Origin of the sequence: Sphingobium lactosutens, assembly GCF_013393185.1 — a bacterium.
In the GTDB taxonomy this organism is placed as follows: domain Bacteria; phylum Pseudomonadota; class Alphaproteobacteria; order Sphingomonadales; family Sphingomonadaceae; genus Sphingobium; species Sphingobium lactosutens_A.
In genome coordinates this window covers 54,591-97,453 of sequence record NZ_QJQX01000032.1, presented here as the reverse complement: position 1 = coordinate 97,453, position 42,863 = coordinate 54,591, and the positions used below count along the sequence as shown (strand labels likewise).

Genomic DNA, 42,863 nt, shown 5'->3' with positions numbered 1-42,863 from the left:
GCTGTAGTGACATTTTAGGGATTCACGGCGCCGGGTCTTTGTGATTCAACAGTGGCTTTTGGAGGCTGGTGTGGAAGGCGAGGTACTTCGGGACGATCAATGGGAGCGATTGCGGGAGTTCGTTCCGGGCGGGCGCAAGGGTAAGCGTGGTCCGCGTAGCGACGGCAGGCGTTTTCTCGATGCCTTGCTGTGGCTGGCGCGCTCAGGCGGTCGTTGGCGCGATCTTCCCGAACGCTTTGGTCCCTATCAGACAGCCAAGCGGCGCTATTATCGCTGGATCGAGCAGGGTGTGATCGACCGGATATTCGCGGCGGTGTCCGATGATCCCGACATCGAATGGCTGGCGATCGATGCCACTGTCATCCGCGCTCAGGCTCAAGCGGCAGGGGCTCGGATAAAAAGGGGGGCGTTCAAGCCCAGGCTCTCGGGCGGTCGAGAGGTGGGTTCGGCACCAAAATCCACGCCGTAGTCGATGCCCTCGGTCTGCCGATCCGCTTCATTCTTGGCCCCGGACAGCAAAACGACATGGCTCCAGCCTGCGACCTGATCCGGGGCATCCCGGCAGGCAAGGTGCTGGCGGATCGCGCCTACGATGCCGACCGCCTGCATGACCTCATCTACGAGCAAGGCGGCGAGCCGGTCATCCCACCACGCCGCCACCGCAAGTACCAACACGGCTACGACCGCATCGCCTACAAACAGCGTTGGGGCATCGAAGGATTCTTCGCCAAACTCAAACAATGGCGGCGCATCGCAACACGCTACGACAAGCTCGCCCCCAACTTCCTCGGATTTGTCAAACTCGCCAGCATCATGCTCTGGCTCAAATGATTAAATCGTCACCTCAGCCTAGATCGCCCGGGCTTCAGGTCTCCACGTGCGGCACGTCGGCATAGGGCATGATGAGCCGCCCGTCGGGTGCAGCGGTGAAGGTGGTCTGGGATGGATAGGCGAACTCGATCCCCGCCGCATTGAACGCTTTCCAGATGGCGAGGCCCATGCGGTGGCGCGACTGGAAATAATCGTGCGTATCCGGGTCGGGCACGTCGAAGCTCAGCTCATAGTCGAGCGAACTGGCGCCGAAGCGTATCATGCCGGCATGCACGAACAGGAAGCCCTCCGCCTCGACGATCTTGCGGAGTATGTCCGGGATCGCCTCCGCTTTCTCCTCGGGCGTGTGATAGACGATGCCGATGGCGAAGGTGACGCGGCGTTGGATCAGAGTCTGGAGGCTGGTGATTTCCTTCTGGAGCAGGTTGGCGTTGGAAATAACCTTCTTCTCGCCGCTCATCGCCCGCAGGCGCGTGCTCTTGAGGCCGATCTTCTCCACGCGCGCGGTGGTCTGGTCATAGGTGATGATCTCGCCCCGGCGGAACGGCTTGTCGAAGATGATGGAGAGGGCGGCGAACAGGTCGGAAAAGATGCCCTGTGCCGCCAGACCGATGGCGATGCCGCCGATACCCAGGCCCGCGACCAGGCCGGTGACGTTGACGCCCAGATTGTCCAGCACCACGATCGCCGCGATCGCGAACAGGGCGACCGTCACGAGCACGCGGATCAGACCCATGGCGTTGGCGAGCGTCTCGCCCTGGCTGTCGTCGGCCAGCGTCTTGCGCTCGATCAGGCCCAATATGATCTCGCGCGCCCAGGTGGCGGCCTGGAACACGGCGGCGATGGTGAAGAGGAATGTGATGGTTTTGGCCAGCGACGCCGGCGCGTCGGCGTAGCCCACCACCAGCCTGGCCGCGACCATGACCATGAAGAATTGGGTCGTGCGCGCCGCAGCACGGCCCAGCACATTGGCATAGCCCAGCGGATCGCCGCGATCGCCCTTGTGCCTCTTGCCCAGTTCGCGCAGCGCCGCCAGCAGCAGGTAGATGACGACGGCCGCACTGATCGCGATCAGGATCTGGATATAATGAATCTGGAACCAGGCGATGGTCGAATGCCACATTTCGCGCAGGTTCGGGGGCGTGACGCTGATGTCGGGAAGATCGGGGTCTTTCTTGTCGGCCATGCCTGTCCTGTCTGGTCGAAAATGCGGTGTCAGGCCGCCGCTGCAAGCGGGGCGCAATCGGCGATGCTGTCGAGGAAGGCGATCAGGCCGCGCTCCTCGCGGGACAGATAGCGGGTTCGGCGCGGCAAGCGAAGCCCCGCCCGCCATTCATCCTGCCCGTCGCGGCAAAGCGCGATCAGCGCGGGGTGGATGTAGCTTTTGCGGCTGATGGCGGGGGTGTTGCCCAGCGCCTGAGCCACCGGGGCGATCATCTCCTTCAGGGAGACATGGCCGGCGGCGAGCGCAGAAAAAGCGATGGTCGACGCGCCCCAGGTGCGGAAATGCTTGGCGGTGAAGGGCGCGCCCATGGCGTCGGCGATATAGGCGTTGACGTCGCTGGAGCAGATCGGCCGCGCCTCCCCCTCCTCGTCCAGATATTGGAAGAGATGCTGGCCCGGCAGATCCTGCACCTGTCGCACGAACCGCAGCAGGCGGCTGTCGGTGACGGTCAGCTGATGCTGCTTGCCCGACTTGGCGCGGTAGCGCAGCGTCAGCGACTTGCCGCTGAGGTCATAATGGCGGCGGCGCAGCGTGGTCGCGCCGAAACTCTTGTTGGTGGTGGCATAATGTTCGTTGCCGACGCGCAGCTTCGCCAGGTCGAGCAGGCGGACGACGGCGGCGATGGTGCGATCCTTGCGCAGGCCGCGTTTCGACAGGTCGGCTTCCAGCTTCTCGCGCAGCTTCGGCAGGGCGCGGCCGAAGTCAGGGCATCCGGCATATTTCTCCGCCTCACGCGCGGCGCGGAAATCGGGGTGGTAGCGATATTGCTTGCGGCCCCGGTCGTCATAGCCGATCGCCTGGATATGGCCCCAGGGGGAAGGGCAGAACCAGCAGTCGCGATAGGCGGGCGGCAGGGCGACGGCATTCAGCCGATCGATCTCCTCCCGGTCGGTGATGCGGTTGCCGTCGGCGTCATGATAGGCCCAGCCGCGTTTCAGCGCGCGCCGCGTGATGCCGGGGATGCTGTCGTCGCTATGGGCAAGGCGGGTGTCGGGCATGTCTTCCTTCTCAAGCGCAAAACCCGCCGTTCATCGCTTCGTTCCGATCACGGATCAGGAGAAGGGGGAACGCACCGCAACCCGGACCGGCGGCGTGCCGAGCCTCCACGGAACGGGACGACGGCGCAACACCGCGAGATGCGCCAATGTCCAGGCCGCGCAGATGGTCATGACCGGCAGGGCAAGAGGAAGCGCGACGGGCAGCATCAGGGCGATCAGGGCGGCGGCCGCGCCGCCCCCCAGCGCCAGCGCCAGCGCGCGTGGCTCGCCATCGGGGCCGCGCAGCCAGACGAGGCAGGCGGTCACGCCGATAGCGAAGCAGAAGAGGAAGCGCACCATGCCCGCTTCGCTCACCCCTGCGGCGATCAGCAGCAGGGCCAGCACGCCGGCGCTGACGGACAGGCTGCTCCGGCCGAGGAATATGGTGCCGATCGGATAGAGAGCGAGTTCGCACAGCAGGGCGGCGGCCAATATGGTCGGCACCTGATTGACGTCGCCGACGACCAGCGCCACCGCTGCGGTCGCGATCCAGCGCAGTAGGCGCGCAGGCGCCATCAGCATATGGCTGATCCAGTCCTTCGCATCCCCACGCAGGGCAAAGCGCCGGTCGACGAGGCGTAGATGGAAGCCCGCAAGGATGAACAGCGCCTCGATCCCGCGCGGCATCAGCTCCGGTGCCGCCAGCGGCGCGGCGAGCGACAACCCCGCCAGCAGGCCGATCAGCAGGCCATGCGCCATGCCCAGCATGCGTACTTCTCCGCTCATGCCGGAAGACCCCGCTGGGTCGCGAGCGTGGCGGCCAGGCTCGTGCGAGCGGCATCCATGCGCCTGCGGGTCAGATAGGTGTCCAGCCCGATCTGGAGCGCGAGCATCATGAAGATGAAGGGCTGATAGGCGATGCCCACGAAAAGCGACCCGATCATGTAGATGACATGTCCTTGTTGCAGCGCCACGGCAAAGGGCGCGATCCACGCCTCTTCCGGCCCGTCGCGCTTGCGATATAGGCGGCGGATCGTTTCGGTGCGGATGAAGCAGATGAGGTGAATGAGCGCCCAGATGGCGAAGCCGAAATAGCCCTGTTCGCCCAGCAGCTCGAAATAGGCGCTGTGATAGGCGCGGCCCTTGTCGGTGACGAGCCGTCGCTCGATCCGGGTGCCGCCGCTGTCGGTCACGGTACTCTGGGCGAAATAGGTGAAGCTGTTCTGGAGATAATTGTCAAAGCCGCCGCCGCCGGGATGCTGCTTCACATAGTCGAGCGTCCACATCCACACCGCGACGCGGGTGGAGGCGCTTTCGTCGCCCTGGTGATTCTCGATCGTCTGCATCCGCTGGGTGAAGCTGGCGGGCAGGAAGGGAATGGATGCCAGCGCGGCGAAAGCCATCAGCGGGCCATAGATGAATTTCCGCTTCGACCGCATCAGCATCATACCTGCCAGGATGACCAGGCAGACGAGGCCGGTGCGCGCCTCGGTGCCGACCGGCATCAGCATGCAGGCGAGGCAAAGGCAGTAGCAGAAAAGCTTCACCTTCCAGTCGCGCGGAAAGATCGTGCCGTGATTGGCGACCCACAGGATCAGCGGAATGAGCGCGATGGCGACGCAGCTGATGATGCTGCCTTCGTAAAGGCCGCTATTATTCTCGACCATCAGGTTGAGCACGCCATAGCCGCCGCCCGACAGCGCGGTCTTCATGCCGCCGTTGATGATGATCGTGCTGGCGCACAGGATCATGAAGACGGTCAGCGCCTCGATCCGCAGGCGGGTGCGCAGGACCAGCGGCAGGAAGACGCCGGCGATGATCGCCTTCCACACCCAGTTCCATTTGGTCAGCGCCTCGACCGGGAAGTCGGCGGTCATGGTGGTGTAGCCGCACCAGGCGACCAGCAGTAGCATCAGCCCCTGTCGGGCGGAGAATCGGCAGTCCTTCTTGTCGTCCACCAGCAGCCAGGCGCCGACCATCGCGGCGAAGGCGATGAAGGAAATGGGGATGGAGTTGAGCAGGAAATAGGAGAGGCGCTGGGGCGAGACGATGTCGATATAGGCATAGACCGCGACCAGCAGGAACGGCCGGCGGAACCCCATGAGGAAGAAGAGGCCGAGAAAGGCGATGAAGAACAGGTCACGCATCGGGTCGCGGCTCCGCCGTTTCCGTGCCTTGCGAATCGGGATCGCGATCGAGATCGGTGCGCGGCAGAAGTCGCCACGCGGCGAGCAGGATGGCGCCATGGCTGACGAGCAGGGACAGGGTGTCGATCATCGTGAGGGGCGGAATCCGGTGCGCACGGCCTTTCTCCTAACGCGACAGAGTTGACGGGCCGTTAAACCTTTTGGCGCAGACAGGGCTGGCTATGACTCGCATTCTTCATGTGCTGGACCACAGCCTTCCGATGCACAGCGGCTACACGTTCCGCACCAGGGCAATTCTGCGCGCGCAGATCGCCAAGGGATGGGACGTGCGCGGGATCACCGGCCGCCGACACAGCGCAGGCGGTCCGCCGCAGGAAGTGGTCGACGGGCTGACATTCCACCGCACACCGGGCGATCCGGCGACAGGCAACGCCGTGCTGCGCGAATGGCGCGACATTGCCGCCCACGCTGATTCGATCGACGCGCTGGTACGGCAATGGCGGCCGGACGTGATCCACGCCCATTCGCCGGTGCTGAACGCCATCGCCGCGCAACGGGTGGCGAAGCGTCATGGCATCCCGATGATATACGAAATCCGCGCCTTCTGGGAGGATGCGGCGGTCGGCAACGGCACGGGGACGGAAGGCAGTCCTCGCTACTGGCTGACGCGGCAGCTGGAAAGTCATGCGGTGCGCAACGCCGATGCGGTCGCGGTGATCTGCGAAGGGCTGCGCGGCGACCTGATCGCGCGCGGCGTCGACCCGGCCAAGATCACCGTGTCGCCCAACGGCGTCGACCTGGAGCAGTTCGGGGATCCGGTGCCGCGCGATCCGGCGCTGACCGCGAAGCTGGGGCTTGAGGGCGCCGATGTGGTCGGCTTCATCGGCAGCTTCTATGATTATGAAGGGCTGGACGACTTGATCGCCGCCATGCCGCGACTCGTGTGCGCCCGGCCGAGGGCGAAGCTGCTGCTGGTCGGCGGTGGGCCGATGGAGCAGGCGCTGCGCGATTCTGCGCGGGCCTCGCCCTTTACCGACCATATCGTCTTCGTCGGCCGCGTGCCGCACGATCAGGTCGAGCATTATTATGCGCAGGTCGACGTGCTGGCCTATCCGCGCAAGGCGATGCGGCTGACCGATCTGGTGACGCCGCTCAAGCCGCTGGAGGCGATGGCGCAGGGCCGGCTGGTCGCCGCTTCGAGTGTCGGCGGGCATCGCGAACTGATAGAGGATGGCGTGACAGGCGCCCTGTTTGCGCCGGACGATCCCGTTGCGATCGCCGATTCGCTCGCGCGCCTGTTCGCCGATCAAAGCCTCTGGGAAGACCGTCGCGCCGTGGCGCGCGCCTTTGTCGAGCGCGAACGTAACTGGTCGTCAAACATTTTGCGTTACGAGCCTGTTTACCAACGCCTGCTGGCGCGCGCCGACCGGGCGCGGGCGGCGGCGTGAACCAGAGCGAAGGTCGAGGCGTTGAAAAGCCAGGGGATCGGACGCGGAGCGATGATGGCGGCGCTGGCCGGTACGGCCGCTGCCATTGCCCTGATCTCGGTGCCGGTTGGCCTGCTGGAGACGATCGTGGCGTCGAGTGGCCTTAGCGAGGTGTTGCCCGCCGCGGCGCCGCCGCTGGGGATGGCTGCTCGGCTGTCCCTGGCCGGCTTCGCCGGACTGCTGGCGGTAGGAATTGTAGGGATCATGCGTCGTGATCCGCAGCATGCGGATGACGATATTGAGGAAGAGGGGCGCAGTGAACGCGCCCAGGGAGCAAGAAAAATGGGTTTCGCCTTTTCCAAGCTGACCGCCCTGGCGCGGGGACGCGCTACGCCCTTGGCCGAACCTGCCGCCCCGGTGCTGCGCCGGGCCGATGCGCATCCCGACGCGCCGCCGCGCCCGCCCATCTTCGCCAGCCGGGATTTCGACGGGGTCGAAATTTTCGCCCGGCGCGAATCGGGCCGTCGGCCGATCGTCGTTCATTCCGAACCGGTGTCCGAACCGTCGTCGCCAATGCCCGGCTTTCCTTCGCTGCGCACGCCGATGGAGCAGGCCGCGGACCTGGAACCGCACCCCGCCTTCCAGCGTGCGGCCTTCGCCGCGCCGGTGGAGGAAGCGCTCGAAGCGGTGATGGACGCGGTCGAGCCATCCTTCGGCCCGCCTGAAGACGTGTCGCAGGCTATCGGGACCGAAGAGGAATCCTTCCCGACCGAGTTGGTCGAGGAACCCGAAGTCATTGCCGAAGCGATCATCCCCGACATGATCGGCACGGCCGTGCCCGAGACGCTGACGCCGCTGCCCTTGCCGACCCATGGCCTGTCGATCGCGCAACTGACCGACAGGCTGGAGCGCGGCCTTGCCTCGCGCCGACGCAGCATCTCGGGTCGCCCGACAGGGGTTCTGGCCGACATGCCGGTCGCGTCGCGCGTGCCGGTGCGCGAGGCCGTCGCACCCGACGCGGACGAGGCGCTGCGGGCCGCTCTGGGCACGTTGCGCACCATGGCGGCCCGCCCGCGCTGACGCATCCGCGTCACCAGTCCCTGATCGTCAGGGCCGACAGTTCGATCCAGAGGCTGTCGGCTTCTTTGCCCTGATCGTCGATACAGATGTCGGCAACGAAATGGCGGGGCAGCGTCCATTCCGCTTCCTCCAGTCCGTCGGCGAATTGCGCCCGACGCGCCGCAGCGTCGCTGCCGCCCATTTTCAGCCGGATGACATGGCGGCGTCCTTCGAACAGGGCGCTGGCCCAGGGGCGGCTGGTGGCGCGCTCGATCATGGTCGGGTCGCCCGCGCGCGCCACCAGTTGCGCCAATAGCCGGGGCAGGGGATCGGCTGAGTGATTTCCTATTGCATGAGAATGGATAAGATTCTGCCGCGCGGAAAAGGGATCGATGCTTGTCATTGGCCGGCGCTCCTGCAATAAGTGTTCATGAAATGTTCTATTCTTCTCTGCACGCGAGCGCCCGGTTCGCGGCCGTTGCGCAGATCGAAGACCAGCCGCGGGTCGCGCGCGCATTCGCGGCCGAACTTGGTGGGAGGCATGGCATGTCGGCGCAGGAATTTCTCGATCGTCACCAGCAGAGGCATTGCTTCATTTCTCCCCGTTCGATGCGACTCGCCCGCTGCGAGTCGATAGGCATATTCCTATCTCTCAACTTTGATTTCCTACTTGTCTAGGAAAAATCTTATCGGTAATGGATTGGATATGGATGAATCGCAGGACGCTCGAACGGCGCTGGATCGGCTGATCGCCGACAGCGGAGAGAATTATGCCGACCTGTCGCGACTGATCGGTCGCAATCCGGCCTATATCCAGCAGTTCATCAAGCGGGGCACGCCTCGCAAGCTGGACGAGGATGACCGACGGGTACTGGCCCGCTTTTTCGGCGTGCCGGAAGCGATGCTGGGCGGCGCATCGGCTGAGGATGTGCCGCCACCCGCGCGCTTGCGAACGGCGCCTGCCGTGGTGTCCGTGCCGCGCCTCGCCCTTGGTGCATCGGCGGGCAGCGGCACGCTGGACGAGGATGAGCGGGCGGCGGGTGTGATGGCATTCGACGCGCGCTGGTTGCGCCAGTTGGGCGTAAGGCCGCAGCGTGTGTCGATCATCCGGGTCGACGGCGAATCGATGGCGCCGACCTTGAGCGACGGCGACGATATCATGGTCGATCATGATGATGATGCCGAGCGGCTGCGCGATGGCGTATATGTGCTGCGGCTCGATGGTGTGCTGATGGTCAAGCGAATCGCTCTGGGGCCGCGGCGCGGGCGGTTCAGCGTGGTGAGCGACAATCCCCATTATCCCGACTGGGCCGATATCGATCCGGCGCTGGTCGATATTGTCGGGCGCGTGGTCTGGACCGGCCGCCGCTTGAATTGAACCGATTCTCTCCCCATTCCCGTCAGGTGAATGTTCAGGACCGCAGGATCGGGCGCCGAGGGAGTTTCGCTTTGAACGACAATGGCGCAGTGATTCGCAAGGCGATCGAATGGCGCGGCGCGCCGATGGCGCTGGCGACGGTCATTTCCACCTGGGGATCGGCGCCGCGTCCGCGCGGGAGCCATATGCTGGTCCATCAGGACGGCCGGATGGAGGGCAGTATTTCGGGCGGTTGCGTCGAAACCGACGTGTTGCAACGCGCCGCCGAAGTGATCGCCGGACGACCGGCCCATATCCATCGTTACGGCGTGACCGATGGCGACGCCTGGGACGTCGGACTACCCTGCGGCGGCGAGATTGCCGTGCTGGTCCAGCCGGTGGCGGAAGGCGGTTTCGCGCCTGGCCTGTTCGAGCGTATCCGGGCCGAAAGCATACAAGGCCGCGCCCTGACGCTGTTTACCGATCTGGAGAGCGGCGTGACGCGCGAGGACGCGGCGGAGGGGGCCTTCCTCAATCGCTATGATCCGCCGCGCCAGCTGTTGATCGTGGGTGCGGTGCAGATCGCCCAGTCGCTGGCGCCGCTGGCGCAGGCGATCGGCGTGACCCCAGTGGTGATCGATCCGCGCGGACGCTTTCTGACGCAGGAGCGCTTCCCCGGTGTCGAATTGGACGATCGCTGGCCCGACGAAGCGGTGGCGGCGCGCCTGCCCGCCGAATCGACGGCGGTCGTGACGCTGAGCCATGATATCAAGATCGACGATCCGGCGCTGGCGGCGGCTTTGCGCGCGCCGACCGGCTATGTCGCGGCGCTGGGATCGCGGCGCAGCCATGCGGCGCGGCTGGACCGTCTGGGTGGGATGGGCTTCGATGCGGCGCAACTCGCGCGGATCGACGGGCCGGCGGGGCTGGACATCGGCGCGGTGGGACCGGCAGAGATTGCGCTGTCGATCGCGGCGGGGATGATTGCGGGCTTCAACGCACAGCGCTGAAAACAGAAATGCCCCCTGCCGCAAGGGAGGGGCAGGGGGCATATCCCCAGGCTGTCGGGCACCAAGGACTGGCGGCCCGTATCAGAGACACGAGAAACAGCAATACCCCAACATGGGTAAATGTAAATTTTTCATTCGTAAAATTGCAACATCTTGTAATAAAGTTGCAAAAATCAGCAGCATCGTCCGCCATTTTTCCCGCCATAACGGGCTTCCTGCCGATCGCGGAAAAACTGGGTGCGATTCATCGCCGGCTGATCGGGGTGATGGGCGGCCATGTGGCGCAGATAGGCGTCATAATCGGGCATGCCAACCATCAATCGCGCGGTGCGGCGGAGCGTGTCGAACAGGCCGCTCATTCCGCCGGCACCAGTTGGGCGGGTATCTCCCGCGCGGTCGGCGCGGCGATCCTGCGCGCGGCGAGACAGGTCTTCACCGTGAAGAACAGGATCGACAGCACCACCGCCAGGAACAGCGCGACCAGAGCGGCATCGATCCGATCGTTGAAGATGATGCGCTGCATTTCCGCCATCGACTTGGCGGGGCTAAGCACCTCGTCCGCGTCCGCCGCCGCGCTGAATTTCGCGGCATGGGCGAGGAAACCGACCTTGGGATCGGCCGAGAAGAGTTTCAACCAGCCGGCCGACAGGGTGCAGATCAGCAGCCAGGCGGTCGGCAGCAGCGTCACCCAGGCGAACTTGTCCTGCTTCATGCGGAACAGCACGGCGGTGCCCAGCATCAGCGCGATCGCCGCCAGCATCTGATTGGAGATGCCGAACACCGGCCAGAGCGTGTTCACCCCGCCCAGCGGATCGGTGACGCCCTGATAGAGGAAAAAGCCCCAGGCCGCGACGCACAGCGCCGTTGCGATGACGCCGGGGACATGGCTCTTCATCTCCTTGAAGGATGGCACCGCCAACGCGATCAGATCCTGCAACATGAAGCGCCCTGCGCGGGTGCCTGCGTCCACGGCGGTCAGGATGAACAGGGCCTCGAACAGGATCGCGAAATGATACCAGAAGGCCTTCATCGCCGGGCCGCCGACGACATGGCTGAAGATTTCCGCCATCGCCACCGCCAGCGTCGGCGCGCCGCCCGCGCGGCTGATGATCGTATGTTCGCCGACATCCTTCGCCGTCTGGGTGATGAGGTCGGGCGAGATCGGAAAGCCCATGGCGGTCACGGCGGCCGATGCGCTGGCGGCGTCCGTGCCGATCAGCGCGGCGGGGCTGTTCATCGTGAAATAGATGCCGGGATCCAGGATCGAGGCGCCGACCAGCGCCATGATCGCCACGAACGCCTCCATCAGCATCGCGCCATAGCCGATCATCGGCGCATGGGCTTCGCTGGCGATCAGCTTGGGCGTGGTGCCGCTGGAAATGAGCGCGTGGAATCCCGACACAGCGCCGCAGGCTATGGTGATGAACAGGAAGGGGAAGAGGCCGCCCGACCAGACCGGGCCGTTGCCGCCGACGAACTGGGTGACGGCGTGCATCCTGAGCGGCGGGGCCATGATGACGATGCCGATGGCGAGCGCGGCGATCGCCCCGATCTTGAGGAAGGTCGACAGATAGTCGCGCGGCGCCAGCAGCAGCCAGACCGGCAGGACGGAGGCGACCGAGCCATAGCCGATCAGGATCCAGCAGAGTTGCACCGGGGTGAAGGTGAAGGCCGGACCCCAGACCGGCGATTGCGCAATCGCCTGCCCATAGACGATCGCGGCGAGCAGGCCGATGAGGCCCAGGATCGACACTTCGCCGATACGGCCGGGCCTGATCCAGCGGGTGTAGACGCCCATCGCCATGGCGAGCGGCACGGTGGCGGCGACGGTGAACATGCCCCAGGGGCTTTCCGCCAGCGCCTTGACCACGATCAGCGCCAGTACGGCGAGGATGATGACCATGATCATGAAGGCGCCGAACAGGGCGATGGTGCCCGCGACCTGCCCCATTTCCATGCGGATCAGTTCGCCCAACGACTTGCCGTCGCGGCGCATGGAGATGAAGAGGACAATGAAGTCCTGCACCGCGCCCGCCAGGACCACGCCGAAGATGATCCAGAGCGTGCCGGGGAGATAGCCCATCTGCGCCGCCAATACCGGCCCTACCAGCGGCCCCGCGCCCGCGATCGCCGCGAAATGATGGCCGAACAGGACGGTGCGGTCGGTCGCGACATAGTCGAGGCCGTCGGCGCGGCGGATCGCCGGGGTCGGGCGCGATGGATCGAGCCGCATCACATGGCGCGCGATATAGAGCGCATAGTAGCGATAGGCGACGAGGAAACAGCTGGCCGCCGCCACCACGATCCACAGCGCGTTGACGGCTTCGCCGCGCGATACCGCCACGACCGTCAGGGCGATCGCGCCGATGATGGCTGTCAAAATCCAGGGAATATGCCGGGTCACGTCGCCTCGCCGAAATTACGGGAATGTTGGACGGCACCCTAAGCCCCCGCGTCCGAAAGACAACCGGCCAGGCGGCGGCGGAACGGAAGCGGTAGGCCGCCCGTTCCCTAAGCCCATGCTTACGAAGGTAGCCCCCATGACCTGCGATCCTGCCGCCTTCGACCCACCGCCCGAGGCGAAGCAATTTTATGCCGAAAGCCTGGCGGAACTGGTCGCGTCGAACATCCCCTTCATGCTGTCGGGCACCTATGCGCTGGGATGCCACACCGGCATCGTGCGCCCGACCAAGGATCTGGACGTCTTCTGCAAGGCGGGCGACGCACCCCGCATCCTCGCCCATTTCAAGCATCTGGGCCATGAAGTGGAGTTTGAGGACGAGCGCTGGATCGGCAAGGTGGCAATTTCTTCGATGTCATCTACAATATCTCCTCGGCCAGCCTGCCGGTGACGGAGGAATGGTTCCGCGACGCCTTCCATGCCGAAGTCTACGGCACGCGCGTCCGCATCACCCCACCGACCGAGTTTATCCTGTCGAAACTCTTCATCCAGGATCGCTATCGCTATGACGGCGCGGATGTCGCGCACATGATCCTGAAACAGCATGAGGCGATCGACTGGCAGCGGCTGCTCGACGCGATGGAACTGCATTGGGAATTGCTGCTGATCCATCTGCTCAATTTCCGCTTCATCTATCCGACCGAGCGCCACTGCATTCCGCTCTGGCTGTTCGAGGAATTGCTGGGCCGGCTGGAAACCCGCGCGGAACTGCCCGTGCCCAAGATTCGCGTCTGCCGGGGACGATTGCTGTCCCCGCGCGACTATCTGGTCGACATCACCGAATGGGGCTTCGCCGATGTCGTCGGAAAGGGGCTGGAGGAAAGCCATGACCGCAACAAGTGACGCCGCACCACCGGGCAAGTTGACGATCGCTGCGATCGGCGACCTGCATGTGACCGACACGTCGGAGCATAAATATCGCGACATGTTCGCCGAGATTTCGGAGAAGGCCGACGTGCTGGCGCTGTGCGGCGACCTTACCAATTTCGGCAAGACGCGCGAGGCGGAGATATTGGCCGAGGATCTGCACGCCTGCACCATCCCGACCGTCGCGGTGCTGGGCAATCACGACCATGAATGCGGCCAGCCCGAAGAAGTGGTGCGCATCCTCCATGGCGCGGGCGTCACCGTGCTGGACGAACAGGCGGTCGAGATCAAGGGCGTCGGCTTCGCCGGGGTGAAGGGCTTTGTCGGCGGCTTCGGCCGGGGCGAGCTGGGCGCGTTCGGGGAGCCTGCGATCAAGGGCTTCGTCGAGGAATCGATCAATGAGGCGCGCAAGCTGGAAAATGCGCTGCGCACGCTGCGCACCGACCGGGTGGTGGCGGTGCTGCACTATTCGCCCATTCCCGAGACGGTCGTGGGCGAGCCGCCCGAGATATTCCCTTTCCTCGGTTCCTCGCGCCTCGCCGATGCGATCGACCGCTTCGACAATGTTTGTTTCGCTGTCCATGGACACGCTCATCGCGGCGCGTTCGAAGGCAAGACCCGGCGCGGCGTGCCGGTCTATAATTGCGCGCAATTCGTGGTGTCGGAACAGTTCGGACGACCTTATGCGCTGATCGCGGTATGAGGGCTAACGCCTGCGGCGGATTGGCCAATCCGTTATGCCGCTGGCCCAAAGCGCCCACCAGATGATAAGCGGCTGCACGACCAGGCGTGGACCGTGATACCACCAGCTCAGATGCGCGCCGCCCAGCGGAATATCGTTCAACGCGTGGTTGAAATTGGCGGGCCAGACGCAGAATGCATAAAGGGCAAGACCGATCCCGGCGGCAGGCCGGGTTCGCGATATCATCAATCCTGCTGCGCCGGCCAGTTCCGCAAGGCCGGTGAGCGCGATGACCGTTTCGGGAGCGGGTACCCAATGCGGGGTGATCGCGACGAATCCCGCCGGTCGCATCAGGTGCGCCGCGCCCGCCAGCGCATAGGCCGCCGCCAATATGCCGCGCGCGATCGACCGAGCGCGCGCCACTTAGTGCAGCACGTCTATTTCCAGCTCGCCCTCATCCTCGCCGTCCCAATAGTGGGCGCGTTCGGCATGGACATGGATCATGACCAGCCCCGGCGTGTCGGCCCCCTGTGCGAACCAGAGTTCCAGATCCGGGTTCCAGTGGCGGGCGAACTGGCTGCGATCGCGGATCAGGTCGGCATGTCCCTCCAGCGCGATGAACAGGGGACGCTGGCCGAACAGGCCGCTCTTGCCATGGAAGGACAGGCTGACCCTCGGGTCGCGTTCTATATCCTTCACCATCAGCGTGTCTTCGGTGGTGAAATAATAGCTGTCACCGCCATGGGCGACATCCTGATTGTTGCTCATCGGCCGGGCGCCGATATTGCCATCTTCGGCATGGGTGGACAGCATGGCGAAATCGATATGCTGCATCTTTTCGGCCAGGCTGGCGATCGTGTGCTGCATCTCCTGTCTCCTTTCCTCCATCGGCCTCAACGCAGGATAGAGCCGCATGTTTCCAGGCAAGCAGATTCGACTTGGCAACGATAAGAACATATCATGAACATATATCGTCCGAGTCGCAGGAACATGCCATGCAGGTCCAAATCCAACCGCTCTATCGCCTCTTTTTCGCGCTGAAGCCGCCACCTGTCGTCGCGCGGCAGATCGATCATTTCGCCGAGGGTGTCGATCCGGATGCGCAGCGCATCCGGATCGACCATCAGCATGTAACGCTGGGCATCACCGCGGACTGGTCCGCCTATCCCTATGAACGGATCAAGGCCTTGCGCCGCGCCGCGACCGGCATCATGGCCGAGCCGTTCGACCTGATGTTCGATCGCCTGAGCCTGGGTGGACGATCGGCTGCGCTGCGCCCCTCGCACAGTATCGCCGGGCTGAAACAGTTGCAGCATCAGGTCGTCGATGCGATGCGGCGGGCCGACATCATGATGCGGCCCGATTGGAGCTTCAGCCCGCACCAGACTCTCTTCTATCGCGAAGGACCGCCCGCGCAGCGACCGATCGAGGGCTTTGGCTGGAGGGTAGACGAAGTGGCGCTGGTGTGTAGCCATGTCGGCCGGACCCGGCACGAACTGATTGGCAGCTGGCCCTTAAGAGGCAGTGCGCAATATGATCTGTTCTGACGAGACAGGCGGCGGAGGACGTGGTGGAGCTTGGGCTAGGGAATGTCGAACCTGGGTGGTTTGCGGAAGGTCAGATTTTAGAAACCAATTGCGCTAATCAGCCAATTTTAGATATCCAGCTTGGACCATTGGCTTTCCCGTAGCGCCGTTTGCAATCACGCGACCTGACAGTCGCACTTTCCGGCTTATGAACTCGCTGTCGTCGGGACGAGAGGCATGAATGATTTTGTCATACGCCTCATCGACAGCTTCATTGGCGGTCGCAAAGCCAGTTGTTCCGGGGCAACGATCCGAGGTGAGATAGGCACCGCATTCGATGCATCCCTCCCCGGCATAGGCATGAAGTATCGCTGTGCCTTCAACCTGTTGACCAATAGATAAAGTCCAGCACTCGTCCGCAGAGATTTTTGCTGTTCCTGATCCGCAGGAGGTCAGGGCTATCAAGGGCAAAAATAATGTCCGCATTTGAGCGTTTTCACACCACGGCTAAAAGTCCGAAAATGGTCGTAAACGGCCGCCCAAACGCCATCGGGCGGAGTCTGCATCCAGACCCCGCCCGACGAGTGTAGCGTTGCAATGTCGCGCAGCGCTTATTTCGGCGCGAGCACCATCAGCATCTGGCGGCCTTCCATGCGCGGATAGGCTTCGACCTTGGCGATTTCCTGAACATTCTCGGCCACGCGCTGGAGCAGGTTCATTCCCAGCTGCTGGTGGCTGAGTTCGCGGCCGCGGAAGCGCAGGGTGATCTTCACCTTGTCGCCGTCGCCGATGAAATCATGGACCTTCTTCATCTTCGTATCATAGTCATGATCGTCGATGTTCGGACGCATCTTGATCTCTTTGAGTTCCTGCGTCTTCTGGGTCTTGCGGGCGATATTCGCCTTTTTCTGGGCTTCGTACTTGAACTTGCCGATGTCCAGGAACTTGCAGACCGGCGGGTCGGCGTTGGGCGAGACTTCCACGAGATCGAGGCCGATCTCATAGGCCTGCTCGATCGCCTCCTGCGTAAACATCACACCGAGATTTTCGCCTTCATCATCGATCACGCGCACCTTGGGCACGTTGATGAACTCGTTATAGCGGGGGCCGGACTTCGGCGGCGGCGCCATCGGGCGGCGCATCATCGGGGGACGTATAGCGGTATCTCCTACGGTCGTTTCAAAAACGGACGGCTCTTAGCGGCTTTTATGAAAAGCCGAAAGGGGTGCGCACCTCCGTCGTAACGGAATCACGCACCCTTGCGGCATTTCTGCCTCACTGCATATCGGGTGCCTTGGCCTCTTTTGCAAGACGGGCAATGATATCGTCGAGCGAAATCACGCTCTGGCCTTCCTTGCCCAGTTCACGCAGCGCCACCGTGCCTTCGTCCGCCTCGCGGCGGCCCACGACCAGAAGATTCGGCACCTTTCCAAGGCTATGCTCGCGTACCTTGTAGTTGATCTTCTCGTTGCGGATGTCGAGTTCGGCGCGGATTCCGGCGGCGCGCAGCTTTGCGACGGCGGCCTTGGCATAATCGTCGGCGTCCGACACGATGGTCGCGACCACCGCCTGCACCGGCGCCAGCCAGAGCGGGAATTTCCCGGCATAATGTTCGATCAATATGCCGATGAAGCGCTCATAGCTGCCGAAAATGGCGCGATGGAGCATGACCGGGCGATGCCGTTCGCCATCCTCGCCGACATAGGAGGCGTCGAGTCGCTCGGGCAGCACGCGGTCCGACTGGATCGTGCCGACCTGCCAGGTGCGGCCGATCGCGTCGGTCAGGTGCCATTCCAGCTTGGGTGCGTAGAAGGCGCCTTCGCCCGGCAATTCTTCCCAGCCATATTCGGGCGTGTCGAGACCGGCGGCGGCGACCGCGTTGCGCAGCTCGGTTTCCGCCTTGTCCCACATTTCCTCGGTGCCGAAACGCTTTTCGGGGCGTAGCGCCAGCTTGATCGAGTAGGTGAAGCCGAAATCCTTGTAGATGCGGTCGGCGAGCGCACAGAAGGCGCGGACTTCCTCGACGATCTGATCCTCGCGGCAGAAGATATGCGCGTCGTCCTGCGTGAACTGGCGCACGCGCATCAGGCCGTGCAGCGCGCCATGCGGCTCGTTGCGGTGGCAGCAGCCATTTTCGTAGAAGCGCAACGGCAGGTCGCGATAGCTCTTGATCCCTTGGCGGAAGATCAGGACGTGCGCCGGGCAGTTCATGGGCTTCAAGGCCATCCAGTCGGCATCGTCCGACACCAGCGGGCCTTCGTCCGCGACGTTGGGCACCTCGTCGGGGATGACGAACATATTTTCGCGATATTTGCCCCAGTGGCCGGACTGTTCCCACTGGCGCGCGTCCATCACCTGCGGGGTCTTCACCTCGCGATAGCCCGATGCGTCGATGGCGCGGCGCATATAGGCTTCCAGCTCGCGCCAGATGAGGTAGCCCTTGGGGTGCCAGAAGACGCTGCCATGCGCTTCCTGCTGGAGGTGGAACAGGTCCATCTCCGCGCCCAGCTTGCGATGGTCGCGCTTGCCCGCCTCTTCCAGGCGCGTCAGATGCTCGGCCAGCTGCTTCTTGTTGAGCCAGCCGGTGCCGTAGATGCGGCTGAGCATCGCATTCTTCTGGTCGCCGCGCCAATAGGCGCCCGACACGCGGGTCAGCTTGAAGGCGGCCGGGTCCAGCTTGCCGGTGGAGGCCAGATGCGGGCCACGGCACATGTCGTACCAGCCGTCACCGGAATGATAGACGGTCAGTTCCTCGCCCTGCGGCAGCTCGGCGGCCCATTGCGCCTTGAACGTCTCGCCGGCCGCTTCCCACTGGGCGATCAGCGTGTCGCGGGCGATGACCTCGCGGCGCAGCGGCTTATTGGCGGCGATGATCTTGCGCATCTCCGCCTCGATCGCGGGCAAATCTTCCTCGGTGAAGGGCCGCGGTTTTCCATCGATGATTGGCGGCGCGAAGTCATAATAGAAGCCGTCTTCCGTCGCCGGGCCGAAGGTGATCTGCGTGCCGGGGAACAGCGCCTGCACCGCTTCGGCCAGTATATGGGCGAAGTCGTGGCGCGCCAGTTCCAGCGCGTCGGCCTCATCCTTCGCGGTCACGAGGGCAAGCTGCGAATCCTGTTCCAGCGGGCGGCCGATATCGCGCAGCTCGCCATCGACGCGCGCGGCGATAGCGGCCTTGGCCAAACCCGGCCCGATCGCCGCCGCAATGTCCGCCGGAGTAGTGCCGGGCGCGACTTCACGCACGGAACCATCGGGCAGGGTGATCTTGAGCATGGCGGACACGGGGGGTCTTTCTGTTGAAATGTCAGGGTGCGCGGCCCGAAAAAGCCGCGCCTTCCCCTTAAATGGGCCGCCCGCACTGTCAATAGAAGGCCACTTGCCAAGTTTCCCCGTCGCGTGCATCTTTTATGTGCTGATATATCATAATTTCAGCTTCAGGAGGGACTTTATGGCTTTGAGCTTCGCAAGACCCCAATCGGGCGAACAGGGCGCCCCCATGGCGGACATGAACACGACGCCGCTGATCGACGTGATGCTGGTGCTGCTGATCATGTTCATCATCACCATTCCGATCCAGACGCACAGTGTGGGCGTGGACCTGCCTCAGACGCCGACTGACACGAATCTGCCGCGGCCCGATCCGGTGAAGAACAAGGTGACGATCGATGCAGGCGGCGTGATCCGCTGGAACGGTGCGGCGGTCGACCGGCTGACCCTGCGCCAATATCTCGCCGCCTCGCTGCGGATGCCAGTCGAACCGGAGCTTCAGTTCCAGCCGGATGCCGCCTCCCGCTACGTTACCGTCGATGAAGTGCTGGCTGACATCAAGCGGTCGGGCGTGACCAAGCTGGGGTTCATCGGCAACGAGCGCTACGGCCAGTTCTGACGGCAGGGATCAAGTTTACTCGCCATTATGACAAGTAAACTTGACTCTCGTATGCTGACAGGAGTAAAGTGTCCTTGACATGGCCGAGGGAGGACGCGCGCTGTGGCAACCGACGATGTGAAATATCCCATGCCATGGCGGCTCGGCCTTGCCGTCCTGCTTTTCTGTCTGCTGATGTTCGGAGCCGGGCCGTTGGCGAAGGCCTGGCAACTGTCCGGCAATGCCAAGCTGCCGCTGTTGATCCCGGGCCTGATCGCGCTGCTCTGGATGGGGTGGGAATCGCGCCGCTATATGCGGCTGACGGGCAATGCGACGCCCGCCATGTCGCGCTACCTGCAGCGGCTGGTCCCACTCTGGCTCGTCTATGCAATCTTCCTGATCGCAGCGATCAATTTGCAACGCAGTCTCCAGCCGCAAGGCGTTTTGGCCGTCGCCATCGCGATATTGCCCGCGCTGCCGCTGATCGGCTTCATCTGGGCCATGGGGCGACTGTTCGTCGAGGAGAGCGACGAATATCAGCGCATGATGCATGTCCGCCGGGCGCTGATCGCCACCGGCTTCATGCTGGTGGTGTCGACCATCTGGGGCTTTCTCGAAAGCTCGGCACTGGTTCCCCATGTGCCGGCCTGGTCGGCCTTCATCCTGTGGAATATCGGCCTGATCTTCGCGGGTATCGTGCCATGGGGACGGCGATGAGGAACCGGCTCAGGATATTGCGGGCCGAACGCGATTGGAACCAGGCCGACCTCGCCGCCCAGCTCGGCATTTCGCGCCAGAGCGTCAATGCGATCGAGACGGGCAAATATGATCCGTCGCTGCCGCTGGCCTTCCGCATCGCCGATCTGTTCGCTCTCAAAATAGAGGAGATTTTCCTGCGCGATTAGGCGCTTGTCCGCTTGACCGGGGATGCGCTTCGCTGTCTGGTGCCGCCGGGGAATAATATTGGGGTCTCGATGGACGAGGAACAGGTCGGGCGGGACGGTTTCGCCTTTGATGGCGACTGGCGCGATTATGCGCCGATCGCCTTCACCAATTTACTGCTGACGATCGTCACGCTGGGCATTTATCGCTTCTGGGCGACGACGCGGACGCGGCGCTATCTGTGGGCCAATACCCGTTTCATCGACGACCGGCTGGAATGGACGGGCACGGGCAAGGAATTGTTCGTGGGCTTTCTGATGGTGATCTTGCTGATCGGCCTGCCCTTCCTCTTCATCCAGTTCGGCGCGCAGGCGCTGATATTGCAGGGGCGCGCTGGACTGGCCGGCATATTGACCATGCTCGCCCTCCTTGTGATCTTCTACATGGCGGGCCTCGCGCGCTTCCGGGCGCTGCGCTATCGGCTCAGCCGCACTTGGTGACATGGCATTCGCGGCGGCAGCGACGATCCGGGCTTCGGCTATGGCGTCTCCTATATGGGAAAAAGCTTCGTCGGCAGCCTGGCGCTGGGCCTGCTCATCCCCTGGTCGATGATGTCGCTGTGGAACGAGCGCTGGAACAAGATGAGCTTCGGCCCGCACATGTTCCAGTCGGCGGGGGATTATCGGCCGACCTTCAAGCGCTTCCTGCTTTTCTACCTGTTGCCTTTCGTTGGCGTTATCGCTGGCGGCGTCCTGTTCGCCATGGTGGCGAGCAGAAGCGAAGGAGCGACAAATTTTGCGGTGGCGAGCTTCTTTGCAATCGCTGCCCTTGTCCTATTCTTCTATCTCGCCCTTGGCCTGATCGCGCTCGCCTTCTACGCCAAATTCTTCCGCGTCGCCGTCGACGGGCTGTCGCTGTCGGGCCTGAACTTCCACTTCTACGCCAGCACGAAACAATGGCTGCTGCTGTTCCTGGGCGACATCGCGCTCGTCATCTGCACGCTGGGGATCGGGGCGATTTTCCTGCAATATCGGCACTGGAAATTCTTCATCACTCATATGGGCGTGACCGGGGAAATCTACACCGATGAACTCACTCAGTCGCAGACGAAGACCGCGCGCCATGGCGAAGGGTTGCTCGATGCGCTGGATGTGGGCGCCTTCTGAGCCATGAGCGACTTTCGCCTGTGGCATTATGACGGCCGGACGGCGGTGCGGCGGCATGTCGTGCTGGTCAGTACCGGCGATGGGCGGTTCCTGCTGGAGGAGCCGGATAGCGGCTGGGCCGGGGAGCCGGTCGCCTGGTCGGAACTCACGATGATCGGCACAGAGGGCGGACGCACCGCTTTCGGCCATCGCGACATGGCCGGCTGGCGCATGGGCTTCTCCGGCCAAGCGCCGCCGGAGATCGCCGCCCAATTGCCCCGGGGCGAGCGCTATGGGCGCTGGATCGACCGCTTCGGCTTCTGGCCAGCGGCGGGAGCCTTCACGATCGTCGCGGCGCTGGTGATCTGGGGCGTCGCCGAAGCCCCCGGCGTCGTCGCGCCGATGATTCCCAAGGCATGGGAAAACCGGATGGGCGACGCGATGGTCGGCGATTTCGGCGGCCGCTTCTGTCGCACCCCGGAGGGCGACGCAGCGCTCCGTTCGCTCGTGGCGCGGATCGATCCGAAAGGGGAAGCGCGCGAGGTGGCGCTGGCCAATATACCGATCGTCAATGCCGTGACCCTGCCGGGTGGGCGGATCATCCTGTTCGACGGGCTGGTGCAACAGGCCGGATCGTCCGACGAGGTCGCGGGCGTGCTGGGCCATGAACTGGGCCATGTGCGCCATCGCGACACGCTGACCGGGCTGGTCCGGCAACTGGGCCTCAGCGTCGTGCTGGGGGGCTTTGGCGGCAACGCAGGCGGCTATCTGAACGGCGTCCTGTCCTTGAGCTATGGGCGCGACGCGGAAAGCGCGGCGGACAGTGTCGCCATCGACCAGATGCGCGCCGCCGCGATCTCGCCCGCCGGCACCGCCGCCTTCTTCGAACGCATGGGCGGGAAGGGCGAAGCGGGTAGCGCGCAGCAGGCGATGACATGGCTGTCGTCTCACCCCTTGTCCGTTGACCGCCGCAAGCGATTCGAGCAGGCGATGGTCAAGGATGCGCGCTATCATCCCGCACTGGATGCGACGCAGTGGCAGGCATTACGCAGCGCCTGCAAGGCCGATCCCAAGGTCGCGAAGCCATGGGGACAGGGCTTCTGACGCCAATCGGCTTGCCGCTGGCGTGCGGAACCGGTAATTTCCTGCGCCGAAAGGAGGCCGGGACCATGAAAGCGATGCGTTACGCGCTGACCGCGCTGCTTTGCTATGCCGCTTTCTGGGGCGCGGCGCATGTCGGCATGCTGCCCGTGCTGCGCGCAGACGCTATGCCCGCAGCCTCGGCGCAGGCGATGCCCGGCGTCGATGCATCGCGCCAGATGTGGCGCTACCTGCCGATCATTCGCTGATTTCAGGCGAAGAGCAGCCGCGCGTTGTCGCCGGTCTGCTGGAGGAAGCCGACCGGCCCGCCAATCTCGACGCCGACGGGCAGCATTTCGGTCGTCAACTCTGCTAATGCCATGCCGCTCTGGCAGGCGATGATCGCCACGCCAAGGCCCAGCGCCTCCCCGACCAGCGTCGCCAGACCCGGCAGTCCCGCCGCCCAATGCGCGTCATCGCGCGGCCCCGCGATTGGCGCTCGCAGCAGTGCCACGGCGTCGAGTTGCAGGAAGAGCGCCACTTCCGCCCCAAGCGCAGCCTGCGCCGCCGCCAGCACCAGCGCGCCGCGCAGCCGTTCCGCATCCGCCGTCGCGACGACGATCCTCAGGGGACGCATAGTTCGACCGCGCAACCGGGGCAGGCCGGGTCTTTCGCGACGTCGAGCGTGCGGAAACGCATGGAGAGGAGATCGGCTATCAGCAGCTTGCCTGCCATGTCGGTGCCGAAGGGCATAAGCGCGCGGATCACCTCCAGCGCGGCGAGACTGCCCATCGCGCCGGTCAGCGCGCCGATCACGCCGGTTTCGGCGCAGTTGCGCTCCGGCGCATCCTCCGGCGAACCGACGAGGCAGCGATAGCAGGGCTTGTCGTCTTCCCAGCCGCGATAGGTGGCAAGCTGCCCCTCGAACGGCCCGACTGCGGCCGACACCAGTGGAATCCGCAGCCGCTGTGCCGCATCCGCGACCGCCAGCCGCGTATCGAAATTGTCGCACCCATCCAGCACGACATCGGCTTCGCGCAGGATCAGCTCCGCGTTGGTCGCGTCGATCCTGGCGTTGATCGGGATCAGCTTCACATCAGGGTTGATCCGCGCCACCGCCGCCATCGCCGCCTCGGCCTTGGGCGTGTCGATATCGGCCGTGCCGAACAATATCTGGCGTTGCAGGTTGGACAGCGCCACCGCGTCATGATCGATCACGCGGATCGTGCCGACGCCGGCGGCGGCCAGATAGAGGATCGCCGGGCTGCCGATACCGCCCGCGCCGATCACCGCGATGTCCGCGCCCAGCAGCCGTGCCTGACCAGCCCCGCCAATCTCCTTCAGGACGATATGCCGGGCATAGCGTTCAAGCTGATCGTCGGTCAGCGTCACGGCGCGTCGGACCAGAGGAAGCGGACTTGCGAGCGCATCCATTGCGGCTCAGCCGCGCCGCTTTTGGGGAAGGAGTTGCGCAACGTACCCAGCACGCGCCCGCTGACGAACTTCTCCACTTCGGGACAGCGGGCATTCACCGGCGCGATCTTCAGCGGCTTGCCGTCGCCCGACAACAGGAACAGCATGTCGATCTCCAGCAGCTGCGATCCTTCCTGGTTCACCGCGCCGCTGCATTCGCCGCGACGATAGAGGCGAGCGACATCCTCCGACCAGCGCGGCGAAATTTTCCGGCCCAGCCAGCCGTCGATGACGGGGACGCTGCCCAGATCCTGCGGCATGGGCGCGGCGGCTGCCGCCACCGGAGTCATAGCCAGCATCAGCGAAAGCAGCATCGTCATCGCGTCACACTCCTGTCGAACCGAAACCGCCCTGTCCTCGGGCGGTATCGTCGAGACTATCGACTTCCGCGAAGCTGGCAAGCTGCACCGGCGCCACCACCAGTTGCGCGATGCGATCACCGCGCGCGATGGGGAAAGGCTGGTTGCCATGGTTGATCAGCAGCACCTTCAGCTCGCCCCGATAGTCGGCGTCGATCGTGCCGGGGGTGTTGGGCAAGGTGATGCCATGTTTGAGAGCCAGGCCGGAACGCGGGCGCACCTGAATCTCATAGCCTTCGGGGATTGCTACTGCAAAGCCCGTCGCCACCGGATGACGATCGCCGGGGTTCAGCACCATCTCCTCGGCCGACACCACGTCCATGCCCGCTGCATGGACAGTGGCATAGGCGGGCACGGGCAACCCCTCGCCATGGGGCAGGCGCTTCAGCTTTATTTCAATCGGGGCGAGCGGAGAGGGCATGGGCAACCTTTTCGATAAGTTTGTCGGCGACCTGCCCCTTGGGCATAACAGGCCAGGATTCGATACCGGCGGCGGTGACGATCTGCACGGCATTGGCGTCGCCGCCCATCACGTCGCCGGACACGTCATTGGCGATGATCCAGTCCGCTCCCTTCTTCGCCAGCTTGGCCTGCGCGTGCTCGGCGATCTTCTGCGTCTCGGCGGCGAAGCCAATCAGGAGGGCGGGACGCTGCACATGACGGCCAAGCGTCGCGAGAATGTCCGGATTCTCGACTAGCGCCAGCGGGGCGGGCTTGCCCGATCCGTCCTTCTTCAGCTTCTGGTCGGCGGCATCAGCGGTGCGCCAGTCAGCGACGGCGGCAACCATGATCGCGGCGTCGGCGGGCAGGGCGGCCTCGACGGCGGCCAGCATCTCGCGCGCGGTTTCCACATCGATCCGGTCCACTCCGGCGGGCGTGGGCAGATGGACCGGCCCGGCGACCAGCGTCACCCGCGCGCCGGCCCGCGCGGCGGCGGCAGCGATGGCGAAGCCCTGCTTGCCCGACGAACGATTGGCGATGTAGCGCACCGGATCGATCGGCTCATGCGTCGGGCCGGCGGTGATGAGGATGTGTTTTCCGAGCAAACTTCCGTTCGGTTCTAGCTTATCGAAAACCGGCAGCGCGAGCAGCCGCTCGATCTCCGCCGCAATCGCCTCCGGTTCGGGCAATCGCCCCTTGCCGAATTCGCCGCAGGCCATTTCGCCGTCGTCCGGCTCCATGACGTGCACACCATCGGCGCGCAGTTGCGCCAGATTCCGCTGGGTCGCGACATGATGCCACATGCGCACGTTCATCGCCGGCACGGCCAGCACCGGCTTGTCGGTAGCAAGCAGTAGGGTGGTAGCCAGATTGTCGGCAATGCCGCCCGCCATCTTGGCGAGGATATTGGCGGTCGCGGGCGCAACGACGACCAGATCGGCCTGACGCGACAGCTGGATATGCCCGATCTCGCGCTCTTCCTTCAGGTCGAACATGTCGCCATAGACATGATCCTCGGTCAGCACGCCAAGGCTGAGCGGCGTCACGAATTTCTCTGCGCTGTCCGTCAGCACCGCCCGCACCGCGATCTTACGCTTGCGCAACAGGCGCACCAGTTCGAGCGACTTGTAGGCGGCGATACCGCCCGACACGATGAGAAGAACGCGCTTTGTCATAGATGCAGATGTAGGAGCGCCGAGCCAAGCACGCCAGCCGCTGCGGCGATCGCCGCCACCGCCGCATAGCGCCAGCCGCCACCGATCCGCATCAGCTTCACATCGCCCAGTGGCGGCGGGGGCGGGGCGCCGCCCTTTTCGGGGAAGGCTTCCTCGATCCGCTTGACCAGGCCCGGCAGCCGTTGGAGCGTGCGCCAATTCTCGATCAGCGTGTCGGCGGCCTTGGCCTCCGGCCCCAGCTCGTCGCGCAGCCAGCTCTTCACATAGGGGCCGCTCGTCTCCCACAGGTTGATGTCGGGGTCGAGCGCGGTCGCCACGCCCTCCACCATGACCATCGTCTTCTGGAGCAGCAGCAGGTGCGGCTGGGTCTGCATGTCGAAATCGCGGGTGATGGCGAACAGGCCGTCCAGCATCCCGCCAACCGACAGTTCGCGCACCGGCTTGCCGCGCATCGGCTCGCCGACGGCGCGCAGGGCGGTGGCGAATTCGTCGACATTATGATGGCCGGGTACATATTGTGCCTCGAAATGGATTTCGGCGACGCGCTTATAGTTGCCGGTGATGAGGCCGTAGAGAATCTCCGCCAGCCACATGCGCGCGCGCCGGTCGATCCGGCCCATGATGCCGAAATCGATCGCGACGATGTCGCCGCTGGCCGTCACGAACAGATTGCCCTGATGCATGTCGGCGTGGAAGAAACCCTCCGCAATGGCCTGCCGCAGGAAGGCGTTGACCAGCCGCGCGGCCAGATCCTTCACATCATGACCCGCAGCGATCAGCGCATCGCGATCGGAAATCTTGATGCCGTCGATCCACTCCATCGTCATGACTTTGCCGGTCGTGCGGTCCCAGTCGATGGCGGGGATGCGATAACCGGGCATCGCCTCCATCGCCTCGCTGAGTTCGGAGGCGGAGGCCGCCTCGCGCCGCAGGTCCAGCTCGCGCGCGGTCCAGCGCTTCATGTTGGCGATGACGAGGCGCGGACGCAGGCGGGCGAGTTCCCCGCCCAGTTGCTCGACATGGGCGGCCGCCCATTCATAGGTCTGGATGTCGCGGTTGAACTGGTCGATCACGCCGGGGCGGATGATCTTGACCGCGACGTCGCGTCCGTCGGTGGTGATGGCGCGGTGAACCTGCGCGATCGAGGCGGCGCCGACCGGTATTTCGTCGAAGCGGCTATAGATGGCGTCGAGTGGGCGACCGAAGCTGGTTTCGATCTGCGCCCTGATCGTCTCGAACGGGACGGGGGGCAGCGCATCCTGCAAGCGCAGCAGGTCATTGGCGGCATGATCGCCGACCAGATCGGGCCGGGTCGCCAGCGTCTGGCCCAGCTTGATCGCGGCCGGGCCGATCGACTGGAAGGCGTCGGCATAACGCGGCTGCTTGGGTACGCGCGCGCCGAAGCGGGCGACGCGCACCAGACGGCGGACCGGGGAGGGGGTCAGCGGATCGCGTTCGATGCCGGTCAGCGCGCCATGCCGCGCCAGCGTGCGACCCCATTTTACGAGGCGCCAGAGATGCGTGATGTGAGCGGTCATGCGGGCTTCAGATCTTCCACCCGCTATGAATGGCGACCAGCCCGCCCAGGATCGGCTCGACCTTGGTGTTCACGAAACCGGCCTCGCGGATCATGCTCTCGAACCTGGGCATGGGCGGGAAGCGACGGATCGATTCGATCAGATAGCGATAGCTGTCCGCGTCGTTGGCGAAGAGCTTGCCGAGGTGCGGCACCAGCTTGTGCGAATAGACGTCATAGACGTCGGAAAAGCCGGGCCAGGTGGTGGTGGAAAATTCCAGGCAGAAGAAGCGCCCGCCAAATTTCAGCACCCGGTTCGCCTCGCGCAGCGCCTGGTCGATATGGGTGACGTTGCGGATGCCGAAGGCGATCGTATAGGCGTCGAACTCGCGGTCGCCGAAGGTCAGCGTCTCCGCATTCTGTTCCGACCAGATCAGGCCATCATAGCCCTTCTTCTGCGCCCGCTCGACACCCACGGCCAGCATTTCGGGATTGATGTCCGACACGGTGACATGCGCGCCATGCCGGTGCATCCGGAACGCGATGTCGCCGGTGCCGCCGGCCATGTCGAGAATCTGCTCGTCCGCGCGCGGCTTCACCCGGCGCACGAACTGATCCTTCCACAGGCGATGCGCGCCGACCGACATGGCGTCGTTCATCAGGTCATATTTGGCCGCGACATTGGAGAAGACCGCGCGGACCATGCCCGCCTTTTCAGCGGCATCGACGTCGCGATAGCCGAAGGATGCTGTTTCGCTCATGGGGTTCGCTCTAGCGGCAGTTCCGACGGCATGCCAGCGCGAAGGCGCCAGCTTGGCAGACAGGCCTCTGTCGTCCGCCACGGTTATTCCCTACATGGATGTCATGCCAGAACTTCCCGAAGTCGAAACCACCGTCGCGGGCCTGCGCTCCGTCCTTCAAGGGAGCGTCCTGACGCGGGTGGAGCCGCGCCGCGCCGACCTGCGCTTTCCGATTCCCGTCGACCTGCGCCAGCGGCTGACCGGGGCGACCGTCACGGGCCTGTCGCGTCGCGCCAAATATGGCCTCATCGAAACCGATCGCGGCGACATGATGATCTTCCACCTCGGCATGTCGGGGCGCTGGCGAATCGATCCGATGGAGATTGGCGCGCACGACCATCTGCTGCTGGAGACGGGAAGCGGCCACCTCCTCTCGCTCAACGACCCGCGTCGTTTCGGATCGCTCGATCTGGTTCGGACGGAAGCATGGCAGACCTATGCTCCCTTCACCCGAATGGGACCGGAACCGCTGGGGCCGGATTTCGACGCCGCGCGCCTCGCTGCCGCGCTGAAGGGCAAGGCGACGTCGATCAAGGCGGCGCTGCTCGACCAGCGGATCGTCGCGGGTCTTGGCAATATCTATGTGTGCGAAGCGCTCAACATGGCGGGCATCGCCCCGACTCGACCCGCGGGAAAGATCAGCCGGCCGCGCCTGACATTGCTGGTGGAGGCGATTCGCGAGGTGCTGTCGGCCGCGATCGTCGCGGGCGGCTCTACGCTGCGCGACTATGCCCGGCCGGATGGAGAGCTGGGCTATTTTTCCAAACAATGGCGCGTCTATGGGCGTGAAGGCGAGCCGTGCCTTTGCGGCGGCACCGTCCAGCGCCGGGTCGACGGTGGCCGGTCCACCTTCTTCTGCCCCAAATGCCAGAAATAGCCTGGCCCGAATCCGTTGACGCCTGCCCCGATACTCTGTAAGGGGCGCACCTTCACGAGGCATGTCGGCAGTTCGGCGGGCCTCTTCCCGAGATTTGACGAGAACCGAGGAATAGAATGGCCAATACGCCGCAAGCCAAGAAGCGCATCCGTCGCAACGAGCGTCGCGCCGCGATCAATGGCGCCCGCATCAGCCGGATCCGCACCCTGGTGAAGAAGGTGGAAGCCGCCATCACCGCCGGTGACAAGGCAGCCGCCGCCACGGCGCTGCAGACCGTTCAGCCCGAACTGGCTCGCGGCGTTGCCCGCGGCGTGCTGCACAAGAACACTGCAGCCCGCAAGTTCGGCCGCCTGACCAAGGCCGTCAGCGCGATCGCCTAAGCCTCTTCAAGGCTAACGAAAGATAGAAAGCCCGCTCCGGTGATCCGGAGCGGGCTTTTCGTCGTTCCTTCACATCTGTGTCATTTTTGAACATCCGCGCAATTCCCGCGATTCGACGCACTGCACCCAAAATGCATGTAGATAAGCATATGAAAAATATGAGAAATTTGTCGAATGGAGCTTTTCTGCGGGTTTGCAGAGTCAACGCCTTTATTTCATTTTTTTGAACCGGGTCGGCCTTGATCCGGTGAAGCGGGCCTGTCTATTTTGATCCTCCGGCAGCCAATCGAATCGATTTCCGGCGGCCGTCATTAGGTCAGACGATGCAAGAAGACCGGGGAAGCACGCGCTTTCCCGTATGGCCATGCTTGCGCCGTGTGCACCTGTGAGATCGGGGGGTCGACTAAGCAATGAAGGATAAGGCAGCAGTGGTTGGACGGCAGGCAATGGATATGCAGGATGCTTCCGGCCTGGAGTCTGCCTGGACTGCCATCCGCACCGGTCTGCGCCGCGATCTAGGCGCGCGCCTGTTCGACCAGTGGCTGAAGCCGGCCCGCCTGGGCGACTATTGCCCCGAATCGCAGACGCTCGACCTGTTCGTTGCGACCGATTTCAGCGCCAATTTCGTGTCCGGCCAGTTTGGCGACCGCCTGCGCATGGCATGGCGCAGCGCCGGTGCCGGTGTACGGGAAGTGCGCGTCCGTCGCGCCCCTGACGCCACCGGCCCACGCCTGCTGGAAGTCGTGCAGGCAGAGCAGGTCGCTGCGGTAACGGTTGAAACCCGGATTGCTTCCAATTTCCTGCCACGCCATGGCTTTGTCGACTTCGTTGTCGGCGAAACCAACCGGCTCGCCTTTTCCGTCGCCCAGGCGATGGCAGGCGAGGCGCAGCCGCGCTTCACCCCGCTCTTCATCCATGGCGCCACCGGCCAGGGCAAGACACACCTGCTCCACGCGATCGCGGCGGCCTTCTCCGCCCATTCGCCGTCGGAGCCAGTGCTCTACATGTCGGCCGAGCGCTTCATGGTCGAGTTCGTCAACGCGATGCGCGCCAACGAGACGATGGCGTTCAAGGCACGCCTGCGCGCCGCGCGCCTTCTGCTGATCGACGATATCCAGTTCATCGCCGGCAAGGGATCGACGCAGGAGGAGTTTCTCCACACGATCAACGACCTGATCGACACCGGCGCGCGAATCGTCGTGACCGCCGACCGGGCGCCGCAACTGCTCGAATCGATCGATGCGCGCATCCTGTCGCGACTTGCCGGTGGTCTGGTCGCGGACATTCGCCCCGCCGATCTCGACCTGCGCCTCGCCATCCTCGAATCGAAGCGCGCGGTCGCGGGCGATCCGCCGGTGCCCGATGCCGTGATCGACTTCCTCGCCCGCTCGATTCGCTCGAACGTGCGCGAGCTGGAAGGCGCCTTCAACAAGCTGGTCGCCTATGGCCAGCTTACCGGCCGCTCGATCGACCTCGACTTCGCGCAGCAGATGCTGGCCGACGCGGTGCGCGCCAATGCCCGCCGCATCACCGTGGATGAGATCCAGAAGGCCTGCGCCGCGCATTTCAAGATCGACCCGTCCGAGATGCGCTCCAAGCGCCGTGCGCGCGCCGTCGCTCGTCCGCGCCAGGTGGCCATGTATCTCGCCAAGAAGATGACGCCGCGTTCGCTGCCGGAAATCGGCCGCATCTTCGGCGGTCGCGATCACAGCACCGTGATTCACGCCGTGAAGACGATCGAGGCCCTGCGCGAAAGCAATCCCGACATGGACGCCGACGTGCGCGCCTTGCTGCGCCAGTTGGAAGGCTGACGCCGCACTGGCAGAATGGAGAAGATCGGTTAGGCTGGCGATATGATTCGCCAGCTTTTCCTTTTTCTCCTCGCCGCCCTGACCCTGTCCCCCGCGCTCGCGCAGACGGAGCCGGCCGCGCCCAATCCCGCAGACGTTCGTGTCGCGATCGAGACGGACAAGGGCCGGATCGTCATCGCCGCCCATATGGACAAGGCGCCGATCACGGCAGGCAACTTCCTCAAATATGTCGATCAGAAGCGGCTCGACGGCACGGCATTCTATCGCGGCGTGGGCGCGGTCGACTATGGTTTCGTGCAGGGCGGGGCGCAGAATGATCCGAAGCGGATACTTCCCCCGATCAAGCATGAGCCGACGACCCAGACCGGCCTCACTCATGATGACGGCGCGCTGTCGATGGCGCGCTATGCGCCGGGCAGCGCGACCGGCGATTTCTTCATCGTGCTGGGCAAGATGCCCGCGATGGACGCCCATCCCGAAGCCGCTGGCGACAATGTCGGCTTTGCCGTCTTCGCCCATGTGGTCGAGGGGCTGGACGTGGTGAAGGCGATCCTGATCGCGCCCAAGTCGCCGACCAAGGGCGAGGGGGTGATGAAGGGCCAGATGCTGGAAGCGCCGGTCAGGATAGTGACGGCGCGCCGGATCCCCTGAACGTGGCGATCAGGCGGGAAATTCAGCTGTCTTCGCTATAGCCCCGATCGATGATTCGCGTCGTCGCCATATCGGCGGTGACGTTGCCCACGGTGCGGAAGATGTCGGGCACCGTCTCCACCGCGAGCAGCAGCGGCAACGCCTCGACCGGCACGCCCATGGCGAGGCAGATGGGACCGGTGGTGGTGAAATAGGTGATCTGGCCGGGCAGGCCGACCGCCGCCAGGCTGACGATCGCGGCGACGAGAACGCCCATGACGATCTGCGTCGGTCCCAGCGCCACGCCGTTCATCGCTGCGACATAGAGGGCGACGCCCAGATTGGCGGGCGGGCTGGTTATGCGGAACAGCGAGATGGCGAGGGGCAGTACGACGCTGCGGCTGGTTTCGCGCACCTGCAACGGTCCGTCGCACGCCTGGATCATCGCGGGAAGCGAGGCGATCGAGCTTTGCGTCGAGAAGGCGATGGCCTGCGCCGGGAAGGCGGCGCGGGCGAATCGGCCGGGCGAAATCTTGCCGAGGATGATGACCAGCGGATAGACCAGCAGCGTCACCGTCAAACAGATCAGCACGATGAAGCCGATATAATGGAGTAGCGCCCCGGCGGTGGCGAGGCCCGACCGCGCGCCCGCGACCAGCGCCAGGGCGAAGACGCCGATCGGCGCCAGCCACAGCACCCAGTTCACCACCAGCAGCAGCGCATCGGCGAGCGACTGGAACAGGCTGGTCAGTTGCGCGCGGCGCTCCTCCGCGATCCGCGTCACGGCAAAGCCGAAAATCAGCGCGAACAGCACGACCGCGACCACCTGTCCGTCGGCGGCGGATTTCAGCGGATTGACCGGGATGAAGCCGAGCAGCCATTCGGCCGATGGGCGCACGTCGGGCACCTCGCTGACCGGGCCGGCCCCGGCAAGCGCGCCGACGGCACCTGCGGGCACGGGCCAGAAGTGCAGCATCAGCGGGCCGATCAGCGCCGCGACGCAGGACGACGCCAGCAGCAGGATCGCGAACAGGCCGATGGCGCGTCCGGCCATGCCGCTGCTGCGCGCCGTGGTCGCGGCCTGGGCGATGCCGGTGACGAGCAGGGCGAAGATCAGGGGGATGAGCGGCATTTGCAGCCCGTTGAGCCAGGCCTTGCCGATCGGTTGGGCGACCGCGACCCAGTCACCGGTCCAGCTTCCGCCCCATTCGGCGAGCGCGATGCCGCTGGCCAGCCCCGCGACGAGGGCGATCAGAATGCGGACGGTCAAGGACATGGATGGCGTTCCCCTTTCTTGGTCCGCTTCCTCCGAGGAAACGGACCCGTTCAGTGTATTGCCGCCATGTCCTTTGAAGAACAGGAAATTATTCGCCGAACCCGCGCGGGGCTGCGTCGATCACGTTGATCGCGCCGGCACCCACTTCGCTGACCTCCAGCGCGCGTTCGGCCACGCCGACGCGGTTGAAGCGGAACGCGCCATCGATGCCGGAAAAGCCCCCCGCATCGCGCAGGCGCGCATTGGGGAAGGCCGTGCCCGGCTTCCAGTCCTGCGCGATCCGCACCGTCAGCAACACAGCGTCATAGCCGAGCGAGGAGAGGCGGAAGGGCGCATTGCCGTAGCGGGCGCGATATTTGGTCGCGAGCTGGCGATAGAGCGTGTCGGACACGCTGGCGAACCAGGCGCCGCGCAGCACCGGCGTCGCCGCCAGCGCCGTGTCGGTGTTCCACAATTCGGTGCCGAGCAGCCGCGCGGTCGCGCCGCCATTCTTGCGCACGATCGGCGCGACCTGCAACGCCACCCGGCCGCTGTCGGCTATCAGCAGCGCGTCATAGCTGGACGAGGCCTGCAACTTCTTGACGGCGGCGGTGATCGAGGCGGGCGAGCGATCGAAGCTCTGCATCGACACGACCGTGCCGCCGGCCTGCTCGACCGCGCGCAGCATCGCGTTGCCCGCGCGCTCGCCATAGGTGCCGCGCGGCACCAGCGCGCCGAAACTGCTCAGCCCTTTTTCGCGGGCGAAGCCGACGACGCGTTCGATCGACTGGTTGGGGTTGTAGCCCATGATGTAGACGCCGTTGCCTGCGATGCTGGCGTCGTTGGAAAAGCTGATGACGGGCACGTTCGCGCGCGCCGCGATCGGGCCGATCACGCGGGCATCTTCGGCCAGCAAGGGACCGAGAATCAGGCGATTGCCTTCGGCCAGCGCCTTGTTGACCGCCGCCGCTGCACCCAGCGCCGTGTCATAGGTAGTGATGCGCACTTTGTCGGTTTTGGTGTCGAGCAGCGCCAGCGTGGTGGCGTTAGCGATCGACTGGCCGACCCCGCCATTGGGGCCGCTCATCGGCACCAGCAGCGCGACGCGATGGCGTGTCGTGTCGGTCGGCAGGCCCTGCGTCACGTCGGGGCCGGTCGGCTGGGCCGGGCCGGTCGGCGTGGTCGGGGCCGGTCCCTTGGGCACGATCGATTGACAGGCGGCGAGGAACAGGGCCGCCCCCATGAAGGCGATCCGCGCGCCCCTTTTCATTGCGGCGAACACATCTGCTTGCCGGGGGGCATCCGTCTCTGTCATCTGGCGTCCTTATGGAAACTCGAAATTCAGGGCTTGAACCCGGGCTTTATATCGTGGCGGGGCCGATCGGCAACCTCGGAGACCTTACGCCGCGCGGGGCGGAAGTCCTGCGGCTGGCCGATGTGGTCGCCGTGGAAGATACACGGGTGAGCGCACGGTTGCTGCGCCACGCCGGATCGGACCGGCCGATGATTCCCTATCACGACCATAGCGCCGAAAATGTCCGGCAGCGGCTCGTCGATCGGATGGCGGGCGAATCGGTGGCGCTATTGTCCGACGCGGGGACGCCGCTCGTCTCCGATCCGGGCTACAAGCTGGTGCGCGACGCGCGCGCGGCGGGTCGTAAGGTCACGACCCTGCCCGGTCCCAGCGCGGCGATCGCGGCGTTGACGCTGTCGGGCCTGCCGACCGATCGCTTCCTCTTCATGGGTTTCCTGCCCAACAAGGCGAAGGCGCGCGGCGACACGCTGGACGAAGTGGCGGCGCTACGCGCGACCTTGGTCTTCTACGAAAGCGGCCCGCGCCTATCGGAAAGCCTGTCCGCCATGGCCGCGCATCTGGGCGACCGGGAGGCCGCCGTCAGCCGCGAGATCAGCAAGGCGTTCGAGGAAACGGCCACCGGCACCCTCACCGAACTGTCTGCCCGCTATGCCGACGCGCCGCCCAAGGGCGAGATCGTCGTCATCGTCGGCCCGCCTGGCGAAGCGCCGCCGCCCAGCGCCGAGGATGCCGACGCCGCCCTGCTGGAGGCGATGATGCGCCTGCCCGTGTCCAAGGCAGCGGGCGAGGTGGCGAAGAAATTCGGCCTCGACCGCCGCGCTCTTTATGACCGGGCGATGGAATTGAAGGGGTGAAGAAGCCCGTTGGCGCAAAGCTGGCGGCGGAAAAGCGCGGGCGGCAGGCCGAACGCATCGCCGCCTGGTGGCTGCGCCTCAAGGGCTGGCAGATTGTCGGCCGCCGTATGCGCACTGCTGCGGGGGAGGTCGATCTGGTCGCCCGGCGCGGCGCGATGCTCGCCTTTGTCGAGGTGAAGGCGCGGGCGAGCGCGGCGGAACTGGACCTTGCCATCGACGAGCGGCGGCTGGCGCGGGTCGCGGCGGCCGCAGAACTGCTCTGGCACGATCTGGCAAAAGCGGGCGACGACATGCGAATCGACGTCATCCTCCTTGCGCCCGGCCGCCCGCCACGCCATCTGGCCAATGTCTGGCATGGGGGGTAACTGCCGCCCAGCGCTCCATATTCCGCTAGTGGAAGGTTTTCTGGATGACCGAACTCAACCCCCTTACCGTCGCCGTTCAGATGGACCCGATGGAGGGCATCAAGATCGGGGGCGATTCGACCTTCCACATCATGCTGGCGGCGCAGGCGCGGGGGCATAAGCTCTATCATTATCTGGCGCCCGACCTGACGTTTCGCGATGGCCGCGTGCTCGCCAAGGCGCGGCCGGTGAAGGTGCAGAAGGTGCAGGGCGACCATTTCGCCTTCGGCGAGCCGGAAATGCTGGACCTTGGTCGCGACGTCGATGTCGTGCTGATGCGGCAGGACCCGCCCTTTGACCTGAGCTACATCACCGCCACCCATTTGCTGGAGCGGGTGCAGGAAGAGACGCTGGTGGTCAACGACCCCGCCAGCGTCCGCAACGCGCCCGAAAAGCTGTTCGTGCTCGATTATGCGCGCTTCATGCCGCCGACGATGATCACCCGCGATCTGGCCGAGGTGAAGAGCTTCCTCGCCCAGCATGGCGAGATCGTGGTGAAGCCGCTCTATGGCAATGGCGGCGTGGCGGTGTTCCATGTCGGCAGCAACGGCGCGAACCTGTCGTCGCTGGTGGAACTGTTCAAGGCGTCGTGGGTCGAACCCTTCATGGTCCAGGCCTTCATTCCCGGCGTCGCGGAAGGCGACAAGCGCATCGTGTTGGTCGACGGCGAGGTTGCAGGCGCGGTCAACCGCATCCCCGGCAAGGGCGAGATCCGCTCCAACCTGGCTGTCGGCGGATCGGCGGCCAAGACCGAACTGACGCAGAAGGAGCGCGAAATCTGCGCCGCGCTCGGCCCGGAACTGAAGGCGCGCGGTCTGTTGTTCGTCGGCATCGACGTGATCGGCGGCGAATGGCTGACGGAGATCAACGTGACCTCGCCGACGGGCATCGTGTCGATCGACGTCTTTGACGGCACCGACACCGGCGGCATGATTTGGGACGCGATCGACGCGCGTCTGGCGCAGCGGGCGGTGGCGTGATTTACGGAACGCACCCCACGTTCGTCCTGAGTAGCCATTGAGTCTGTCGAAATGGTAAATCGAAGGATCAAGGTAACACAACATGCTTCGATACGAGGCTTCGACAAGCTTAGCCTCTACTCAGCACGAACGGTGGTAGTTTCATGACCGACTGGGTGCTCCGCCTGATCGACGCAGGCGGATATTGGGGCATCTTCTTCCTGATGATCCTCGAAAATGTCTTTCCGCCGATCCCGTCTGAACTCATCATGGGCATTGGCGGCATTCGCGTCGGGCAGGGCCGGATGGCGATGGAGTGGCTGCTGCTGGCGGGCACCATCGGCACCACCATCGGCAATTATTTCTGGTATCTGGTCGGCCATGTGCTGGGCTTCCACCGGCTGAAACCGCTGATCGACCGTTATGGCCGCTGGGCGACGCTGGAATGGCGCGATGTCGAGGCGCTCGATCATCTGTTCGGCAAATATGGCCAGATCGTCGTCTTCGTCTTCCGCTTCATGCCGGCCTTCCGCACGATGATCTCGTTGCCTGCGGGGCTGTTCCGCATGGGGCATGTCCGCTTCCAAGCCCGCACGGATGTAAAGGGAAGGGCGCTCCATTTCCTCAATACCCACGGGCGGTTTTTGGTTTTTACGGCGGCGGGCGCGCTGATCTGGAACATCATCCTTGCCTATGCGGGCTATTTCCTTGGCCAGCGGTTTTCCGAGATCGACAAATATATGGGGCCGATCACGACAGGGTGCGTCGTGCTGATGGTGATTTTCTATGTCTATCGGTTGCTGACCTGGAAGCCGAAAGGTTAAAGTATCTCCAGAGTTCGATGGGGCGATCAAAGATGGACGCAGATTTAGCGCGTATTTTGGCTACCGGGGCAACAAATGCTTCAAGAGAATTGAACCGTCTTTACGACATATTCTCCCGCCACCTGCCGGAAGATAAGGAACTGCTTATGGCCATCGCTATGGCAATGGGTGAGATCGGATTACAAGTGCGGCAACGCGCATTTGATGCCCATCCGGAGTTGGAGGCGGAATTCAATCAGCGGGTCGAGAAATATGATGTGCTAACTTGAAATCGAGTGTGGCGCGCGTTCTTGTTAACCCTATCTGCGACCATGACCTCTTCCTGCTCTGGACGGCGGGCGGGGCGCTGATCTGGAATATCATCCTGGCCTATGCCGGCTATGTGCTGGGGCAGAATTTCCGCGACATCGACAAATATGTCGGGCCGGCGGCGACCGCCTGCATCGTCGGCGCGGTGATCCTCTATCTCTGGCGGCTGGCGGCTGGCGACCTGGCGGCCCAAGGGCTGAGTCACGCCCTTGGATGGGCGTTGCGATAAATGTCGAGCAGGTGGGCGGCGTCGACCTGGGTATAGATTTGGGTCGAGGACAGGCTGGCATGGCCCAGCAGTTCCTGGAGCGATCGCAGGTCCGCGCCGCGCCCCAGCAAATGGGTCGCGAAACTGTGGCGCAGCGCGTGCGGCGTGGTCCGGTCCGACAGGCCCAGCCGGCCGCGCGCGCCCTGCACCGCACGGCGGATGAGGGCGGGGGAGAGCGGACCGCCCCGCGTGCCGCGAAACAGCGGTTCGTCGCGCGATACCGGGTAGGGGCATTGGTCGACATAGGCCTCGATCGCCTGCCGGACCTGCGGCAGCAGCGGCACGATCCGCGTCTTGTTGCGCTTGCCGGTGACGCGCAGCGTTTCGCCCAGCGGCAGGATATCGCCTTTCAGGCCCATAGCCTCGCCGATGCGCAGTCCTGCGCCGTAGAGCAACAGCAGAACCGCCCAGTCGCGCGCGCCGATCCAGCCTTCGCGCGCGGTTTCGGCTATGTCTTCGGCCAGCGCCACCGCTTCGTCGGGGGAGATGGGGCGGGGCAGGCCGCGCTTGACCCGTGGCCCCTTGAGCAGCGGTACCCGCGCCTCGTCGCCGCCGACGAACTTCAGGAAGCCGCGCACCGCCGACAATTCACGCGCCGCCGACAAATTGCCGATCCCGTCCATCCGTCGGCTGGTGAGAAAGGCGCGCAGGTCCGCCTGCTGGATCGCGGCCAGCATGGCTGCGTCCGCAGGCCGGCCATGATGCTCTTCCAGGAAAGCGAGCAGACGTTCCGCCGTCGCTACATAGGCCCGCACCGTATGCACCGATCGTCGCCGGTCGAGGGCAAGATGCTGGCGCCAGCGTTCGGGGAGGGATGGGGTCATGTTGGAACGGATCGGCTTAACTTCGCACATTTCCCGCTGATTTCGACATTTATGTTCAAATGTTGGAAATCATGTTGCGAAGCATGTGTCGTTTGGCGGGATGATGCAGCGGCCATGACCCCAGCCTATCAGAGCCGCGGAAGATAGGACAGGCCGGTGGCGGGCGCCCTTGAAATCCGCGCGGAAATGGGCACATGGGACGCATGGCTACCCCTTTCGATCCGGCCGATCTGCCGACCGGACTCCTGATGCCGCTCAGCCCTCTGGTGGCTCGCGTGCTGGCGCCCAATCCGTCGCCTTTCACCTACACGGGGACGCAGACCTATGTGGTGGGAACGGAGGCGGTCGCGATCATCGATCCCGGCCCGGATGATGCGGAACATCTGGCGGCGCTGGCCGCCGCGATCGCCGGGCGGCCGGTAGTGGCGATATTGTGCACCCATACCCATCGCGACCACAGCCCGGCCGCGCGGCCGTTGAGTGAGTTGACCGGCGCGCCGGTGATCGGCTGCGCGCCGTTGACGCTGGACGATGATGGGCCGCGCGCCGATGCGGCCTTCGATGCCGACTATCGCCCTGATCGCGTTCTGGCCGACGGCGAGCAGGTGACGGGGCCGGGCTGGACGCTGGAGGCGGTGGCGACGCCGGGCCATACGTCCAATCATCTCTGCTTCGCGCTGCTGGAGGAGAATGTCCTCTTCACCGGCGATCATGTGATGGGCTGGTCGACCAGCGTCATTTCCCCGCCCGACGGGGACATGTCCGCCTATATGCGGTCGATGCAGCGCCTGCTCGATCGCGACGACGCCATCTATTATCCGGCGCACGGCGATCCGATCGAGACGCCGCAACGGCTGGTGCGCGGCATGATGGGCCATCGCAAGCAGCGCGAGGGACAGATACTCCGCTTTCTGGAGCGCAATGGCGAAAGCGCCATCCCGGACATGGTGGCCGACATGTACAAGGGCGTCGATCCGCGTCTTTATGGCGCGGCGGGGCGCTCGGTGCTGGCGCATCTGATCGATCTGGATGGGCGTGGCCTGGCCGCGCCCACCGGGGACGGACGATGGCAGATACGCTGAAACGCTATGCCGGGCCGGTCGCGCTGGCCCTGCTGATCCTGATGGCGGGCGCGGCGATGCTGGTTGGCTGGCAACGCTATAATCGCGACTATGTGGTCGCGGTCGAGGATGACGGATCGGCGGTGACGAAGATCATCGCGGAACGGATCGCCGGGTCGGCCAGCCTGCGCGTGTCGCGGCTGAACGGCACGATCCAGAGCACGGCGCAGGACGTGCGCGGCTTCGGCTGGCTGAAGTCCGATCAGGTGGTGAAGATGCCCTATTCGGTCGACTATTTTGTCGATCTTTCGGGGCTGACCGCGCGCGATCTGGAGTGGGACGAGAAGAGCCGCACGCTGATCGTCAATGCGCCGGACGTGAAGCCCGACAAGCCCAATCTGGACGAGGCGCGGCGGACGCTGGTGCGCACCAGCGGCCTGTTCGTGACGCGCGAGGCGGGGGAGGAACTGAGCCGCCGCACATCGGCCCATGCGCAGGTCCGGGCCGAAGCCTCCGCGCGTTCCCCCGAACGCATGGCGCAGGCGCGCGAATATGGCCGCGCGGCGATAGGCAAGATCATGGCCGCGCCGCTCGGCGCCATGGGCTATGGCGACGTTCGGGTGCTCGTCACCTTCCCACCGGAACGCAAGGATGACAGGCGAGAGCGCTGGGACGTCACCACGCCGATCAATGAGGTACTGGCCAACAGGCGGCAGCAGCGCTAGAGCGATTTCCAAGCGATCGGAATCGATCGAAGATTAAGAAATCACGATAAAACAAATAGTTATTGCGCTTAAAGGGCCAGACATGGGACCGAGGAGTTACAGGGTATGACCGCCATCACCGCCATTCCGCAGGGCGCGGACCTGCGCGCGGAAATCGATCGTCTCCGCAAGGAGCGCAACGCCGTCATCCTCGGCCATTATTACCAGTCGCCCGAGATTCAGGATCTGTCCGATTTCGTCGGCGACAGCCTCGAATTGTCGCGCAAGGCGGCGGAGACGGATGCTGACGTCATCGCCTTTTGCGGCGTGCGCTTCATGGCGGAGACGGCCAAGATCCTGTCGCCCCAGAAGATCGTCATATTGCCGGACATGGATGCCGGCTGTTCGCTGGAAGATAGCTGCCCGCCCGCCCAGTTCAAGGCGTTCCGCGAGGCGCATCCCGATCATATCGCGCTCAGCTACATCAACTGTTCGGCCGAGGTGAAGGCGCTCAGCGACATCATCGTGACGTCCTCTTCCGCCGAAAAGATCCTTGCGCAGATCCCCAGGGATCAGAAGATCATCTTCGGTCCCGACAAGCATCTGGGCGGATACCTCAAGCGCAAGCTGGGCCGCGACATGCTGCTGTGGCCGGGCGTCTGCATCGTGCATGAGGCGTTCAGCGAGACCGAGTTGCTGAAGCTCAAGGCCCAGCATCCCGCCGCCCCGGTCGCCGCGCATCCCGAATGCCCGCCCTATATCGTCGACCATGCCGACTATGTCGGGTCGACCAGCGGCATCCTCGACTTCGCCAAGACCATGCCGGGCGATACGCTGATCGTTGCGACCGAGCCGCATATCATCCACCAGATGCAGAAGGCGGTGCCGGACAAGAATTTCATCGGCGCGCCGGGCGCGGACGGCAACTGCAACTGCAACATCTGCCCCTATATGGCGCTCAACACGATGGAGAAGCTGTACCTGTCGCTGCGCGACCTGACGCCGCGCATCGAGATGGACGAGACGCTGCGCATCGCCGCGAAGAAGAGCCTCGACCGGATGCTCGAAATGGCGAGCGGTACCGTGGGGCAGGGGGATGTCGGCGCGCGCTGATGAAATATGGCGAGGCTTTTTCAAAGCTGGGATATAAGCTGGAAGTGCCTCGCACCGACTGGAGTGCGAAAAGTGCGCAGGGCGTGTGTCTGACACTTTGGCGTTCCGAAATTGACTGGACGGTCAAACCACTGGCTATGGATACTAGGTTGCGTGGCGGCCGGCTTGAGGAATGGGAACTGAAGCCGGGCAACACAAAACGGCGCGCGCACATCGTCCATGCACTTGAACATCATGCAGGATGGATTGACGCTATCATTGTCGATGGCACGTCGAAGGGTGGTGTCGAGAAGGCTACACCTTGGAATCCCGAAGAGCGGCAAGGCTTGCGCTGGCAGATAGTCGATTTTGAAGCAGGTTCCGGCCACTTTTGCGTCAAGGCGTTACCGTTAAGCTGACGAGCCTTGCTCTCAACCCGTTCGCCCTGAGCTTGTCGAAGGGCTGCTCTTTCTTGAAGAAAAGAGAAGGGCTTCGACAGGCTCAGCCCGAACGGCTTTTTGTTGAATGCTTTGGTTCAAGATGCTTCGGCGGCCGTCACCCGCCGCCCATTTCCGCCACCATCTCGCGCACCTCGTCGGCCAGCAGATCGAGGCTGGAGCCGGTGCCTTCCTCGAACCCGAGGCCGCGATATTCGTCGTGCACGGCCTGGCTTTCGAAGACGGTATGGTGGGTCAGCAGGGTGCGACCTTCCGCATCCTCGTCGAAGCTGAGCGTCGTCACCATGACCGGCGATCCGGGCGCTTCGAAGCTGTTGTCGTAGCGGATGCGCAGGTTCGGCACGATTTCCAGATAGGTGCCGCCAAAGGGCGGGCCGAGTTCGCCCGCATCGCTGGTCATCTGGAAATGGAAGCGGCCGCCGACGCGAAAATCCATCTCGCATGTGCTGAGCGGCCAGCCGACCGGGCCGAACCAGCGTTTCACGTGCACCGGGTCGGCATGGGCCGCGAAGACCAGATGCGCGGGCGCATCG

At 64.4% G+C, this 42,863-nt stretch carries 51 protein-coding genes and 3 pseudogenes (1 of these 54 only partly in view); 29 read left to right on the top strand and 25 right to left on the bottom strand.

Annotation, left to right across the window (positions count from 1 at the left end):
• Positions 1-40: 40 nt before the first annotated feature.
• Positions 41-831 (top strand): annotated as a pseudogene (locus tag DM806_RS05500) (IS5 family transposase).
• 34 nt (positions 832-865) lie between these two features.
• On the opposite strand, the gene DM806_RS05495 reads toward DM806_RS05500, so the two are convergent.
• Genes DM806_RS05495 through DM806_RS05475 form a run of 5 tightly spaced genes read right to left on the bottom strand, consistent with a single transcriptional unit; the run spans position 866 to position 5,310 of the window.
• Entirely contained in the window at positions 866-2,017 is a 1,152-nt protein-coding gene (locus DM806_RS05495) for a mechanosensitive ion channel family protein (protein ID WP_179042221.1), read from the bottom strand.
• Between the two features lie 29 nt (positions 2,018-2,046).
• The gene (locus DM806_RS05490; protein WP_179042220.1) at positions 2,047-3,054 is read right to left on the bottom strand and encodes a DNA topoisomerase IB; all 1,008 of its coding nucleotides are present in this window, start codon (positions 3,052-3,054) and stop codon (positions 2,047-2,049) included.
• Between the two features lie 54 nt (positions 3,055-3,108).
• Positions 3,109-3,819, bottom strand: a complete 711-nt coding sequence (locus DM806_RS05485; protein ID WP_179042219.1) for a hypothetical protein — start codon at positions 3,817-3,819, stop codon at positions 3,109-3,111.
• Complete coding sequence (locus tag DM806_RS05480) at positions 3,816-5,180, bottom strand: putative O-glycosylation ligase, exosortase A system-associated (protein ID WP_179042218.1); 1,365 nt, start codon at positions 5,178-5,180, stop codon at positions 3,816-3,818. Before DM806_RS05480 ends, DM806_RS05485 begins: the two co-directional genes overlap by 4 nt.
• Positions 5,173-5,310 carry a hypothetical protein gene (locus DM806_RS05475; protein ID WP_179042217.1) on the bottom strand — a complete coding sequence of 46 codons (138 nt, stop codon included), beginning with the start codon at positions 5,308-5,310 and terminating at the stop codon, positions 5,173-5,175. Before DM806_RS05475 ends, DM806_RS05480 begins: the two co-directional genes overlap by 8 nt.
• Before the next feature lie 91 nt (positions 5,311-5,401).
• Between DM806_RS05475 and DM806_RS05470 the strand changes: the two genes are divergently transcribed.
• Together DM806_RS05470 and DM806_RS05465 are read left to right on the top strand one after the other, a co-directional pair.
• Complete coding sequence (locus DM806_RS05470) at positions 5,402-6,628, top strand: TIGR04063 family PEP-CTERM/XrtA system glycosyltransferase (protein ID WP_179042216.1); 1,227 nt, start codon at positions 5,402-5,404, stop codon at positions 6,626-6,628.
• A gap of 54 nt (positions 6,629-6,682) precedes the next feature.
• Positions 6,683-7,687, top strand: coding sequence for a hypothetical protein (locus DM806_RS05465; protein ID WP_179042215.1), 1,005 nt, complete (start codon positions 6,683-6,685; stop codon positions 7,685-7,687).
• A 10-nt stretch (positions 7,688-7,697) separates the two neighbouring features.
• Here the strand turns inward: DM806_RS05465 and DM806_RS05460 are convergent, their stop codons facing one another.
• Together DM806_RS05460 and DM806_RS05455 are read right to left on the bottom strand one after the other, a co-directional pair.
• Positions 7,698-8,069: a hypothetical protein gene (locus DM806_RS05460; RefSeq protein WP_179042214.1), complete on the bottom strand. Its 372-nt coding sequence runs from the start codon at positions 8,067-8,069 to the stop codon at positions 7,698-7,700.
• Complete coding sequence (locus DM806_RS05455; protein ID WP_179042213.1) at positions 8,066-8,254, bottom strand: hypothetical protein; 189 nt, start codon at positions 8,252-8,254, stop codon at positions 8,066-8,068. Before DM806_RS05455 ends, DM806_RS05460 begins: the two co-directional genes overlap by 4 nt.
• Positions 8,255-8,372: 118 nt before the next feature.
• Here DM806_RS05455 and DM806_RS05450 point away from each other — a divergent pair, with 118 nt between their 5' ends.
• The gene (locus DM806_RS05450; protein WP_179042212.1) at positions 8,373-9,044 is read left to right on the top strand and encodes a S24 family peptidase; all 672 of its coding nucleotides are present in this window, start codon (positions 8,373-8,375) and stop codon (positions 9,042-9,044) included.
• Positions 9,045-9,115: 71 nt separating this feature from the next.
• Positions 9,116-10,033 (top strand): XdhC family protein, encoded by a 918-nt coding sequence (locus DM806_RS05445; RefSeq protein WP_179042211.1) that lies wholly within the window; start codon positions 9,116-9,118, stop codon positions 10,031-10,033.
• Between the two features lie 173 nt (positions 10,034-10,206).
• Here DM806_RS05445 and DM806_RS05440 read toward each other — a convergent pair whose 3' ends face one another.
• Together DM806_RS05440 and DM806_RS05435 are read right to left on the bottom strand one after the other, a co-directional pair.
• Positions 10,207-10,392, bottom strand: a complete 186-nt coding sequence (locus tag DM806_RS05440; RefSeq protein ID WP_179042210.1) for a YbdD/YjiX family protein — start codon at positions 10,390-10,392, stop codon at positions 10,207-10,209.
• Positions 10,389-12,437, bottom strand: coding sequence for a carbon starvation CstA family protein (locus tag DM806_RS05435; RefSeq protein ID WP_179042209.1), 2,049 nt, complete (start codon positions 12,435-12,437; stop codon positions 10,389-10,391). Before DM806_RS05435 ends, DM806_RS05440 begins: the two co-directional genes overlap by 4 nt.
• A gap of 136 nt (positions 12,438-12,573) precedes the next feature.
• On the opposite strand from DM806_RS05435, the gene DM806_RS27175 reads away from it, so the two are divergent.
• From DM806_RS27175 to DM806_RS05425, 3 genes are read left to right on the top strand one after another with little or no spacing between them, the layout of a single operon-like run.
• Positions 12,574-12,885 (top strand): hypothetical protein, encoded by a 312-nt coding sequence (locus tag DM806_RS27175; RefSeq protein ID WP_256869116.1) that lies wholly within the window; start codon positions 12,574-12,576, stop codon positions 12,883-12,885.
• Positions 12,882-13,337 carry a hypothetical protein gene (locus DM806_RS27170; protein WP_256869115.1) on the top strand — a complete coding sequence of 152 codons (456 nt, stop codon included), beginning with the start codon at positions 12,882-12,884 and terminating at the stop codon, positions 13,335-13,337. Before DM806_RS27175 ends, DM806_RS27170 begins: the two co-directional genes overlap by 4 nt.
• On the top strand, positions 13,321-14,064 hold the full coding sequence (locus DM806_RS05425) for a metallophosphoesterase family protein (protein WP_179042208.1): 744 nt from the start codon (positions 13,321-13,323) through the stop codon (positions 14,062-14,064). Before DM806_RS27170 ends, DM806_RS05425 begins: the two co-directional genes overlap by 17 nt.
• Positions 14,065-14,067: 3 nt before the next feature.
• Here DM806_RS05425 and DM806_RS05420 read toward each other — a convergent pair whose 3' ends face one another.
• Together DM806_RS05420 and DM806_RS05415 are read right to left on the bottom strand one after the other, a co-directional pair.
• Positions 14,068-14,466: a DoxX family protein gene (locus tag DM806_RS05420; RefSeq protein WP_372859288.1), complete on the bottom strand. Its 399-nt coding sequence runs from the start codon at positions 14,464-14,466 to the stop codon at positions 14,068-14,070.
• Positions 14,467-14,910 carry a pyridoxamine 5'-phosphate oxidase family protein gene (locus DM806_RS05415; protein ID WP_179042207.1) on the bottom strand — a complete coding sequence of 148 codons (444 nt, stop codon included), beginning with the start codon at positions 14,908-14,910 and terminating at the stop codon, positions 14,467-14,469.
• 128 nt (positions 14,911-15,038) lie between these two features.
• Here DM806_RS05415 and DM806_RS05410 point away from each other — a divergent pair, with 128 nt between their 5' ends.
• On the top strand, positions 15,039-15,590 hold the full coding sequence (locus DM806_RS05410) for a 2'-5' RNA ligase family protein (RefSeq protein ID WP_179042206.1): 552 nt from the start codon (positions 15,039-15,041) through the stop codon (positions 15,588-15,590).
• A 93-nt stretch (positions 15,591-15,683) separates the two neighbouring features.
• Here the strand turns inward: DM806_RS05410 and DM806_RS05405 are convergent, their stop codons facing one another.
• The 3 genes from DM806_RS05405 to thrS form a co-directional block, all read right to left on the bottom strand.
• The gene (locus DM806_RS05405) at positions 15,684-16,055 is read right to left on the bottom strand and encodes a hypothetical protein (RefSeq protein WP_179042205.1); all 372 of its coding nucleotides are present in this window, start codon (positions 16,053-16,055) and stop codon (positions 15,684-15,686) included.
• A gap of 125 nt (positions 16,056-16,180) precedes the next feature.
• Positions 16,181-16,714 (bottom strand): translation initiation factor IF-3, encoded by a 534-nt coding sequence (gene infC / locus DM806_RS05400; protein WP_024021068.1) that lies wholly within the window; start codon positions 16,712-16,714, stop codon positions 16,181-16,183.
• Between the two features lie 130 nt (positions 16,715-16,844).
• Positions 16,845-18,842 (bottom strand): threonine--tRNA ligase, encoded by a 1,998-nt coding sequence (gene thrS, locus DM806_RS05395; RefSeq protein ID WP_179042232.1) that lies wholly within the window; start codon positions 18,840-18,842, stop codon positions 16,845-16,847.
• Positions 18,843-19,017: 175 nt separating this feature from the next.
• Between thrS and DM806_RS05390 the strand changes: the two genes are divergently transcribed.
• From DM806_RS05390 to DM806_RS05365, 6 genes and pseudogenes are all read left to right on the top strand, one after another.
• Positions 19,018-19,455, top strand: a complete 438-nt coding sequence (locus DM806_RS05390) for an ExbD/TolR family protein (RefSeq protein WP_179042204.1) — start codon at positions 19,018-19,020, stop codon at positions 19,453-19,455.
• A gap of 102 nt (positions 19,456-19,557) precedes the next feature.
• Positions 19,558-20,151, top strand: coding sequence for a hypothetical protein (locus tag DM806_RS05385; RefSeq protein WP_372859286.1), 594 nt, complete (start codon positions 19,558-19,560; stop codon positions 20,149-20,151).
• Positions 20,148-20,339, top strand: coding sequence for a helix-turn-helix transcriptional regulator (locus tag DM806_RS05380; protein WP_179042203.1), 192 nt, complete (start codon positions 20,148-20,150; stop codon positions 20,337-20,339). Before DM806_RS05385 ends, DM806_RS05380 begins: the two co-directional genes overlap by 4 nt.
• A gap of 69 nt (positions 20,340-20,408) precedes the next feature.
• Positions 20,409-21,482: pseudogene (locus DM806_RS05375) on the top strand (YjgN family protein).
• Between the two features lie 3 nt (positions 21,483-21,485).
• Positions 21,486-22,565, top strand: coding sequence for a M48 family metallopeptidase (locus DM806_RS05370; protein ID WP_179042202.1), 1,080 nt, complete (start codon positions 21,486-21,488; stop codon positions 22,563-22,565).
• Between the two features lie 65 nt (positions 22,566-22,630).
• The gene (locus DM806_RS05365) at positions 22,631-22,810 is read left to right on the top strand and encodes a hypothetical protein (RefSeq protein WP_179042201.1); all 180 of its coding nucleotides are present in this window, start codon (positions 22,631-22,633) and stop codon (positions 22,808-22,810) included.
• Between the two features lie 2 nt (positions 22,811-22,812).
• Here DM806_RS05365 and DM806_RS05360 read toward each other — a convergent pair whose 3' ends face one another.
• From DM806_RS05360 to DM806_RS05330, 7 genes are read right to left on the bottom strand one after another with little or no spacing between them, the layout of a single operon-like run.
• Entirely contained in the window at positions 22,813-23,178 is a 366-nt protein-coding gene (locus DM806_RS05360; protein ID WP_179042200.1) for a DsrE family protein, read from the bottom strand.
• On the bottom strand, positions 23,166-23,933 hold the full coding sequence (locus DM806_RS05355; protein ID WP_179042230.1) for a HesA/MoeB/ThiF family protein: 768 nt from the start codon (positions 23,931-23,933) through the stop codon (positions 23,166-23,168). Before DM806_RS05355 ends, DM806_RS05360 begins: the two co-directional genes overlap by 13 nt.
• The gene (locus tag DM806_RS05350; RefSeq protein ID WP_179042199.1) at positions 23,930-24,334 is read right to left on the bottom strand and encodes a hypothetical protein; all 405 of its coding nucleotides are present in this window, start codon (positions 24,332-24,334) and stop codon (positions 23,930-23,932) included. Before DM806_RS05350 ends, DM806_RS05355 begins: the two co-directional genes overlap by 4 nt.
• 4 nt (positions 24,335-24,338) lie before the next feature.
• Complete coding sequence (dut, locus tag DM806_RS05345) at positions 24,339-24,794, bottom strand: dUTP diphosphatase (RefSeq protein ID WP_179042198.1); 456 nt, start codon at positions 24,792-24,794, stop codon at positions 24,339-24,341.
• A complete protein-coding gene (coaBC, locus tag DM806_RS05340; protein ID WP_179042197.1) occupies positions 24,769-25,989 on the bottom strand; it encodes a bifunctional phosphopantothenoylcysteine decarboxylase/phosphopantothenate--cysteine ligase CoaBC in 1,221 nt (406 codons plus the stop codon). Before coaBC ends, dut begins: the two co-directional genes overlap by 26 nt.
• Positions 25,986-27,527 (bottom strand): 2-polyprenylphenol 6-hydroxylase, encoded by a 1,542-nt coding sequence (gene ubiB, locus DM806_RS05335; protein ID WP_179042196.1) that lies wholly within the window; start codon positions 27,525-27,527, stop codon positions 25,986-25,988. Before ubiB ends, coaBC begins: the two co-directional genes overlap by 4 nt.
• A gap of 7 nt (positions 27,528-27,534) precedes the next feature.
• Positions 27,535-28,266 (bottom strand): class I SAM-dependent methyltransferase, encoded by a 732-nt coding sequence (locus DM806_RS05330; protein ID WP_179042195.1) that lies wholly within the window; start codon positions 28,264-28,266, stop codon positions 27,535-27,537.
• A 103-nt stretch (positions 28,267-28,369) separates the two neighbouring features.
• On the opposite strand from DM806_RS05330, the gene mutM reads away from it, so the two are divergent.
• The 4 genes from mutM (at position 28,370) to DM806_RS05310 (ending at position 32,024) form a co-directional block, all read left to right on the top strand.
• Positions 28,370-29,182, top strand: coding sequence for a bifunctional DNA-formamidopyrimidine glycosylase/DNA-(apurinic or apyrimidinic site) lyase (gene mutM, locus DM806_RS05325; protein ID WP_179042229.1), 813 nt, complete (start codon positions 28,370-28,372; stop codon positions 29,180-29,182).
• A gap of 116 nt (positions 29,183-29,298) precedes the next feature.
• Positions 29,299-29,562: a 30S ribosomal protein S20 gene (rpsT, locus tag DM806_RS05320; protein ID WP_179042194.1), complete on the top strand. Its 264-nt coding sequence runs from the start codon at positions 29,299-29,301 to the stop codon at positions 29,560-29,562.
• Positions 29,563-29,972: 410 nt separating this feature from the next.
• A complete protein-coding gene (dnaA, locus tag DM806_RS05315; RefSeq protein ID WP_179042193.1) occupies positions 29,973-31,373 on the top strand; it encodes a chromosomal replication initiator protein DnaA in 1,401 nt (466 codons plus the stop codon).
• A gap of 42 nt (positions 31,374-31,415) precedes the next feature.
• Positions 31,416-32,024, top strand: coding sequence for a peptidylprolyl isomerase (locus DM806_RS05310; protein WP_179042192.1), 609 nt, complete (start codon positions 31,416-31,418; stop codon positions 32,022-32,024).
• A gap of 22 nt (positions 32,025-32,046) precedes the next feature.
• Here the strand turns inward: DM806_RS05310 and DM806_RS05305 are convergent, their stop codons facing one another.
• Both DM806_RS05305 and DM806_RS05300 read right to left on the bottom strand, forming a co-directional pair.
• Positions 32,047-33,279, bottom strand: coding sequence for a dicarboxylate/amino acid:cation symporter (locus DM806_RS05305; protein WP_179042191.1), 1,233 nt, complete (start codon positions 33,277-33,279; stop codon positions 32,047-32,049).
• 88 nt (positions 33,280-33,367) lie between these two features.
• Positions 33,368-34,573 (bottom strand): penicillin-binding protein activator, encoded by a 1,206-nt coding sequence (locus DM806_RS05300; RefSeq protein WP_372859284.1) that lies wholly within the window; start codon positions 34,571-34,573, stop codon positions 33,368-33,370.
• A gap of 11 nt (positions 34,574-34,584) precedes the next feature.
• Between DM806_RS05300 and rsmI the strand changes: the two genes are divergently transcribed.
• The 6 genes and pseudogenes from rsmI to DM806_RS05270 all read left to right on the top strand — a co-directional run.
• Positions 34,585-35,427 (top strand): 16S rRNA (cytidine(1402)-2'-O)-methyltransferase, encoded by an 843-nt coding sequence (gene rsmI, locus DM806_RS05295; RefSeq protein WP_179042190.1) that lies wholly within the window; start codon positions 34,585-34,587, stop codon positions 35,425-35,427.
• Positions 35,424-35,792, top strand: coding sequence for a YraN family protein (locus tag DM806_RS05290; protein ID WP_372859283.1), 369 nt, complete (start codon positions 35,424-35,426; stop codon positions 35,790-35,792). The genes rsmI and DM806_RS05290 overlap by 4 nt, the downstream gene beginning before the upstream one ends.
• A gap of 44 nt (positions 35,793-35,836) precedes the next feature.
• Complete coding sequence (gene gshB / locus DM806_RS05285; protein ID WP_179042189.1) at positions 35,837-36,811, top strand: glutathione synthase; 975 nt, start codon at positions 35,837-35,839, stop codon at positions 36,809-36,811.
• A gap of 143 nt (positions 36,812-36,954) precedes the next feature.
• Positions 36,955-37,614 (top strand): DedA family protein, encoded by a 660-nt coding sequence (locus tag DM806_RS05280; RefSeq protein ID WP_179042188.1) that lies wholly within the window; start codon positions 36,955-36,957, stop codon positions 37,612-37,614.
• Positions 37,615-37,646: 32 nt separating this feature from the next.
• The gene (locus DM806_RS05275) at positions 37,647-37,883 is read left to right on the top strand and encodes a hypothetical protein (RefSeq protein WP_179042187.1); all 237 of its coding nucleotides are present in this window, start codon (positions 37,647-37,649) and stop codon (positions 37,881-37,883) included.
• Positions 37,884-37,924: 41 nt separating this feature from the next.
• Positions 37,925-38,112 (top strand): annotated as a pseudogene (locus DM806_RS05270) (DedA family protein); the annotation flags it as partial.
• A 12-nt stretch (positions 38,113-38,124) separates the two neighbouring features.
• On the opposite strand, the gene DM806_RS05265 reads toward DM806_RS05270, so the two are convergent.
• Positions 38,125-39,015 (bottom strand): tyrosine recombinase XerC, encoded by an 891-nt coding sequence (locus DM806_RS05265; protein ID WP_179042186.1) that lies wholly within the window; start codon positions 39,013-39,015, stop codon positions 38,125-38,127.
• A gap of 203 nt (positions 39,016-39,218) precedes the next feature.
• Between DM806_RS05265 and DM806_RS05260 the strand changes: the two genes are divergently transcribed.
• From DM806_RS05260 to DM806_RS05245, 4 genes are all read left to right on the top strand, one after another.
• Positions 39,219-40,097, top strand: a complete 879-nt coding sequence (locus DM806_RS05260; protein ID WP_179042185.1) for an MBL fold metallo-hydrolase — start codon at positions 39,219-39,221, stop codon at positions 40,095-40,097.
• Entirely contained in the window at positions 40,082-40,801 is a 720-nt protein-coding gene (locus DM806_RS05255) for a DUF4230 domain-containing protein (protein WP_179042184.1), read from the top strand. The genes DM806_RS05260 and DM806_RS05255 overlap by 16 nt, the downstream gene beginning before the upstream one ends.
• A gap of 105 nt (positions 40,802-40,906) precedes the next feature.
• A complete protein-coding gene (nadA, locus tag DM806_RS05250) occupies positions 40,907-41,893 on the top strand; it encodes a quinolinate synthase NadA (RefSeq protein ID WP_179042183.1) in 987 nt (328 codons plus the stop codon).
• Positions 41,893-42,291, top strand: coding sequence for a hypothetical protein (locus tag DM806_RS05245; RefSeq protein ID WP_179042182.1), 399 nt, complete (start codon positions 41,893-41,895; stop codon positions 42,289-42,291). Before nadA ends, DM806_RS05245 begins: the two co-directional genes overlap by 1 nt.
• 136 nt (positions 42,292-42,427) lie before the next feature.
• Here the strand turns inward: DM806_RS05245 and DM806_RS05240 are convergent, their stop codons facing one another.
• A protein-coding gene (locus tag DM806_RS05240; RefSeq protein ID WP_179042181.1) for an SRPBCC domain-containing protein crosses the window boundary here: on the bottom strand, positions 42,428-42,863 show its 3' portion. 50 nt of this gene lie beyond the right edge of the window; 436 of the gene's 486 nt are visible here — the last part of the coding sequence; its start codon lies beyond the right edge, outside the window — the gene reads right to left on this strand; the stop codon is at positions 42,428-42,430.

Bases quoted from the DNA above. Each gene is read 5' to 3' on its own strand.
- DM806_RS05370 (WP_179042202.1), top strand. From the start codon at position 21,486: ATGAGCGACTTTCGCCTGTGGCATTATGACGGCCGGACGGCGGTGCGG.
- mutM (WP_179042229.1), top strand. From the start codon at position 28,370: ATGCCAGAACTTCCCGAAGTCGAAACCACCGTCGCGGGCCTGCGCTCC.
- DM806_RS05310 (WP_179042192.1), top strand. From the start codon at position 31,416: ATGATTCGCCAGCTTTTCCTTTTTCTCCTCGCCGCCCTGACCCTGTCC.
- rpsT (WP_179042194.1), top strand. From the start codon at position 29,299: ATGGCCAATACGCCGCAAGCCAAGAAGCGCATCCGTCGCAACGAGCGT.
- DM806_RS05405 (WP_179042205.1), bottom strand. From the start codon at position 16,055: ATGCGGACATTATTTTTGCCCTTGATAGCCCTGACCTCCTGCGGATCA.
- DM806_RS05460 (WP_179042214.1), bottom strand. From the start codon at position 8,069: ATGACAAGCATCGATCCCTTTTCCGCGCGGCAGAATCTTATCCATTCT.
- dut (WP_179042198.1), bottom strand. From the start codon at position 24,794: ATGCCCTCTCCGCTCGCCCCGATTGAAATAAAGCTGAAGCGCCTGCCC.
- DM806_RS05280 (WP_179042188.1), top strand. From the start codon at position 36,955: ATGACCGACTGGGTGCTCCGCCTGATCGACGCAGGCGGATATTGGGGC.
- DM806_RS05330 (WP_179042195.1), bottom strand. From the start codon at position 28,266: ATGAGCGAAACAGCATCCTTCGGCTATCGCGACGTCGATGCCGCTGAA.
- DM806_RS05265 (WP_179042186.1), bottom strand. From the start codon at position 39,015: ATGACCCCATCCCTCCCCGAACGCTGGCGCCAGCATCTTGCCCTCGAC.
- DM806_RS05495 (WP_179042221.1), bottom strand. From the start codon at position 2,017: ATGGCCGACAAGAAAGACCCCGATCTTCCCGACATCAGCGTCACGCCC.
- ubiB (WP_179042196.1), bottom strand. From the start codon at position 27,527: ATGACCGCTCACATCACGCATCTCTGGCGCCTCGTAAAATGGGGTCGC.
- DM806_RS05300 (WP_372859284.1), bottom strand. From the start codon at position 34,573: ATGACAGAGACGGATGCCCCCCGGCAAGCAGATGTGTTCGCCGCAATG.
- DM806_RS05480 (WP_179042218.1), bottom strand. From the start codon at position 5,180: ATGCGTGACCTGTTCTTCATCGCCTTTCTCGGCCTCTTCTTCCTCATG.
- DM806_RS05350 (WP_179042199.1), bottom strand. From the start codon at position 24,334: ATGACGATGCTGCTTTCGCTGATGCTGGCTATGACTCCGGTGGCGGCA.
- DM806_RS05415 (WP_179042207.1), bottom strand. From the start codon at position 14,910: ATGCAGCACACGATCGCCAGCCTGGCCGAAAAGATGCAGCATATCGAT.
- rsmI (WP_179042190.1), top strand. From the start codon at position 34,585: ATGGAAACTCGAAATTCAGGGCTTGAACCCGGGCTTTATATCGTGGCG.
- infC (WP_024021068.1), bottom strand. From the start codon at position 16,714: ATGATGCGCCGCCCGATGGCGCCGCCGCCGAAGTCCGGCCCCCGCTAT.
- DM806_RS05245 (WP_179042182.1), top strand. From the start codon at position 41,893: ATGAAATATGGCGAGGCTTTTTCAAAGCTGGGATATAAGCTGGAAGTG.
- DM806_RS05465 (WP_179042215.1), top strand. From the start codon at position 6,683: ATGGCGGCGCTGGCCGGTACGGCCGCTGCCATTGCCCTGATCTCGGTG.
- thrS (WP_179042232.1), bottom strand. From the start codon at position 18,842: ATGCTCAAGATCACCCTGCCCGATGGTTCCGTGCGTGAAGTCGCGCCC.
- DM806_RS05440 (WP_179042210.1), bottom strand. From the start codon at position 10,392: ATGAGCGGCCTGTTCGACACGCTCCGCCGCACCGCGCGATTGATGGTT.
- DM806_RS05255 (WP_179042184.1), top strand. From the start codon at position 40,082: ATGGCAGATACGCTGAAACGCTATGCCGGGCCGGTCGCGCTGGCCCTG.
- DM806_RS05490 (WP_179042220.1), bottom strand. From the start codon at position 3,054: ATGCCCGACACCCGCCTTGCCCATAGCGACGACAGCATCCCCGGCATC.
- DM806_RS05390 (WP_179042204.1), top strand. From the start codon at position 19,018: ATGGCTTTGAGCTTCGCAAGACCCCAATCGGGCGAACAGGGCGCCCCC.
- DM806_RS05485 (WP_179042219.1), bottom strand. From the start codon at position 3,819: ATGAGCGGAGAAGTACGCATGCTGGGCATGGCGCATGGCCTGCTGATC.
- nadA (WP_179042183.1), top strand. From the start codon at position 40,907: ATGACCGCCATCACCGCCATTCCGCAGGGCGCGGACCTGCGCGCGGAA.
- DM806_RS05410 (WP_179042206.1), top strand. From the start codon at position 15,039: ATGCAGGTCCAAATCCAACCGCTCTATCGCCTCTTTTTCGCGCTGAAG.
- gshB (WP_179042189.1), top strand. From the start codon at position 35,837: ATGACCGAACTCAACCCCCTTACCGTCGCCGTTCAGATGGACCCGATG.
- DM806_RS05380 (WP_179042203.1), top strand. From the start codon at position 20,148: ATGAGGAACCGGCTCAGGATATTGCGGGCCGAACGCGATTGGAACCAG.
- coaBC (WP_179042197.1), bottom strand. From the start codon at position 25,989: ATGACAAAGCGCGTTCTTCTCATCGTGTCGGGCGGTATCGCCGCCTAC.
- DM806_RS05275 (WP_179042187.1), top strand. From the start codon at position 37,647: ATGGACGCAGATTTAGCGCGTATTTTGGCTACCGGGGCAACAAATGCT.
- DM806_RS05365 (WP_179042201.1), top strand. From the start codon at position 22,631: ATGAAAGCGATGCGTTACGCGCTGACCGCGCTGCTTTGCTATGCCGCT.
- DM806_RS05450 (WP_179042212.1), top strand. From the start codon at position 8,373: ATGGATGAATCGCAGGACGCTCGAACGGCGCTGGATCGGCTGATCGCC.
- dnaA (WP_179042193.1), top strand. From the start codon at position 29,973: ATGAAGGATAAGGCAGCAGTGGTTGGACGGCAGGCAATGGATATGCAG.
- DM806_RS05360 (WP_179042200.1), bottom strand. From the start codon at position 23,178: ATGCGTCCCCTGAGGATCGTCGTCGCGACGGCGGATGCGGAACGGCTG.
- DM806_RS05425 (WP_179042208.1), top strand. From the start codon at position 13,321: ATGACCGCAACAAGTGACGCCGCACCACCGGGCAAGTTGACGATCGCT.
- DM806_RS05470 (WP_179042216.1), top strand. From the start codon at position 5,402: ATGACTCGCATTCTTCATGTGCTGGACCACAGCCTTCCGATGCACAGC.
- DM806_RS05260 (WP_179042185.1), top strand. From the start codon at position 39,219: ATGGCTACCCCTTTCGATCCGGCCGATCTGCCGACCGGACTCCTGATG.
- DM806_RS05475 (WP_179042217.1), bottom strand. From the start codon at position 5,310: ATGATCGACACCCTGTCCCTGCTCGTCAGCCATGGCGCCATCCTGCTC.
- DM806_RS05305 (WP_179042191.1), bottom strand. From the start codon at position 33,279: ATGTCCTTGACCGTCCGCATTCTGATCGCCCTCGTCGCGGGGCTGGCC.
- DM806_RS05455 (WP_179042213.1), bottom strand. From the start codon at position 8,254: ATGCCTCTGCTGGTGACGATCGAGAAATTCCTGCGCCGACATGCCATG.
- DM806_RS27175 (WP_256869116.1), top strand. From the start codon at position 12,574: ATGACCTGCGATCCTGCCGCCTTCGACCCACCGCCCGAGGCGAAGCAA.